We start from the raw sequence: 57473 nt of genomic DNA, 5'->3' as shown, positions 1-57473 counted from the left end.
CGCGACCCCCAGGAGCAGCAGCAGGCCGCCGCCCGCCTCGGCCGGGTTGGGTACCTCGTCCAGCACCAGCCAGGCGGCGGTCATGCCGGCCACCGGCACCAGCATGGTGAACGGCGCCACGGCACCCGCCCGGTGCCTGGCCAGCAGGGTGTTCCAGATGCCGTAGCCCACCAGGCTCGCGAGCCAGGCGGTGTAGAGGGTCGAGAGCACGACCGCCCACGTGGGGTGGGTGAGCGAGTGGCCGACGGCCGCGGGGCCGTCGAGCGCGACCGCCAGAGCCAGCATCGGCACGGGGACCACGAGCCCCGACCACACCGTCATCGACAGACCCGCCAGCGGGCCGGACGGCGTGCCCGCCTGCTGCGTCGCGGCACCCAGCCGCCGCACGATCACGTTGCCCGTCGCCCAGGAGGCAGCGGCGGCGAGGGTGAGCAGGAACGCGAACCCCGGCGTCGCCACGGACCGGCCGAACCCCACGATCACCAGTCCCGCCGCACCGAGGAGCACCCCGGCCAGCTGCGGCGGCGTCGGGCGCTCGCGGAGGGCGACGCTCGCGAACAGGACGGTCAGGACCACCTGCGCCTGGAGCACGAGCGACGCCAGGCCCGGCGGCATGCCGAGCCACAGCGCCGTGTACATGAGGGCGAACTGGCCGAGGCTGAGGAACAGGCCCACCAGCAGGACGTCCTTGAGCGGCGCCGCCGGCCGGGGGACCAGGAAGATCGCGGGGATCAGCACCACGACGAAGCGGACCGCGACGAAGAGCGCCGGTGGCATGTCCTGCACGCCGAGATCGATCGCGAGGAAGTTCGTACCCCAGATGACCATGACGAACACGGCGAGGAGGGAGTCGCGCAGGGGCATACGGCCATCGTCGACCGGAGCAACCCTGTACGTCCATCGCGTATCACTGGCTGATTGTTCAGCGAGCCTGAACGGTGGCCGGCGCCCTGACTACGTGTTTTCACGATCTTGTTCCACTGACCGGGTGAAAAGTAGCGTCGCTGGGCACCGGCCGGCGGACCGACCGCAGGCCCGGCCCGCGGCCTGCGCGGCGGGACCCATGTTCGCGAAGGAGCGTTCGATGCGTAGCACCAGACACCGCACGATCCGTACCACCGTGACGGCTGCCGCCGCCATGACGTTCGTCCTGTCCGCCTCGCTCGTCGCCTCGGCTGCCGTACCCCACGTGCCGGACGCGGGACCGGCGCGGTCCGCGTCGGACACGGTGTCCGACGCCGACTCCGGGACCGGTACCGCGGCCGACACCGCCGCGCTGACCTGGTCGGACGAGTTCGACGGACCAGCGGGCGCGGCTCCGGACGCCGCCAGCTGGAACCACGAGACCGGCGCAGGCGGCTGGGGCAACAACGAGCTGCAGAACTACACCAGCTCGCGAGAGAACTCGGCCCTGGACGGCAACGGCAACCTGGTCATCACCGCCCGCCAGGACGGCAACGGCGGCTACACCTCCGCGCGCCTGACCACCCAGGGCAAGGTGCAGCCCAAGTTCGGCCACCTCGAGGCCCGCATCAAGATCCCCCGCGGCCAGGGCATCTGGCCCGCGTTCTGGATGCTCGGCGGCCAGTTCCCCGGCACGCCCTGGCCCAGCTCCGGCGAGATCGACATCATGGAGAACGTGGGCTACGAGCCCCACATGGTCCACGGCACCCTGCACGGCCCCGGCTACTCCGGTGGCAGTGGTCTGACGGGTTCGTACCAGCACCCCCAGGGCTGGTCGTTCGCCGACGACTTCCACACCTTCGCCATCGACTGGGAGCCCGGCCGGATCAGCTGGTCCGTCGACGGCAACGTCTACCAGACCCGCACCACCGCCGACACCGGCGGCAACCCCTGGGTCTACGACCAGCCGTTCTTCTTCATCCTGAACGTCGCCGTGGGTGGCAACTGGCCCGGTTACCCCGACGGCACCACCCAGTTCCCGCAGCAGATGGTCGTCGACTACGTCCGCGTCTACGACTCGCAGCTCTGACCACGCCCCGGGGGTGTGCCGGACGCACAGGTCGCCCGTGACCTGTGCGTCCGCCCCTGCGTGACCCCTCGCGAGGGCCGGGACCGCCCCGCTCCGTGACGCGTCGTAGACTGGCCGCGCGCTCCGGCGCCCAGAAACCTACCCCGCACGCGAGGAACTACATGACCGCGCCCGCGTCCCAGGCACCCTCCCGCTCGAATCCCGCCGTCCCGAGACTGGACACGGTGGAGACCGCCGCGGCCACCCCTGAAGAGGTGCAGCCCTACGGTGAGCTCGGACTCAAGGAGGACGAGTACCAGCGCATCAAGGACATCCTGGGCCGCCGCCCCACCGCGGCCGAGCTCGCGATGTACTCCGTGATGTGGAGCGAGCACTGCTCCTACAAGTCGTCGAAGGTGCACCTGCGCAAGTTCGGCGAGAAGGTCACCGACGAGATGAAGGAGCACCTCCTCGTCGGGATCGGTGAGAACGCCGGCGTCGTCGACATCGGCGACGGCTGGGCCGTCACCTTCAAGGTGGAGTCGCACAACCACCCCTCGTTCGTCGAGCCCTACCAGGGCGCGGCGACCGGTGTGGGCGGCATCGTCCGCGACATCATCTCGATGGGCGCGCGTCCCGTGGCGGTCATGGACCAGCTGCGCTTCGGTGCCGTCGACCACCCCGACACGGCGCGCGTCGTCCACGGCGTCGTCTCCGGCGTCGGCGGCTACGGCAACTCCCTCGGCCTGCCGAACATCGGCGGAGAGCTCGTCTTCGACGGCTCCTACCAGGGCAACCCGCTCGTCAACGCCCTCTGCCTCGGCGTGCTGCGGCACGAGGACATCCACCTCGCCAACGCGACCGGCCTCGGCAACAAGGTGGTGCTGTTCGGCGCCCGCACGGGCGGCGACGGCATCGGTGGCGCCTCGATCCTGGCCTCGGAGACCTTCGAGGACGGCGTCCCCGCCAAGCGCCCGTCGGTGCAGGTGGGCGACCCGTTCATGGAGAAGGTGCTCATCGAGTGCTGCCTCGAGCTGTTCTCGGCCGAGGTCGTCGAGGGCATCCAGGACCTCGGTGCCGCCGGCATCTCCTGCGCCACCTCGGAGCTCGCCTCCAACGGTGACGGAGGCATGCACGTCGACCTCGACGACGTGCTGCTGCGCGATCCCACCCTGAACGCCGGCGAGATCCTCATGTCGGAGTCGCAGGAACGCATGATGGCCGTCGTCCGGCCCGACCAGCTCGACGCGTTCCTCGCGATCACCGGGAAGTGGGAGGTCGAGACCGCCGTCATCGGCGAGGTCAACGGTTCCGGCCGCCTCACGATCGACCACCACGGCCAGCGGATCGTGGACGTCGACCCCAAGACCGTGGCGCACGAGGGGCCCGTGTACGAGCGGCCCTACGCGCGTCCGTCCTGGCAGGACGAGCTCCAGGCCGACACGACGGTCGCGGCGGGCCTCGCTCGTCCGACGTCGGGCGAGGAGCTGCGGGAGACCGCGCTGAGGCTGCTGGCGTCGCCGAACCTCGCGTCCAAGGCGTGGGTCACCGACCAGTACGACCGGTTCGTCCAGGGCAACACGGCGCTCGCCCAGCCCGACGACAGCGGCGTCATCCGCGTCGACGAGTCCACCGGGCTCGGCGTCGCGCTCGCGACCGACGCCAACGGCCGGTACGGCAAGCTCGACCCGCGCTCGGGTGCGGCGCTGGCCCTCGCGGAGGCCTACCGCAACGTGGCCACCTCGGGCGCCGAGCCGCTCGCCGTGACGGACTGCCTCAACTTCGGCTCCCCGGAGCACCCCGACTCGATGTGGCAGCTCGTCGAGGCGATCGAGGGGCTCGCCGACGCCTGCCAGGAGCTCGCCGTGCCCGTCACGGGCGGCAACGTCTCCCTCTACAACGGCACCGGCGAGCCCGGCCAGATCGACTCCTCGATCCACCCGACCCCCGTGGTCGGCGTGCTCGGCGTGCTCGACGACGTCAGCACCGCCCTCCCGTCCGGCTGGCAGACGGAAGGGCTGTCGCTCCTCCTGCTCGGTACCACGCGGGACGAGCTCGACGGCTCGGCCTGGGCCGACGTCGTGCACTCGCACCTGGGCGGCGTGCCGCCGCGGGTGGACCTGGCCGCCGAGAAGGCGCTCGCGTCGGCGCTCGTCGAGGCCCGGAAGACCGGCCTCGCCGCGGCCGCGCACGACCTCTCCGAGGGCGGCCTGGTCCAGGCCCTGATCGAGGCGTCGCTGCGCTTCGGGGTCGGGGCCTCGGTGGCGCTCGAGGGCGTGACCGGTCGCGACAAGGTGGACCCGTTCGTCGCGCTGTTCGCAGAGTCGGCCGGACGTGTGATCGTCGCCGTCGACCCCGAGCACGAGGGTGAGCTGACCCATCTCGCGGAGGACGCCGGCGTGCCGGTGCTGCGGCTCGGCACCACGGGCGGCGACGCCGTGGTGATCGAGGGCCAGTTCGAGGTCCCGCTGTCGGAGGCGCGCGAGGCGCACGAGGGAACTCTCCCGCGGATCTTCGGCTGACCCGAGGGTCCCTGGCGGGATGATCGGTAAGAGGTCAGGTGGTCGGCACCCCGGGGTGCCGACCACCTGACCTCTTACCGATCACCCGCGAACGGGCCTGTAGGCGGCACGACCGCCGACGCGCAGCCGGTAGGGTCCGGGAGTGCGATTTGTCCATGGCTTCATCTCGGTAGTGCTCTGGATCGTCGCGATCCCCCTGCTGGTCGTGGCACTGGCCCGCGCCCTCCCGTTCGACAACGTGATCCCGTTGCCGCACCTCGTGGCGTTCACACCGTGGGCGACGCTCGTGACGCTGCCGCTGCTGATCGTCGCGCTCTTCTCCCGGCGCTGGGTGATGACGCTGCTGCTCGCGGTCTCGCTGGCCGGCTACGTGTACTGGACGGCGCCCTTCTTCGTGCCGCCGGACACCTCCACGGCCGCAGACCCCGACGACCCCGGCACGCTGCGCGTCATGACCGTCAACGCCCTGTACGGGCAGGCCGACGCCGAGACCGTGGTCCACCTCGTTGAGTCGCAGAACGTCGAGGTGCTCGCGGTCCAGGAGCTGACACCGGCCTTCGAGGAAGCCCTGACGGACGCGGGCCTCGACGACCTGCTGGCCCACAGCTTCACGGTGCCAGCCGAGGACAGCCCTGCCGGCAGCGGCCTCTGGGCGTCCACGCCGCTCACGGGGGAGGACCAGCTCCGCGGCACGAGCTTCGCGATGCCGTCGGCCCTGGTCAGCGCGGGTGGCACCGACGTGCGCGTCACCGTGGTGCACCCGCACCCGCCGATGCCCACGGAGATCCTGACGTGGCGCACGGAGCTCGTCGAGCTCACCGAGCACGCGCACGCGGACGAGACGCCCCAGATCTTGGCGGGCGACTTCAACGCCACCTACGACCACGCCGGCTTCCGCGACCTGCTCGGCTCGCGGTTCTCGGACGCCACCAGGGAATGGGGCGCCGGACCCACGGTGACCTGGCCGGAGGACAGCCGGGTGCCCGCGTTGTTCGCGCTGGACCACGTGGTGGTGGAGCGGGACATGCCCGTCTCCGACGTCGTCACCATGCGCGTCCCTGGCACCGACCACCGGGCGCTGCTGGCCACCGTCGTCGTCGAATAGCACAGCGACGCCGAGCGGGGAGCGACGAACCGGCTTATGTTCGCAGATGTGCCGACTCGTCAGATGCGCCTCGCGCCCGCCGCCCCCGACGACGTGAGCAGTGCCCTCGCGGCGCTCCGCGCCGAGGTCGGCCTGCCCGCGATGTTCCCGCAAGATGTGCTCGAGGAGGCTCGAGGGGCCACCGAGCAGGACTTCTCCGCCGGGCGGGCCGACCGCCGCGACATCGAGTTCGTGACCATCGACCCGCCCGGCTCCATGGACCTGGACCAGGCGGTCCACGTGGAGCAGTCGGGCGAGGGCTACGTGGTGCACTACGCGATCGCGGACCTCGGCGCGTTCGTGACGCCGGGCGGTGCCGTCGACGCAGAGGTGCGCAAGCGCGGCATGACCGTCTACGGCCCGGACGCCCGGACCCCGCTGCACCCCAAGATCCTCTCGGAGGGTGCGGCGAGCCTCCTGCCGGAGCAGGACCGCCCGGCCGTGCTGTGGACGGTCACGCTGGACGCGCGCGGCATCATCACCGGCGCCTCGCTCGAGCGGGTGCTGGTGCGCAGCCGGGAGCGGCTCACCTACGCGGAGGTGCAGTCCGGCCTCGACGCCGGTACCGCGAGCGAGTCCCTGCAGCTGCTGGCCGACGTCGGGCGCCTGCGCCAGTCGCTCGAGCTGGCGCGCGGCGGGGTCTCGCTGGAGGTGCCGGAGCAGGAGGTGGAGCGCAGCGAGGACGGCACGTACACCCTGGCGTTCCGCCGCAACCTGCCGGTCGAGGAGTGGAACGCGCAGATCTCCCTGCTCACGGGTATCGCGGCGGCCCACCTCATGCGTGAGGCGGGGGTCGGCATCCTGCGCACCCTCCCCGAGGCCGACCCGCGCGACGTGGCGCGCCTGCACCGCACGGCCCGTGCGCTCGGCATCGACTGGCCCGACAGCCTTCCGTACGCGCGGCTGGTGCCGACGCTCGTGTCGCGGATCCCCGAGCACGCGGCCTTCCTGAACGAGGCGACCACGCTGTTCCGTGGCGCCGGGTACGTCGCGTTCGGCATGCCCGGACCCGACGGCGTCCCGGTGCCTCCGCCGGAGAACACCCGGCACGCCGCCATCGCCGCCGACTACGCGCACGTCACCGCGCCGCTGCGGCGCCTGGTGGACCGGTACGCGACCGAGGTCTGCCTCGCGATCTCCGCGGGCACGCCCGTACCGCCGTGGGTGCTGGAGGCCCTGCCCGCGCTGCCCGCCGTGATGGCCGAGACCGGCCGCAGGGCCTCGTCGTTCGAGCGCGAGTGCGTCGACATCGTGGAGGCGTCGCTGCTCGCGGACCGTCTCGGCGAGGAGTTCCACGGCGTGGTGGTCGACATCGACGACGACACCAAGGCGGAGCAGCGAGGTCAGGTCGTGCTGCGCGACCCCGCCGTCCGCGCGCGGGTGACCGGTTCGCGGCTCCCGCTGGGCGACGAGGTGCGGGTCACGCTCGCGGAGGCGAACGTGGCCGAGCGCCGCGTCCTGTTCACGCTGCCCGGCAGCCGACCGGCCGACCGGCCGGCGGACGCCGCCGCGTCGGCCGGCCCGACCGGTGACGGCGGCGCGCGCCGATCCACTGCCGGACCGCGCTCCGCCGCCGGTGTGGCGCGCCGTGCGGCCGCTCCCGCGCCCTTCGGAACCCCCACTACCGACGGACCGGTCCCCGCGCACGGGAGGATGCGCTCGACGCCCGACCCGGAGCCCGGTCCCCGACCCGGCCCGGCTCCGCATCCGGGCCCGGACCCAGCTCCCCGGCCGAGCCCGCAACCGAGCCCGAGCCCGCAGCCGAGCCCGAGCCCGCAACCGAGCCCGACACCGCAACCGAGCCCGACGCCGACGCCCGCTCCGGAGCCCCGGCCGCAGCCCCAGCCGCTGCCCGACGGCGACACGCGGTCCTCCGCCGCGTCACCGTCGGCCGCGCAGCACCTGGACCACGGCGTCGTCGGCTACCCGCCGGTCCGGCGGCCGGTGCGGCCACAGGTGCGCGACGAGGTCCCGCTGTCACAACCGTGGCCGCGGCACGCCACCCCCGCGGCCTCGCCGCGGCGGCTCGCTCCGCAGTCGCAGCCGGTGCCCGCGGTGCGAGAGCACCTTCCGGATGTCGTGCAGGTGGCGGACTACCCGTCCGTGGCCTCCCTCGAGCTGCCGATGGTGGTGGCGGCGGACCTGCTCGCGGTCGAGGGCCAGACCACCGAGGTCTACCGCTTCTGAGCCGGCGGTCCGCGATACTGGCTCCATGATCGACGCAGTTCACGACGTCCTGGCGGTGCGGTAGTGCCCCCGCGGCGCAGGACGGACCCCGCGGCCGGGCGCACCGCGGTCGCGGCATGGGTACGGGGCGAGGCGGAGCGGCGGGACGTGACCACCGCCGTCCGGTACACGCTGGAGGAGCTCGCGGACCATGCTCCCGGCAACTCCGTGGAGGTGCGCGTACCGCCGTCCGGCGCCGTCCAGGCCGTGGCCGGGCCGCGGCACACGCGCGGGACGCCGCCGAACGTGGTCGAGACCGATCCCGACACCTGGCTCGGTCTGGCCACCGGCGCTGTGACCTGGGCGGACGCCGTCGCGGACGGGCGGGTGCGCGCTTCGGGCGAGCGTTCCGACATCTCCCACCTGCTGCCGCTGACGGCGGGACGCCGGGCGGCGTCCGGAGCCCGTGGCGAGTAGGAGCCCGGTCGTACCAGGGTGAACCGGGCACCCGACGGCGTGTGCCGGGTCACGGACGTCACCGACACCCGCTAGCCTCGGCGTCGGTCTCGTGGCTCGGCTGCGGGCAGGTTCACCCGGTGCGGGGACGCCAGTTCTCCCGGCGGGTGCCCGGCTGTAACCGCTGGTTCACGAGGCAGTGATTGGTTGGTGCGGCTCGTGCCGGACCGCCTGCGCAACCGATGCGCGTCCCGGCCGCAGCGATGCCGCCGAACAAGACGTCCAGCAGTGCACTCCACCCCGGCCCACGGTCGGCTATTGCAGAAGGAGTCAGCGTGAGACCCACCACGCTCCGGTCCCCGCGACCGCACCCCCGACACCGTGGGAGGGCCGCGATCGCGGCTACTCTCTCCGCGGCGCTCGTCGTGCCCGCCACAGCGGCCTTCGCCGCGCCCGCGGCCGCCGAGGACGGCCCGGACTCCGGGCACGTCGTCATCAGCGAGGCCTACCTCGTCGGTGGCAGCTCCGGCCAGCCGTACCGGAACAAGTTCGTGGAGCTGTACAACCCGACCGACGAGCCCGTCAGCGTCGACGGCTGGTCGGTCCAGTACAAGTCCGCGACGGGCTCGTCGTTCTCCGGGGTCACCGCGCTGAGCGGCACCATCGCCGCCGGTGGCCACTACCTGGTGCAGGGCGGCTCGAACGCCGCCAACGGCGAGCCGCTGCCCGCTCCCGACGCCGTCGGCAGCCTCAACCCGAGCGGTACGGCCGGCGTGGTCGCGCTCGCGTCACAGACCACCGCGGTCACACCCGCCAAGGGCACGGTGCCGGTCGAGGGTGCCACGGGCGTCGTCGACCTGCTCGGCTACGGCACCGCCGACACGTTCGAGACCGCTCCGGCCCCGGCAGGCCGGGGCACCGGCGTGGTCGGGTCGCTGGAGCGCACCGGCGACACGGGCGACAACTCGGCGGACTTCGTGTTCACCACAGAGGTGACCCCCACCGGTAGCGAGGGCTCCGAGCCCGAGCCGGAGCCCACGCCGTCGGAGCCGACCGAGCCCGGCGAGGTCACCCCGATCGCCGAGATCCAGGGCACGGGCGACACCTCGCCGCTCGTGGGCGAGACGGTGACCACCCGTGGCGTCGTCACCGCCGTCTACGCGACGGGCGGGTTCGACGGCCTGTACCTGCAGACCGCAGGCACGGGCGGCGGCGAGGACCCGACGCCAGGCGCGTCGGACGGTGTCTTCGTGTTCTCGGCGGCGGCCGCGGCGGACCTGTCGGCCGGCGACCACGTGGAGGTGACCGGCGCCGTCTCCGAGTACAACGGACTGACCGAGCTCACCCCGTCGTCGGGCGGCTGGACCGTCCTGGACGAGCCCGCGACGGTCACGCCGACGGAGACCACCTGGCCGGCCACCGCCGCGGAGCGGGAGGCGCTCGAGGGCATGCTCCTCGCGCCGCAGGGCGACTTCACGGTGACGGACAACTACGACACCAACTACTACGGCTCCGTGGGGCTGGCGGCCGGTGACGGCCCGCTGGTGCAGCCCACCACCGCCGGACGGCCGCTCTCGGCGGAGTACGACGCGCAGATCGCGGACAACGCGGCACGCGCGGTCCTGCTCGACGACGGGTCGTCGCTCAACTACAACTCGACGGCGAACAAGTCCAAGCCCTTGCCGTACCTGACCGGCGGTGAGCCGCTGCGCGTGGGCGCCGCGGTCACGTTCACCACGCCGGTGGTCCTGGACTACCGCTACGACGCATGGGGCTTCCAGCCGCTGACGCACCTGACCCCCGACGTCGCGGAGACGGTCCAGCCGGCCACGTTCGAGAACACGCGCGAGGACGCACCCGCCGAGGTGGGTGGCGACCTGAGCGTCGCCACGTTCAACGTGCTGAACTACTTCAGCACCACGGGTGACGAGCTCACGGGCTGCACCTACTACACCGACCGCGACGGCGACCCCGTGACGGTCCGCGGCGGCTGCGACGCGCGCGGCGCGGCCGAGGAGGAGGACCTGCAGCGCCAGCAGGTCAAGATCGTCGCCGCGATCTCGGCGCTCGACGCCGACGTGGTGGCCCTGCTGGAGATCGAGAACACCGCCGCGTTCGGCGGCTCCCGCGACCAGGCGCTGAGCGACCTCGTGGACGCCCTGAACGCCGCGGAGGGCGCGGACACGTGGGCCTACGCGGCCTCGCCCGCCGAGGTGCCCGAGGCGGAGGACGTCATCCGCAACGCCTTCATCTACCGGACCGCCACTGCCGAGCCGGTGGGCGACTCGACGATCCTGGTCGGGGACGAGGCGTTCCAGAACGCCCGTCAGCCTCTCGCCCAGACGTTCCAGCCCGCCGGCGGGGACGCCGGGGCCGGTGACGACGTCGTCGTGATCGCCAACCACTTCAAGTCGAAGGGCTCTGCCGGCCCGTGGCCGGGCGACCCCGACCAGGGCGACGGCCAGGGCTCCTCGAACGAGTCCCGTACCCGGCAGGCGACCGCGCTCGTGAGCTTCGCCGAGGCGCAGGCCGCTGCGGCGGGTACCGAGAACGTCCTGCTGGTGGGCGACTTCAACGCGTACGAGCAGGAGGACCCCATCAAGGTCCTCACCGACGCCGGCTATGCGGACCTCGGCGCGGCCACGGGGGAGTACTCCTACAACTTCGGCGGCATGGTCGGCTCGCTCGACCACGTGCTGGCCTCCCCCGCCGCGGCGGGGCTGGTGACCGGCACCGACATCTGGAACATCAACGCGTACGAGCCGATCGCGAACGAGTACAGCCGGCACAACTACAACGCGTCGATCCTCTACGACGAGACCCCGTTCCGGTCGTCCGACCACGACCCCGTCCTGGTCGGTCTGGACCTCGGTGGGGCGGCCACGGATCCCGGCTCGGTGGACCTCGATCTCGTGGCGATCAACGACTTCCACGGCCGCATCGACGAGAACACGGTGAACTTCGCGGGCACCGTGGAGGAGCTGCGGGCGCAGAACCCTGACGGCACCGCCTTCGTCTCGGCCGGGGACAACATCGGCGCCTCGCTGTTCGCGTCCGCGCTGCAGCAGGACCAGCCGACCATCGACGTGCTGAACGCGCTGGGCCTGAAGACCTCGGCGGTGGGCAACCACGAGTTCGACCAGGGCATGGCCGACCTCACGGGCCGCGTCACCGACGCCGCCGACTGGGACCACCTGGGCGCCAACGTCTACGACCAGGCCACCGGTGAGGCGGCACTGCCCGAGTACCAGGTGGTGCCCGTGGACGGCGTCGACGTCGGCTTCGTCGGCGTGGTCACGCAGGAGACGCCCACGCTGGTCACACCGTCGGGTATCGAGGGCCTCGAGTTCGGCGACCCGGTGGACGCGGTCAACCGCGTCACCGACGAGCTGCTCGACGGCGACGCCGCGAACGGCGAGGCCGACCTGGTGGTGGCTCTGGCGCACGACGGCGCCGGCGCCGGCACTCCGGACGGTACCTCGCTGGAGGAGGAGGTCGCCGCCGGCGGCCCGTTCGCCGACCTGGTGCAGAACACCGACCCGCGCGTCGCGGCCATCTTCACCGGCCACACGCACAAGCAGTACGCGTGGGACGCCCCCGTCCCCGGCGCGGAGGGGGAGACCCGGCCGATCGTCCAGACCGGCAACTACGGGGAGTTCCTCGGCCACGTCTCGCTCACGGTAGACACGGAGTCGTTCGAGGTCACGGACTACGCCGTGGAGAACGTGCAGCGCACCGAGACCCCGGCCGCCGAGCTCATCGAGACCTACCCGGCGGTCGCCGAGGTCGACTCGATCGTGTCGGCCGCGCTGACCGAGGCCGAGAAGATCGGCGCGCAGCCGATCGGCGAGGTGACCGCCGACGTGACGACGGCGTTCTCGGGCGGCAGCTACACGGACGGCGTCTACACCGGCGGCAACCGCGACGACCGCGCGTCGGAGTCGGCGCTGGGGAACCTCGTGGCGAACTCGCTGCGCGACTCGCTCGCGAGCGACGAGCGGGGCGGCGCCGACATCGGCGTCGTGAACCCCGGTGGCCTGCGCAACGAGCTCTACCACGGAGAGGACGGCGTCATCACCTATGCCGAGGCCAACGCCGTGCTGCCGTTCGTCAACAACCTGTGGACGATCACGCTGACGGGCGCGCAGCTCGACACACTGCTCGAGGAGCAGTGGCAGACCGACGCCGACGGTAACCGGCCCTCGCGCCCGTACCTGGCACTGGGCCTGTCCGACAACGTGTCCTACACCGTGGCCACGGCCGACCCGAACGCGACACCCGGCGACAACGTCTCGTCGATCACCGTCGACGGCGTGCCGGTGGACCCGGCCGCCGAGTACCGCATCGCGACGTTCTCGTTCCTGATCTCGGGTGGTGACAACTTCCGGGCCTTCGCCGAGGGCACCGACGGTCGCGACTCCGGTCTGGTGGACCGCGAGGCCTGGATCGACTACCTCAAGGCCGCGTCACCGATCACGCCGAGCTTCGCTCGTACGCGCACCGTGGCCGAGGCGCTGCCCGGCACCGTCGAGGCGGGTGCCTCGACCGAGGTGGGCCTGTCGGGTCTGGACCTCACGTCGCAGGGCGCGCCGCGGAACACGACAGTCGAGACCTTCCTGGTCCCGACCGGGGGCGCGGCGGCCGACGGCGTCTCCCTCGGCACGGGCACCGTGGCCGACGGCGCGACGTCGGCCACGGTCACCGTGCCGGCCGACACGGCGCCGGGCGCGTACCAGTTCCTGGTGCAGGCCGCGCCGTCGGGTACGACGGTACGGCTGCCCGTGACCGTCGAGGAGGCGGCTCCCCAGGAGCCCGAGGCTCCCGCGTGGCAGCCCTGGAGGCTGTACTGGTGGGGCGACACCGTCTCGTACCGGGGCGAGGTCTACGTGGCCGTCCGGCCGACGATCCTCCAGGTCCCCGGCCTGAGCGGTAAGCGCAGCGCCTGGCGGATCGTCGAGTGATCCTGTCACCGAGCTAGACCGCGGCGACGGAGAACCGCGGCGCACCCGTCGACGGGTGCGCCGCGGTTCTGCTTCCCCGGGTTCTCTCCCGGCCCGGGGCGGCGCGTACCCTGGGTTTCGTGAGTGAAACCCAGGCATCGAGCGACTCCTCCGACGACGTGGAGGTGCGTGCCGTCATCGACCCGACGACCGTGCGCAGGGCCCCGCGGTACAAGGCGTTCTTCTGGACGGGCGCGCTGGTCGGGATCGTCCTCGGGCTGGCGCTGTCGCTCTACCTCGTGAACTCGCCGGCGGGCGCCGGCATGATGAAGTCCGGCGTGTACGTGACGGTGCTGACCGCGTTCGTCACCATGGTGACCACCCTGCTGGCCGGCCTGTTCGCGGTGATCGCGGACCGCCGGAGCCTGCGCGGCCGCTGACGCGGAGGTCACAGACCGGGCTGACACCGTCGATCCGGTCGCATGGGATACTCGGAACATGCCTCTGCGCGGAGATGGCCGACTCAACCACGACCTCATGCCCGGCGAGAAGGGCCCCCAGGACGCATGTGGCGTCTTCGGGGTCTGGGCACCCGGCGAAGAGGTCGCCAAGCTCGCGTACTTCGGTCTGTACGCCCTACAGCACCGCGGGCAGGAGTCCGCGGGCATCGCCACCAGCAACGGTGAGCAGATCCTCGTCTACAAGGACATGGGACTCGTCTCCCAGGTCTTCGACGAGACGGCCCTGAACGCGCTGACCGGCCACATCGCCGTCGGACACTGCCGGTACTCCACCACGGGTGGCGTGACCTGGGAGAACGCCCAGCCCACGCTCGGCGCGACGGCGTCCGGCACCGTGGCCCTCGGCCACAACGGCAACCTGACCAACTCGGCGGAGCTCGTCAACCTCGTGGCCGAGCGCTACGGCGCGCAGCGCCGCGGTGAGCTCGCGCGCGGCAACACCACCGACACGGCACTGATCACCGCGCTGTTCGCGGGTGACGCGGACCACACGCTCGAGGCGACGGCGATGGAGGTGCTGCCGCGTCTGCGCGGTGCGTTCTCCCTGGTCTTCATGGACGAGAACACCCTCTATGCGGCGCGCGACCCGCAGGGTGTGCGGCCGCTCGTGCTCGGTCGCCTCGACCGCGGCTGGGTGGTGGCCAGCGAGACCCCGGCCCTGGACATCGTGGGTGCGTCCTACGTGCGCGACGTCGAGCCGGGCGAGCTCATCTGCATCGACGCCGACGGCATGCGTTCCGCGCGGTTCGCCCCGACGGAGCGGGCCGCCTGCGTCTTCGAGTACGTCTACCTGGCCCGCCCGGACAACACCATCAACGGCCGGTCGGTGCACGCGGCGCGGGTCGAGATGGGCCGCCAGCTGGCGCGCGAGCACCCCGTCGATGCCGACCTGGTGATCCCGACGCCGGAGTCCGGTACGCCGGCCGCCGTCGGCTACGCCGCGGAGTCGGGTATCCCGTTCGGGCAGGGCCTCACGAAGAACGCCTATGTGGGCCGCACCTTCATCCAGCCGTCCGACACGCTGCGACAGCTCGGCATCCGCCTGAAGCTCAACCCGCTGCGCGAGGTCATCAAGGGCAAGCGCCTCGTGGTGGTGGACGACTCGATCGTGCGCGGCAACACCCAGCGCGCGCTGATCCGCATGCTGCGGGAGGCGGGCGCGGCCGAGGTGCACGTGCGCATCTCGTCGCCGCCCGTGAAGTGGCCCTGCTTCTACGGCATCGACTTCGCCTCGCGCGCGGAGCTCATCGCGAACGGCCTGGCGGTGGAGGAGATCGGCCAGTCGCTCGGCGCCGACAGCCTCGGCTACATCACCACGGAGGGCATGATCGCCGCGACCGAGCAGCCCAGCTCGCAGCTGTGCGCGGCCTGCTTCACCGGCAAGTACCCCATCGAGCTGCCCCCGGACGACCAGCTGGGCAAGCACCTCCTCGAGCAGGCCGAGCTGCCGCTCGGCCAGCCGCAGGACGGGCTCAAGCAGCTCGCCGTGAGCTCCGGCGGCTCCACCGCCCTCGACCACCCGTGACCGCACCCTGCTGCACCAGCACCGACCACTCCCTGGAGCACCCGTGACATCCGAAGGCCTGACGTACGCCGCCGCAGGCGTCGATACCGAGGCGGGCGACAAGGCCGTCGAGCTCATGAAGGACGCCGTGCGCCGCACGCAGGGTCCGGCAGTGCTCGGCGGCGTGGGCGGCTTCGCCGGCCTCTACGACCTGTCGGCCTTCAAGGGCTACCGTGCGCCCCTGCTGGCGACCTCCACGGACGGCGTCGGCACCAAGGTGGCCATCGCCCAGGCGATGGACAAGCACGACACCATCGGGTTCGACCTGGTCGGCATGGTCGTGGACGACATCGTCGTGATGGGCGCCAAGCCGTTGTTCATGACCGACTACATCGCCACCGGCAAGGTGGTCCCGGAGCGGATCGCGGACATCGTGCGCGGCATCGCGCAGGCCTGCGAGGTGGCGGACACCGCCCTCGTGGGCGGCGAGACGGCCGAGCACCCCGGCCTGCTGGAGCCGGACGAGTACGACGTGGCCGGCGCCGCGACGGGCATCGTGGAGGCCGACAAGGTGCTGGGCCCGGACCGGGTGCGGCCCGGTGACGTGCTGATCGCCATGGCGTCCAGCGGGCTGCACTCGAACGGTTACTCCCTGGTGCGCGCCGTGATCAAGCACGCGGGCTGGGCCCTGGACCGGCACGTGGACGACCTCGGACGGGCGCTGGGCGACGAGCTGCTGGAGCCCACCCGGGTCTATGCTGCCGACTGCCTCGCTCTGGCCGCCGACGACGCGGCCCAGGTGCACGCGTTCACCCACGTGACCGGTGGCGGGCTCGCCGCGAACCTGGCTCGGGTGCTGCCCCCGGGGCTCGTGGCCACGGTCGACCGGGCGTCCTGGGAGATGCCTGCCGTGTTCCGCATGGTGCGTGACCTGGGCGGCGTACCCGACCGCGACCTGGAGAACACGCTGAACCTCGGCGTGGGCATGGTCGCCGTGGTGGGCGCCGACGGCGCAGACGCGGCACTCGCCCGACTGTCCGCGCTGGGCGTGCCCGCGTGGACGTTGGGGAGTGTCGACACCCTGGACGTGGCGACGGCGCAGGAGAACCTCGTCGCAGGCACGAAGGGTGTGTCTGGTGGTGCGGTCAGGCTGGTGAACGACTACCGCTGACGCGGTGGCAGGGCCCGGCCGAGAGCCGGGCGCGGGGCCGGCGCAAACGCGCCGGCACCCTCAGCGCGTGTTGCCGTCCTGCTCTGCCCAGTCGGAGTACCTGTTGTCGTACTCCTCGTCCTCCGGGGATTCCCACCGCGACTCTGTCGCCACATCTGTGTGAGAGTCCCCGCTGAGCTCCTGCTCGAGGGCGTGATAATTGGTGTCCGGGCTGTAGTACTTCAGCGCGCGAGCAACCTTGGTCTGCTTTGCCTTCTGACGGCCGCGGCCCATGGCTCCGACCCCCTCAACGTAGGAGCGGGGCGGCACCGTGCATGGACGTGCGGCCCCGTAGCGTTTCGTCTGTCCAGGTTCCAACGTTACATGCTGGTACGGCGTTTCTTCCAGTCCGTGAGCGTGATTCGTCCCATCCTCTGATGTGACATTCGGATCGGTCGAAGTTCGTCACCACATGCGGACACGGCCAGGCCCTTGGTTGTAACCTGGCGACCAGTTTGCCATCACAAGGGCGTCGCCGCGCCTCGGCCGGCGACTCCTGCAGCGGTTCGACCGCGTGGCTCGCCTGTCCGGGGCAGGTATCCCCGGCGCCTTTGCCGACTCCTGGCCGATGCGCGGAGCTCCGCTGTCCACGCGCGGAGGATGTGTCGTGGCCACCACCGGCCCGGGCGAGAAGAGCGCGGTCGGCGTGTCGCACGTGTCCGAGACTCGCCCGAAACGGGCGGGCGTGGCGAGCAGCGGAGAAAGTGAGGAAATAAACCGCGTCCCCAAGTCGCCTAAATCCCGTTTGCTGCTAACAATGGTGCAAGAGCGGGTGTCGTCAACCGCCTGGTACGGCCAGGCCGGCACCGTTCCGGAGGAGGTGCGGGGATGTCCATCCACGGAGAATCCGAGGTCCTGCTCACGCCTGCCGAGGTAGCGAGCTTGTTCCGTGTTGACCCAAAGACAGTAACGCGTTGGGCAAAAGCGGGAAAGCTCTCGTCGATCCGGACACTTGGCGGTCACCGCCGCTACAAGGAGTCCGAGGTTCGGGCGCTGCTCGGTGCGGCAGCGGACAGCTCGGGCGACTCTGACAACTAAGTCGGACGTCGTTGACGGATTGGTCGGCAAGTAGGACGAAGGCGCGCCGGGTGCTGCCCCCCAGCTCAGCCCCGCGCGCGCCTGAGTACAGCGGTCACGGCAACAGCCGTACCGAGGACCACGAGACCGAGCGTGGCTCCTATCAGGACTTTGGCGTTGCGGGCCCGGCGCGGATCTTGCGCCGGGCCGTTCTTGTTGCCGAAAGCGCCTGCTGCCATCGCGCCGGCGTCGCTCGCCGCCTGCTTGGCCTCGTGCGCGATGCGGGACGCCTGGTAGCTCGGGTTCAGTCGGGTGGTCAGCTCGTCGATGGCCGCCGCGAGGTCCGCACGGGTACGGAGCACCTCGGCCTCGAGCTCGCGGCTGCTGGGTGGCGGTGTCGGAGTGCTCATCGGTGCATTCCCTCCTTGATCGACGTGATGTCGTCCTTCACGCGCTGGACGCTCTCCGGCTTGGTGGTGCCCTTCTTCAGCAGCTGTACGCCCACCAGGGCGAGGACGGCCGTGACGAGCAGCATGAAGCCGCCGATGGCGAGCGCGGACAGCCAGAGGGGCCACACCGTCCCCAGGCCGTACACGGCCGCCAGGAGCAGCACGCCCGCGGCATAGGCAAGGATCAGCAGCGCGAAGACGAGCAGCCCGATGCCGATGCCGGACTTCTTCGCCTTCTCGCTGAGCTCGGCCTTGGCGAGCGCGATCTCCGCGCGCACGAGCCGAGACGCCTGCTCGGAGATCTGCTCGACGAGCTTGCCCAGTGAGGCGGGCTTCTCGGTTCCCGGCGTGCCGGCCGGGGTGGCGCGTGGCGCCCCCGTCTGGCTGTCGATCTTCACGTCCTCGATCATGTGCCCTCCCGTACCGCCGGTTCGGCCTGCGCCGCTGAAGACAACTCAACAGTGCAAGAGCGCATGGGGCAATTCCTGGCGCGGCGTGGCCCCGAGGAAATGGGCTGGCGGGGAGCGTTCGTGAATGCGCAAATGCTGGAAAGAATTGCCTCGGGTGGTGCCTGAAGGTGACGTTGCCGGCGACTGCGAGCGCGCTGTTCCCAGGCCGGCCTCGGGTTCCAGAAACGCCGATGGGCCGCACTTCCGAAGAAGTGCGGCCCATCGAGATCGCTGGATCCTGCGATCTTTTGCTGTGGCTCCGACCGGCGTCGATCCGGTGACCTTTCGATTTTCAGTCGAACGCTCTACCAACTGAGCTACAGAGCCCTAGCGTGAACGCCCGGACAGTCGAGACCGACCATCCGGGCGCCTCTCGCGCGACCCTGACGGGACTTGAACCCGCGACCTCCGCCGTGACAGGGCGGCGCGCTAACCAGCTGCGCTACAGGGCCTTGGACGCTACCCGCGACCGGGGGGCTCGTTCCGAACCGTGAGAACCCTAACCCATCCCGGACCCGAATCTGAAATCAGATTCGGACTCCGACGGGATGATCTGCCTCACAACGGTTGAAACCTGGCTCTGGCGAGCCCCTTCGTACCCCCAACGGGATTCGAACCCGTGCTACCGCCGTGAAAGGGCGGGGTCCTAGGCCGCTAGACGATGGGGGCTGGGACCTGGCAAGTCTACAGACGGTTCGGGCCTGTGCTGGACAGTCCGAGGAGTGGGCTGCGCGACAGTCCCCGTCGGGCACGCGTCAGGGATGATGGGCGCGTGGTGGACATGACACGCGAGGACTTCGAGATGGCTGTCAGCGAGGGGCTGGACCTCGTTCCGGCCGACCTCGCGGCGCAGATGGACAACGTGGTGGTGCTCGTCGAGGACGACGCGCCGGCGGACGACCCGGACCTGCTCGGACTCTACGAGGGTGTTCCGCTCACCGAGCGCGACCACATGTGGGCCGCTGGTGCGCTACCGGACCGCATCACCATCTTCCGTAACCCGACGCTCGCGTTCTGCGAGACCCGCGACGACGTGGTCGAGGAGGTGGCGGTGACCGTGGTCCACGAGATCGCCCACCACTTCGGGATCGACGACGACCGCTTGCACGAGCTCGGCTGGGCATGACGAGGCCGGCCCCGCGAAGCAGCGCTTCACGAGGCCGGCCGCACGGCACGGTTGTCAGTACGAGGTGCCGTACTCCCAGTGCCAGGCCTCCGGCTTGCTGCCGCCGGCCTGGGCCCAGCCCGGCAGCTTCCAGCCGTACTTCCCGGCGTTGGCGACCATCCAGGCGTGCTCGGCGGTGCCGAACGACTCGATGCCGCCCGACAGGTCGACCGCCTGTCCCAGCCCGTGGTTCGAGGTGCCGGGCACGGCGGCCAGGCCACCCTTGGTGGCCGCGACCGTCACCTGCTCCGCATAGGAGCGGTACCCGTCGGTCAGGGCGAGGTTGCGCCCGAACGTCGCGCGGAACGCGCCGTTCAGGTCCTCGAGCGCCGCCGCGGCGTCGCACCGCAGCTGCTCGTTCCCGGCCCAGCTGAGCTCGCAGAGCACGCTCGACGGGATCTGACCGTTGCCGTAGCTCTTGGCGGCCTGGGCCATCTCCTTCGCCTGTGCGGCCCGGGCGGCGGCAGCCTCCCTGGCCTCACGCTCGGCGGCGCGTGCCGCTCGGGCTTCGCGCCGCTCCTGGGCAGCCTTCTTGGCCGCGGCGATCTCCTCGGGCGTCGGGCCTGCCTTGACGGACACGACGGCGTCGCCGTCGGCCTTGGTGATGAGCCGCTGGAGCGACGTCGTCACCTTCTCGATGTCGGCCGCCGACGGCGCCTCCGTCGCGGACGCCTTCGCGTCGGCCGTGGAGCCCGCCTCGGCCTCGGCGGCGTCCGCCCTCTTCGCGTCGGCGGTCGCGTCGACCGACTCGGCGAGGGGGGTGTCGAGGATCGGCAGGTCCGTGGTGTCCTGCCCGCTGGCCACGATGCCGCCCGTCGCGGCGTCGGCCAGGTTGGTCGGCTTGGTGGCAGCGGCCTGCGCTGCCGGCTGAGCGGCGTCCTTCGTGGTTGCCTTCTCCTCGCCGCGCTTCTCCTCGCCCTCGGCCGCACGCTCGCCCAGCGGAGAACGCTCGGTGGTGCGGGAGGCGGCAGCAGCAGCCGGTCGGACGCCGGCGGTGGTAGCGGCGTCGTGCGCCTCTTCCAGCAGGGCGCGCAGGTCGCGAGCCATCGCCTGGACCCGCTTGCGGCCCTTGGGGCCGAGGTCGCCCTCGCGCGTCACGTAGTCGGCGTCGGTGAGTACCGCGTCCGCCTTCTCGGAGGCTGACCGCACCTCCGGGTCGGTCACGACCGCACTGCCGACGACCACGCCGGCGGGCTGCCCGGCGCGTTCGGCGGCGGCCGCCGTGCCCGGGGAGCCGGCGGCGCTGCCGCCGTTCCCCGCGACGCCGACCGTCGCAGTGGTGGTGAGGGCTACCGAGGTCAGGGCAGCGGCGATCGCAAAGGACGAGCGACGCGCCAGGGGGTGGGGAACGTGCCGTGCGACGGCGGCGTGCGCTCCGCGCGTACCCGGGCGTCGCGTACGACGGGGGGTCAGTGCGTGGTCGCTGCGCGTCAAGGACGATCCTGACACTCGGGGGCAGGGACAGGGCGCGCCGTGCGGGGCGCGACGGGGTTCGGCGTCTGGGGCACGCTGAGCTTCCGTTCTGCGGCTGGGCAGGGCGCCACCGTGAGGGCTGGTTCCCTCGCTCGGGCGGTGACGGCATGCGCCGGCTGCGGTCAGGCCACGGCGCGCGACGTGTCGCGGAGGTCATGGCGATTGCCGCAGAGAACGGGCGCGAAGGCCCAGGGGGATGGTTCTCTGCGGCAATATTCAATGTTGAACGTCCGTCCAAGAGTTGCGGAACCCCCTTCGCGGAGGCGTGCCTCACAATTACTGGGACCAGACTGTGGGGTAGCGGTGAAAGGCCGACAACCTGGGGTGTGCGCGCTCACATTGAGGGCCGGGAGGCCATGCGTGAGACTTCGAGCATGGCCCAACACGACCAGGCCGCGAACGGATCCGTGCCCACCCCCGCCGGACAGTCCGTCACCGTGTCCATCCATCGCATCGTCCGTCCCGAGCACATCCCCGAGGTCACCGCGTGGGTGCAGTCGGGCGTCAACCTCGCCAACCGCTGGGACGGGTTTCTCGGCTCCGGCTGGATCCGCGCCGCCGAGGGGTCACGCGACTGGCACATGCTGTACCGCTTCGCCGACGCGGACCGGCTCGCCGCCTGGGAGCAGTCCGCCGAGCGCCGCGAGTGGCTGGCGCAGGGCACAGGGCTCGTCGAGGAGCTGCGCTACCAGCAGCGCACGGGCATCGAGGGCTGGTTCGACGACCCGTCCCGCACCGACGAGCCCGCCGACGTCGCGGCCGCCGTGGTGCCGCCCCGGTGGAAGCAGGCGACGAGCATCTGGCTCGGGTTCTTTCCGGTGAACCTGCTGTTCACCGCCCTGTTCACCAATCTGGTCCCCGGCTGGGGCGACGTGTCGCTCGTGCTCAAGGTGCTGATCTCCACGCTGATCCTGACGCCGATCATGGCGTACTGGGTGCTGCCGTGGGTGACCCGCCGCCTGCACGGCTGGCTGCACCGCACATAGCGGTCAGGCGGTGCCCGCGACGACGCGCTGTGCCGGCACGCGACGCCGGCGCAGGCGGATCCCGCCGCGGCTCGGCACCGCCGGGGCCACCGGATGGTCGGTCCGGCCGGTGAGCCAGCCGGCGAGCCGCTCCGGCCGGTCGGTGATGACGGCGTCGACGCCCGTGCCGTCGTCGGCCGAGACGAGCGTGGTCCACGCCGCCGGATCGTTCGCCGTCCAGGACATGACCCGCAGGCCGGCGGCGTGCAGGCGCGACACCAGCCGCGGGCTGCCCGCGACCGTGGCGACCGACGGGTTGCACGCGACGACGCGCAGACGCTCGCACAGGCGCAGCAGGCCGGGCGGGTCGAACGAGACGAGCAGACCGCCGGGCAGGTGGGGAGCGACGTCGCGCACCGTGGCCACGGTGCCCGGCCAGAAGCTCTGCACCAGCACCCGCTGGTCGAACCGTGCCGAGGCGATCGTGGTGGCCACGCGCTCGACCTGCTCGACGTTCCACGACCCCTTGAGCTCGAGCAGCAGGTCCGTCTCCGGGTGCCGGGCGAGCACGGCGAGCACGTCCGAGAGCGTGGGCACGTGCTGACCGGAGAACGCCGGGGCGAAGCGGGAGCCCGCGTCCAGGCCGAGCACCTCGTCCGACGTCAGGGCGGAGACCTTGCCCGTGCCGTCGGTCGTGGCGTCGACGGTCTCGTCGTGGATCACGGCGCCCACGCCGTCGGCGGTGGGCTGAAGATCGATCTCCACGGCGTCCGCGCCCGCGCGACACGCGGCCTCGACCGCGGCGAGCGTGTTCTGCGGGGCTACCGCGGAGTACCCGCGGTGCGCGATGACTGCTGGACGAGCGACGGTCATGCTGACCTCCGGGTCTGCGGTTCTACCGCCACGCTAGGCCGACGACCCACTGCTTCCCAGGGCCTGCGCGCGATCTTCCGGGAGTGTTCCGGGACAGTTCACCGCCAGGCCCCGAGGGGGCCGTGTCGGTCATCCGCGCGAAACCCGGTGGATGCGCGGATTCCCGGCGTCGGATGGTTTCATGTGCGACATGGTCCGACCTGTCACCTTCGCCTCGGCTCGCCTCCGGGTCGGCACGGCACTCGTCACGGGCGCCACCGCCCTCGTAGCGCTCACCGGTTGCTCGGGCGACGGTGCGGCGGACGCCGGGGCGAGCACGGCGCCGTCCAGCGGGGCGAGCGCGACGGCCTCCGCCCGCCCCGATCCCGACGCGCCCCTCGACGCGAACGAGGCCTGCGCGGCCATGTACGTCTACGGCGACAAGACGCTCGAGGAGCGGATCGGCACGGCGCTCGTCGGCGCGAGCGACGGGCTCGACGGCACGTCAGCCGACCAGATGCATGCGATGGCGATGGAGCTCGGGCGGCTCGGGTCGCGCGTGCCCGAGGAGTTCCAGGCTCCGGTCGAGCAGATCAGGGTGCCGTTCCTGCAGCTTCAGGAGGAGCTCGACCTCGCGAGCGGCGCGGAGATCGAGCTCGACGTCGCCTCGACCGTCGAGGGCCTCAAGGAGTACCAGAAGCTCTGCTGACGCTCTCGAAGATGCCCTGGCCCGGCGTGAGCACCCGGCGCGGGTCGAACCGGGCCTTGGCTCTGCGCACGGCGGGCCAGCGGTCGCCGAAGTGGGCGCGCCAGTCGGCCGGGGTCAGGTGCAGCGCGTTGACGGGATAGCTGGTACCCCCTGCGGCGAGGACCCGGGCGTACAGCGCGTCGTTCTCGGCGATGAGGCGCTCCGCCTCGGCGTCGTCCGGCGGGCTCACGGCGCGGAGCAGCGCGAGCAGGAAGAACACCGGGCCCTGGGGAACCATCACCTGGGGCCGCGTGATCAGCGAGCCGTTGGTCGGGTAGAGCAGCGCGACACCGCCGGCGTCGGCCGGTGTGAGCGTCGTGAGCAGCTCCGTCACGATCTCGTCCGTCGCCTCGTCCGGCACGAGGACGTTGAGCCACGGGCTGGGCAGCCGGAGTGCCTCGATCTGCTCGACGGTCTCGTAGATGCGGTTCAGCCACTCGAAGTAGGTGACGTCCGCGACGTCCACACCTGACGGGTGGAGGCCGGCCAGCAGGACGTCGTCGTCCGGCGGTTCGCCGGTGAACCACGCCCCGCCCTCCAGGACGAACGTGAAGCCGTCGTCGTCCGTCGGGACGAGCTGGCCCTCCAGGTAGTCGAACCGGCCGTCGGCGAGGACGGTGCGCTGGGCGGCGGTCAGGTCGGTGACCTCCGGGTAGGTCAGCGTGTACACGCGGGCCATGGCGGGGGCGGGGACGAGGCGGACGGTCGCCCGCACGATGACGGCGAACTGGCCCAGCCCGCCGAGCACCGCCTCGAACAGGTCGCGCTCGTGGTCGGCCGAGCAGGTCACGAGCCGCCCCTCGCCGGTGACGACCTCCAGCTCGATCGTGTTGTCCACGAGCAGGCCGAAGTGCTGGGAGGCGCCGCCGATGCCACCGACGCACAGGGTGCCACCCACCGAAAGGCCGAGGTAGTCCGTGCTGACGGGCGGCGCGACACCCTCGGCCAGGGTCGCACGGACCAGCTCGAGCCACTGCACACCGGCGTCGACCACCGCGCGGTCGGGCGCAATCTCGTGGATCGTGGCGAGCGTGCGGAAGTCGATCACGACGCCGCCGTCGGTCTGCGCCTGGCCGAACGTCGAGTGGCCCTGGCCGCGCGCGGCGATCGTGAGGCCGTGCTCGTTCGCGAAACGCACCACCGTGACGACGTCGCGGACGGAACCCGGCCGGAGCACCGCGCGGGGGCGCCGGCGGGCCAGGTGCCCGTAGTCGGTGGCCGCCTCGTCGAGGGACTGCTCGTCCGTGACCAGCTCGCCGTCGAGGTGCGGGATCTGGATCGCCGCGGTGTTCTCCGGGAAGCTGGTGAGCCAGTGCGATGTCACCGGGTCGAACGCGACGACGGCAGCGCCTGCCAGAAATGTGCGGCGATCGAGCTGTGCCATGTGAGCCCCTCAGCGTCGGGTGGGCGACCACGGTACCGGTAGCGGACCTCCCGATGGTGCTCGTTCCGTGGACGTGCTGTCACGACGGATCGCGAGAGGATGAGCGGCAAACTGCCTGCGGCCACATGCCAGGCACGCCATCTTCTGCGGAGCACGCCCTGGTCCACCTGTCCGGGCTGATTCCGCGGACCAGGGCGTGCTCCGCAGAGGATGGCGTGGCCGACCGCGCTCAGCCTCAGCCGACGGCCCGGCCGCCTGGTGGATGCCCTGGTGACGGCGCTGTCAAGGTGGGCCCCCCGGGGATCGAACCCGGAACCCGCGGATTAAAAGTCCGCTGCTCTGCCAGTTGAGCTAGAGGCCCGCGTGCCCGGAGTCCGGGCGGCGCGAGAAGAAAGCCTACCGGTCAGCTCCGCCGGCGCCGTCGCGCTCGCCCAGCGGGGCACCGTACGGCCTCCGTGGACGCCTGTCATGCGCTGTCTCACCCATCGGGAGGTATCGGGCTAAATGCGTCTCACGCTTGCGGTGTGGTGGTGGGCTTGGTTCGGTGGACGAGACCGCGGAGAACCAATGTGAGGAGCTCAACGTGCTCACCGTGACCGACAATGCCCGTACGGCCGTCCAGGACCTTGCCCAGCAGGCTGGCGTGCCGGTCGAGGGCGGGCTGCGCATCGCGCAGGCGTCCGGCCAGCCCGGCAACTTCGAGCTCGCGCTGGTTCCGGCCCCGCAGCCCGACGACCAGGTCGTCGACGCCTCGGGCGCTACCAACGTGTTCGTCGAGGCGCAGGCTGCCCCTGCTCTGGAGACGCTGACTCTTGACACCGACCCCGGTGCCGAGGGCCCAGGTTTCGTGCTCACGCCGACGGCGTGACCTCCGGCGCCTGCTGAGGCGGCGCCGCATAGTCGACGAGCCCCCGTGCCGCTGCCTGACTGGCAGCGGCACGGGGGCTCGTCGTCGTGGTGCGGTCTACAGCGCGACGCCGAGGATCCACGACCCGCCGAGCACCAGGGCGCCCAGCGTGACGACGAGGAACATCGCCACCCAGAACAGGCCCGCGACGCCGGTCAGCCGGGCGAGCATGTCGGCGTCGGACGTCCGGGCGCGGCCACGGGAGCGTTGTACCTGCAGCTCGAACACGGGGCGCACGGCACCGAGCAGGAGGAACCACGTCACGGCGTAGGCGACGGCGCTCTGCACGGTGGGTTCGAGGAACCAGGTCACGAACACGAGCGCGGTACCGCTGACGAGGATCGACCACAGCCCGAACCAGTTGCGGATCTGCAGGAGCAGCAGGGCGAGGAGCAGGACGAGCAGCCACAGCAGTCCGACGGCATACCCGAGCTTCAGGAGCCACGCGGCGCCGAGACCGATGAGGCCAGGGCCCACGTACCCGGCGAACGCCGTGATGACCATGCCCGGACCGCGCGGCTTGCCGCGCGACACGGTGAGGCCGGAGGTGTCGGAGTGCAGGCGGATGCCCTCGAGCTTGCGGCCGGTGAGCAGTGCGCCGAGGCCGTGCGACGCCTCGTGGGCGATGGTGATGACGTGCCGCGTCACGTGCCACAGGGGCCGGAACAGCACGACGATCAGCGCGACGGCGCACAGGCCGAGCACCATGGGCTGGGGCGGCGCCTCGACCGGGGTGACCGCGTTGGTCCAGATGGTGCCGAGCACGTCACCGATGGCGGCGAACGGTCCGGCGGAGCTGGTCGCTGCGGGAATCATGCGCCACATAGAACCACACCGAACGTGACGTGCGCCGCAGCCACTGCCCCGCGGACGTGAGAGACTGTGCGGTCGTGGGCGGTTTCTGCTGCCCGACGTCGTGGCCCCGGCCCGGGTTTAGCACCCCAGCCGCCGGTGTGAGCACGGCGGACCACCGGCGCGATGCGCGCCGCCACCGAGCCCGAGAGGCCCATCCTTGACTACCTTTGCTGACCTCGGTCTGCCCGCGCCCGTCGTGCGCGTCCTGACAGACCGTGGCATCACCTCGCCGTTTCCCATCCAGACGGCGTCTCTGCCGGACTCCCTCGCCGGGCGCGACGTGCTCGGCCGCGGGCGCACCGGCTCCGGCAAGACCCTTGCTTTCGCGCTGCCCGTCGTGACCCGCCTCGCGACGTCCGGCGCCCGCGCCACCGCGGCAGGGCAGCCGCGTCGTGCGGCGGGCCGCCCCCGCGCGCTGATCCTTGCCCCCACGCGTGAGCTCGCGAACCAGATCGACGACTCGATCGCCCCGCTCGCCCAGGCCCTTGGTCTGAAGACCACCACGATCTTCGGCGGCGTGGCGCAGTCGCGCCAGGTCACCGCGCTCAATGCCGGCGTCGACATCGTCATCGCCTGCCCCGGCCGGCTCGAGGACCTGCTGGGCCAGCGTCACCTCACGCTCGACGACGTCGAGATCACCGTGCTCGACGAGGCCGACCACATGGCCGACCTGGGGTTCCTGCCCGGCGTGAAGCGCATCCTCGACCGCACGGGCTCCCGGACCCAGCGCCTGCTGTTCTCGGCGACGCTGGACAACGGCGTGGACGTGCTCGTCAAGCGCTACCTGCACCAGCCGGTCACCCACTCGGTGGACGACGCCGCCGCGCCGCCGCCGCAGATGACCCACCACATTCTCGCGGTGAGCGACAAGGACGCGAAGAAGAACGTGGTGCACCAGCTCGCGCAGGGCACCGGCCGGCGCGTGCTGTTCATGCGGACCAAGCACCAGGCCAAGAAGCTCGCCAAGCAGCTCACGGCCGCGGGCGTGCCCGCCGTCGACCTGCACGGCAACCTCGGGCAGGGGGCACGCGAGCGCAACCTCGCGGCGTTCTCGTCGGGTGCCGTCCGGGTGCTGGTGGCGACGGACATCGCCGCCCGCGGCATCCACGTGGACGACATCGAGCTCGTGGTGCACGTTGACCCGCCCGCCGAGCACAAGGCGTACCTCCACCGCTCCGGCCGGACGGCGCGAGCGGGTTCCGGCGGCGACGTCGTGACCATCATGCTGCCCGAGGAGCGGGGGGACGTGCGTGACCTGACCCGCAAGGCGAAGATCACCGCTCGCCCCCAGGACGTCCGCCCCGGCGACGCGACCGTGACCGGCCTGGTCGGCGAGGTCGCCCCGTACGTGGAGTACGTGCCCCCGGCCCCGCAGCCGCAGGGCCGCCAGGGTCAGCCCAGGAAGCAGAACGGACGCTCGCGCTCCGGCGGTCAGGGCACCGGCCAGGCGAGCCAGGGCGGCGGCCGGCAGAGCCAGCCGCGCGCTCAGGGCACCGGCCAGGCGTCGGGGCAGCGCGGGGGCGCACGCCCGTCGTCGGGCGGCGGGCGCGCCGCTGACCACTTCCCGCGGCCGGACGGCGCCGGAGCGCCCCGCCGTCGTCGGCGTGGCGGCCGTGGCCGCGGAGCGGGCAACCAGAGCGCCTCGGCCGCGAGCTGACGGCAGAACGCCGCGAGCCAGCGGTAGAACAAGGAGTCAGGCCCACAGGTCGTGAGTGACCTGTGGGCCTGACCCGTCCCCGGGGCGGCGCGAGCTCGCCCGGCGGGAACAGCGGGAGCCGGTGGACGGTTGGAATGCGCGGAGGTGTCGACACATGACGTACAAGGTCTCGAAGTCCGACCAGGAGTGGCGTGAGCAGCTCTCGGCCCAGGAGTATGCCGTGCTGCGGCAGGCGGGGACGGAGCGGGCGTGGACCGGCGAGCTGCTCGACGAGAAGCGGTCGGGCGTCTACCGCTGTCGCGCGTGTTCCGCCGAGCTGTTCCGGTCGGACACCAAGTTCGACTCGCACTGCGGCTGGCCGTCGTTCTACAGCCCGCTCGCGGGTGACTCCGTCGAGCTGATCGAGGACCGTTCGCTCGGCATGGTGCGCACCGAGGTGCGCTGCGCCGCCTGCGGCTCCCACCTGGGACACGTCTTCGACGACGCGCCGCAGACGCCGACCGGCGACCGGTTCTGCATGAACTCGGTGAGCCTCACGTTCGAGGAGAGCTGACGTCCGAGGCGAGGTGACGTCGGACGGAGCGGTTCAGCGACCGCTCTGCTTCCACGCCACGATGTCCGCCGAGTAGCGGCCCAGGAGGCTGGCCAGCTGGGCCACGTCGTCCGGGTCCCAGGTGGCGAGCGCTCCCTCCAGCATGGCGACCCGGCTGGTGCGCGCCTGGTCGAACCGGGCGGCGCCGTCGGGCGTCAGGGTGATGCGCTGGCCGCGGCTGTCCTCCGGGTCGACCGTGCGCTCGACCAGGCCGAGCTCGGCCAGGCGACTGAGCTGTCGGGACACGGTGGCGCGTCCGACGCCGAAGAAGGTGGCGAGGTCCGAGCCGCGCGCACCGGGCCGCTCGGCGATGTGCGCGAGGATCGGGTAGGCGCTGGCATCGAGCTCCGGGTGCACGCGGCGGGCGATCGACGCGCCCGACGACTGCGCACGGCGGATGAGCAGCCGGATCTCACGTTCCAGCCCCTCGTACGGGCCCCTGCCGGCCCCGTCGTCGCCGGCGACCTCGCCCCCGGCGTCGTCGCCGGAGGCCTGGACGTCGGACGTGTCCGTGCTGGATCTGCCTCTACTCGGGAGCATGGGCCCATGATGACGGGTCAAAGGCTCTGAACACAGCCCAGTAGCCTGAAATCCCCCGTTCGCCCTGCCTTGCCGGTGTCCTCAGGCGCCGGCGGTGTCCAGCTCCTTGAGCTGGTCGATGCCCGACCGGTGGTCCAGCGGGACCTCCTTGATGAGGGACACGCAGATGAGCGCGACCACGGCCAGCGGGACGGCGGCGAGGAAGATGTCCGCGATGCCGTTCGCGTACGACTTCTCGATCACCTCGACGAGGATGGGCGGGAGCACCGACAGGTCCGGTAGCGCTCCGCCTCCCGACTGCAGCGCGGTCGGGTCGATCCCTTGCTTCGCCAGCTGCGGGGCGATCTCGGTGACGCCCTCCTTCAGACTGCCCTGCACGCTGTGCCCGAGGATCGCGCCCAGCGCGGAGACGCCGATCGCGCCGCCGAGCGACCGGAAGAAGGTCACCGTGGACGTGCCGCTGCCCGAGTCCTTGATGTGCAGGGTGTTCTGGGTCGCCAGCACCATGTTCTGCATCAGGAGGCCCACTCCGGCGCCCAGGATGAACAGGTAGACCGACACCAGCACGAACGAGGTGCGGTAGTCGAGCGTCGACAGGAGCAGCAGGCCGGCCGTCAGCGAGATGGCACCGCCGACCATGTAGGGCTTGTAGCGGCCTGTCCTGGAGATGAGCTGCCCACCGATCGTGGACGACAGGAACAGCCCGACGACCATCGGGATCGTGTACAGGCCGGACTCCGTGGGCGTCTTGCCCCGTGAGAGCTGCATGTACTGGCTGAGGAACACCGACGAGCCGAACATCGCGACGCCCACCGCCACCGAGCCGACGACGGCCAGCACCAGGGTGCGGTTCTTGAACAGGTACATCGGGATGAGCGGGGTCCTGACCCGCAGCTCGACGAACACGGCGACCGCGAGGACCACCAGGGCGCCGCCGGCCAGGACCGCCGTCTGCCAGGAGAGCCAGTCGAACTCCGTCCCGGCGAACGTGATCCACAGCAGCAGGGCCGCGATCCCCACGGAGATCAGCGTGGCACCGGCGATGTCGATCCTCTCGGCGCCGCGCGGGCGCTTGGGGAGCCGGAGCGTCATCTGCAGCACGATGATCGAGGCGACGGCGAACGGCAGGCCCACGAAGAAGTTCCAGCGCCAGTTGATGGCGTCGGTGAGGAACCCGCCGAGGACCGGGCCGCCGACCATGCCGATACCCATGATCGAGCCCATGAGGCCCATGTACCGGCCGCGCTGGCGGGGGCTGATGATGTCGGCGATCAGGATCGCGGACAGGGACTGCAGGCCGCCGGCCCCGATGCCCTGGAAGGCACGGAAGGTGATGAGCTGCCCGGCGTCCTGGGCGAACCCGGCAGCCGCGGCGGACAGCACCGAGATGATCAGGGCGATCTGGATCAGCGTCTTGCGGTTGGTGAGGTCGGCGAGCTTGCCCCAGATCGGGGTGGAGATCGTCGACGTCAGCAGGGTGGCCGTCACGACCCACGTGAAGGCGGACTGGCCGCCCCCGAGGTCGGTGATGATCTTCGGCAGCGACGACGAAACGACCGACATCGCCAGGACGGAGACGAACATGCCGAGGAGGATCCCGGACAGCGCCCTGAGCACCTCGCGGTGGGACATGGCGGGCGGCTCGCCCTGGAGGTGTTCCGGTTCCGCCACGAGCGGCTGGGTGGTGGGGCTGGTCATGCGGGCTCCTGCTGGGTCTGGGGTGATCTCCGGAGTGCGGTGTCCGCACTGATGGTGTCGACGAGGCGGTCGAGCGTGCGCATCGCGTCGGTGAGGTCCTCGGGCGACCAGGCGGCGAACGCCCGGTCGATCAGGTTCGTGTAGGCGGCGGAGGCCTCTGCCGCCAGCGCACGGCCCGACTCGGTCAGCTCCACCGTGCGGACCCGGCGGTCCTCGGCGTCGACGGTGCGGACGACGTAGCCGGCGTCGGCGAGTGTGCTCACCTGGCGGCTCGCGACGGAGAGGTCGACGCGCAGGTGTGCCGCGACGTCGGTCAGGGAGGCCGGGCCGCACTTGGTGAGCAGGTGCAGCACGGCCACGCCGGACCGCGGCCAGTCGAGCTCGTGGGCGATGTGCGCCGCCGCCTCGCGCTGGGCGCGCGAGAGGCTCTGGAGCGCGGAGACCAGGGCGACGGCCGGGGGTTCTGTGCCGGACGGTGCCCGGCGCACGGGGGAAGTCATGGTGCCTCGCAGACGCTCGGCGCGGTTGATTGCTTAGGGCAACTGTATCGCGATGGTTGCCGGATGCAAGTGTTTTGCCGGAGCCGGTTCGAGATCGGCCGTGTGACCTGTGCGACACCGTGTGACCTGTGCGGCACCGTGTGCGGGCACGGAAAGACGGCGCCGCCCCGGTGGGGCGACGCCGTCCGTGCGGGTGAGGAGGCCGGTCAGGCCTTGGTGCGGCTCGCCTCGGTCATGTCCTCGAGCTCCATGCCCTTGGTCTCCGGCACCTTGGTCAGCACGAAGAAGAAGCTCAGGGCCGCGAAGCCCGCGTACATGAGGTAGGGCACACTGGCGCCGAAGGCGGACAGCATCGGCGGGAACGTCATGGTGATGGCGAAGTTGGCGATCCACTGCATCGCCGCGGCGACCCCGAGGGCTGCCGCCCGGATGCGGTTGGGGAACATCTCGCCGAGCAGCACCCACACGAGCGGGCCCCACGACGCGCCGAAGAAGACGACGAACGCGTTGGCGCAGATCAGTGCGATCACGCCCCAGGGACCGCTGAGCGAGATGTCGCTGCCGGAGCCGGTGGCCTGCGTGAAGGCGACGGCCATCAGGCCGAGGGACACCGTCATGCCGGCGGAGCCGATGAGCAGCAGCGGGCGGCGGCCGACCTTGTCGATGAGGGCGATGGCGATGAACGTGACCGCCACGTTCGTGACCGCGGTGATGGTGGAGACCAGGAACGCCTGGCTCTCGTCGAACCCGACGGCCTGCCAGAGCGTGGTCGAGTAGTAGAAGATCACGTTGATGCCGACGAACTGCTGGAAGACGGACAGCAGGATGCCCACCCAGACGATCGGCTTGAGGCCCAGCGAGCTGCCGCGGAGGGAGCCCTGGGCGGCGTTCGCCTCGTCGATCGCGATGCTGCGGTGGATCTGGACGAGCCGGTCGTCGACGTCCTCGTCGGGTCCGAGCACGCTGGCCAGGACGGCGCGCGCGTCGTCGTCGCGTCCGTTGGCGGCGAGGTAGCGGGGCGACTCCGGGATACGCAGGGCGAGGATGCCGTAGACCGCGGCCGGGACGACCGCCACCAGGAACATCCAGCGCCACGCCTCCCACCCGAGCCAGAGCACGTTGGCGGCCCCGCCGGCCGACTCGGCGAGGATCTGGTCGGAGAGCAGCGCGGCGAAGATGCCGACGGTGATGGCGAGCTGCTGCAGCGAACCGAGCCGGCCCCGCATCGCGGCCGGCGCGATCTCCGCGATGTAGGCCGGTGCGATGACGGACGCGATTCCGATGCCGAGGCCGGCCATGAAGCGCCACAGGGCGAGGTCGAGGGCGGAGAACGCGATGGCCGACAGGATCGACGACACGAAGAACAGGATCGCGCCGAGCACCATGACGCGTGTGCGGCCCCAGCGGTCGGCCAGCCGCCCGCCGGACCACGCGCCGAGCGCGCAGCCGAGCAGCGCGATGGCGACCACGATCCCGGTGACCGAGGGGTCGAGGGCGAACTGGCCCTCGATGGCGTTGACGGCACCGTTGATCACGGAGCTGTCGAACCCGAACAGGAAGCCGCCCACCGCGGCGGCGAACGCGAGGGCCGTCGCCTTGCGGTGGGCTGATCTCGCGCCGACCGGCGCCGATGGGGCGGTGCTCATACGACCGATGCTAAGCAGCGTCCGGCGCGAGTCGCGCGCCGAGCCGTCGGCGGCCGGACGGAGTCCCGGTCTGGTTCGCCCTGGTCCAGGCGGTTCGGGTCACGCGAGGAGGGGGTGCAGCGCCCATGTCGCGAGCGCGGCGACGAGGGCGGCCGCCGGGATGGTGAGAACCCAGGCGACGGCGATGTTCTTGGCGACGCCCCAGCGCACGGCGGACAGCCTGCGGGTGGCTCCGACGCCCATGATGGCCGACGTGATCGTGTGCGTCGTGGAGACCGGGGCGTGCAGCGCGAACGCGTTGACGTACAGCACGAGGGCCGAGACCGACTCGGCGACGAACCCGCGGGCGGGGTCGAGCTCGATGATCTTGCGGCCGAGCGTGCGCATGATGCGCCAGCCGCCCGAGTAGGTGCCCGCGGAGATGGCTGCCGCCGCGGACAGCTTGACCCAGAGCGGGATGCCCTCGTCCGCGTTGGCCCACCCCACCGTCAGCAGCGCCAGGTAGATGACGCCCATCGTCTTCTGTGCGTCCTGGAGACCGTGGCCCAGCGCCATCGCGGCCGCCGACGCCGTCTGCGCGATCCGGAAGCGCCGGTTCGTCCTGGCTGGTGCCGCGTAGCGGAAGATCCACATGACGCCGACCATGACGGCGAAGGCGAGGCCGAAGCCCACCAGCGGCGAGATGATCATGGGCAGCACCACCTTGTCCACGATCGCGGACCAGTAGACGCCCATGCCGCCCGCGATCCCCGCGCCGACCAGCCCGCCGATGAGGGCGTGCGTCGACGACGACGGCAGGCCGAACCACCAGGTGATCAGGTTCCAGACGATCGCGCCGAGCAGCGCGCACAGGACGACGGTGAGCTCGCCGTACGTGCTGGCGCCGCCCAGGTCGACGATCGACGTCGCGATGGTCTCCGCGACCTCCGTGCCGAGGAGGGCGCCGGCGAAGTTCATGGCGGCCGCCATGACGAGCGCGACACGCGGGGTCAGCGCCCGGGTCGACACCGACGTCGCGATCGCGTTGGCGGCGTCGTGAAACCCGTTGGTGAAGTCGAAGGTCAGTGCGAGCGCCACCACGAGGACAACAAGGGCGAGCTCCAACTCAGGACTCCTTGAGCGCGATGGTCTCGACCATGTTCGCGACCTTCTCGAAGCTGTCGGCCGCGTTCTCGAGGACGTCGACGATCTCCTTCAGCTTCATGAGCTGGACCGGGTCGCCCGCCAGGTCGTCGAAGAGCTGTGCGATGAGCTTGCGGTGCAGCTTGTCCGCCTGGTTCTCGAGGCGGTTCACCTCGACCCAGTAGTCGGCCAGCTTGTCCATCGAGCGCAGGCGCGGCATGGCCTCGGCGGTCAGCTCCGCGCACCGCTGCAGGACCTGGACCTGCTCGGAGACGCGGTCCGGCAGACCGCCGACCTTGTACAGGACGATGAGGTCGGCAGCCTCGTCCATCTCGTCCATGCAGTCGTCCAGCGCCGAGGCCAGGCCGGAGATGTCCTCGCGGTCGAACGGCGTGACGAAGGTCTGGTTGAGGCGCCGCATGATCGAGTGTGTGGCGTCGTCCGCCAGGTGTTCGACCTCGTGCATCTCTTCGGCGAGCTTCTCCCGACCTGCCTTGTCCGCGCCGAGCAGCTCCGCTAACAGGGACGAGCCCCTGACGAGGTGCTGGGCCAGGGCGGCGAGTAGATCGAAGTACGTGGTGTCGCGCGGAGTAAGGCGCACGAGGGCTCCCGTTCTAAGGGCTCTGGAACAGGCTCAGCGTAGAGCTGTTGCCGACTATCGCCAATTTGCAAGGTCGCACTTTGGTAACCCGTGACAAACGGCACAGGTCTGCGGGCAGAGCTCCTCGCCCGGCTCGCGCCGGTCAGGAGGGAGAGGTGAGAGCGACGCCGAACCGGGAGCGCCTCTCGGCGCGGGGCCGCTCGTAGCGGCTTGAGGTGGAGCCCGGGGCTACCGCAGCCCGGCGTCGCCTGCACCATCCTAATGGCGTGTGCGGATCTGCCAAGGGGGTAGGACGTCACACCGTTCGTGTGCGCTGCTCGCCCGACGGGGTCTCCCGCCTATTCGAGGGAACCGGTTCGCCACAGGCCACCGGCGTGTTCCAGCTCTTCCGCGGTGCGCAGGAGCGAGCTGGCGCTGCGGGTCATCCGGGTAGCGCCCGTGGGGTCGGCGACCTCGCGGGAGTCCGCGTCGAACGCCGCGCCGGTCGACAGGATGCGGCAGAACGCGCCCGCGCGTTCGAGGGCGACGGCGAGGTCGCCGGTGAAGACGCCGGACAGCACGGCGTCGGCCAGGATCTGCAGATCACCGGGCTCCGGAGGGCTCGGGACGCCGGCGACGGCCTCCTGGACGGGGGCGGCCTCCACACCGAGTCGATACCTGAGCATGACGGTCGGCATGTCGCGGCGGACCCACTCGCGCAGCACGTACAGCCGCCAGAGCGCGCCGGGCAGGGAGACGGGGGCGGCGTCCGCCCAGAGGCCGGCCACGGTGTCGAGTCCCTCGTTCTCCACCAGGTGGATGAGTCGTTCCACGACCGTCGGGTCCTCGGTGGTGCGCGCCCGGTCGACGAGGGCGCGTGCCGTCGCGTGCGCGACCTCGTCACGCAGGGCGGGGTCGACCTCGCCGGGGAGCGCCTCGGCGTCCCGGGGGTCCAGCATGGCCGGCCGTCGCGGCCGTCGTGGTGGTCCTTGGTCGCTGCTCATGGTGACCGATAGTGCGCCGAAGTCGGGCGTGTGTCCACCACCGTCGGTCACCAGACCGGCGGGTCGACCTTTTCGGTCGCCACCACCCGCGGTCCTGCGGCGGTGTCAGCGACGTGGGCCACCAGAACCTCACCCGGCTCGAGGAACGGGTCGATCGTGGGCAGGGCGTCGGCCACCGCCCCCGACGCGTGCTGGCCCAGCACGTCGAGCACCGTGGGCAGGACGGGACGGTGGGTGCAGATCACCGACGACTCGGTGGTCTCCTCCAGCAGGTCGCGCACCGTCGCGGCGACGCGCGACGGCGACCGCTCGTGCTGTGCCTCGGTGAGGTACTCGCTGTAGCTCGGCCGCAGCCCGGAGGCCCGCACGTAGGGGTCGATGGTGGTGGCACACCGTTCCCACCGGGAGCTGATCACGTGCTCGACGCCGTAGGCCGCCAGCACCGGGACGAGCGCCGCCGCCTGCCCGTGCCCGAGCGGCGTGAGGGGACGGTCCCGCTCGGAGCCGTGCCACGCCGTGCGCGGTACCGCCCGGCCGTGCCGCGCGATGACGAGCGCACGAGTGTCGAGCATCCCCTCGGCCTCCGCGGCCACCAGGGCGTTCAGAGGGCCGCGGTCCGACGGCCGGGTGAGACGTCGCTCCGCCTCCGCCACGTCGATCCACTCGGTCCGGTCGACCTCGGTCCGGTCGACCGGCGCGACGGGCACCCGTGCGGTGAGGGCCGCGGAGTCGTGCCCTTTGCGGGCGCGGCGGGACGCCCAGTAGTGCACGCGCTTCACGCGCCCGTCTGGGGTGAGGTACTGCAGGCCGGGCAACGGCCTGCCGAGCACGATCTCCTTGCCAGTCTCCTCGCCGACCTCGCGGATCGCCGCACCCTGGAACGATTCCCCCGTCTCGAGCTTGCCCTTGGGCCACGACCAGTCGTCGTACCGGGGGCGGTGGACCAGCTGCACCTGGAGCCCGCCACCACGACGGCGCCACACGACCCCACCCGCGGTCATGACGACAGGGGTGTGCAGACCGGTGGCAGGGGAGGCCGACGCCGTCGGCCCCGTCCCCACCACCGTCCGGCGGCCGGTCACCGGGCAGGCTCGAGCCGGCGTCGCTGGCGCTGGATCAGCACCGCCTGCAGGTCGCGGAGACCGTTGCCGTCGGGGCCGGCAGAAGGACGTTCCCAGCTGCCGTCCGGCAGGAGGTGCCACGAGGCCGTCGAGTCGGCCATGGACTCGTCCAGCAGGCCGAGGATCTCGCCGACGTGGTTCGGGTCCGAGATCCGGATCAGCGTCTCGACCCGGCGGTCGAGGTTACGGTGCATCAGGTCCGCCGAGCCGATGAAGACCTCCGGTCCCGAGGCGGGTCCCTCGGCGAGAGCCGGGCCCACCGAGTTGGCGAACGCGAACAGGCGGGAGTGCTCCAGGAAGCGTCCGAGGATGGACCGCACCCGGATGTTCTCGCTCAGCCCGGGAACCCCCACCCGGATGGCGCAGATACCGCGCACCACGAGGTCGATCCGCACGCCGGCCTGGGAGGCGCGGTACAGGGCGTCGATCACGGTCTCGTCGACGACCGAGTTGATCTTCATCTTGACCCACGCCTCGTGGCCCGCGCGCGCGGCGTTCGCCTCCCGCTCGATGCGTTCCACCAGGCCGGAGCGGACGGCGCGGGGCGCCACGAGCAGCCGGTGGAACGTCGACTTCGGTGCGTACCCGGAGAGCTGGTTGAACAGGCGGGTCAGGTCCTGACCGACATCCGAGTCGCAGGTCAGCAGACCGTGGTCCGTGTAGAGACGCGCGGTCTTGGGGTGGTAGTTGCCCGTCCCGACGTGGCAGTAGCGCAGGAGCGAGCCGTCGGGCTCCTGGCGCACCACCAGCGACAGCTTGCAGTGCGTCTTGAGGCCCACGATCCCGTACACCACGTGCACGCCCGCCTCCTCGAGCTTGCGCGCCCAGGAGATGTTGGCCTCCTCGTCGAACCGCGCCTTGATCTCGACCAGGGCGAGCACCTGCTTGCCTGCCTCCGCCGCGTCGATCAGCGCGTCCACGATGGGGGAGTCGCCCGAGGTCCGGTACAGCGTCTGCTTGATCGCCAGCACGTGCGGGTCGGCGGCGGCCTGCTCGAGGAACGTCTGCACGCTCGTCGAGAAGCTGTCGTACGGGTGGTGCAGCAGGATGTCCCGGCGCCGGATCGCCGCGAACACGTCGGTCGGCTTGGCGCTCTCCACCTCGGCGAGGTGCCGGTGCGTGGACGGCACGAACGGCGGGTAGTGGAGCGGCGTCAGGTCCAGGTCGGCGATGAGGTTGAGGCCCGTGAGGTCCAGCAGGGCAGGCAGCTCGTAGACCTCCTCCTCCTTCACGCCCAGCTCCCGGACGATCAGGTCCCGGATGCGCGGGCTGATGTCCTTCGCGATCTCCAGGCGCACCGGCGGTCCGAACCGGCGCCGGAGCAGCTCCTTCTCCATCGCCTGGAGCAGGTTCTCGGCGTCGTCCTCCTCGACGTCCACGTCCTCGTTCCGCGTGACGCGGAACGTGTGGTTCTCCCGCACCTCCATACCGGGGAACAGGTAGTCGAGGTGCTGCGCGATGACCTCCTCGAGCGGCACGAACGACAGGGGCCCGCGCTGCGGGTCGGCCTTCTTCGTGCCGGGGCGGCGAGGCTTGCCCGACGCGTCCACCGCGATGAAGCGCGGCAGCAGCGGGGGCACCTTGACGCGGGCGAAGTGCTCCTTGCCCGTCGTCGGGTTCGCGACCACCACCGCGAGGTTGAGCGAGAGGCCCGAGATGTACGGGAACGGGTGGGCCGGGTCCACCGCGAGCGGCGTGAGCACCGGGAAGATCTGCTTGCGGAAGAACTTGTGCAGGCGCTCCTGCTCCTTGGCGTCGAGCTCGTTCCAGTGCACCAGGGTGATGCCCTCACCGGCCAGAGCGGGCTGCACCTCGTCCTCGAACACCCGCGCGTGCCGCTCCATGAGCGAGTGCGCCTCCTCCGAGATGCGCGACAGCGCCTGACGCGGGCTGAGGCCCGAGGCGCTCGTGACCGCGATACCCGTGGCGATGCGCCGCTTCAGTCCGGCCACGCGGACCATGAAGAACTCGTCCAGGTTCGACGCGAAGATGGCCAGGAAGCACACGCGCTCCAGCAGCGGGATGCGCGGGTCCTCGGCGAGCTCCAGCACGCGCCGGTTGAACGCGAGCCAGCTCAGCTCGCGGTCCGCGAACCGGTCGACCGGCAGCGGCTCCCCGAGGTGGGGCTCCAGCAGCGTGGTCCCGCCAGGGCTCTCCGCGATGTGCTCGGCGATGTGCGCGGCGAGGCTCTGGTCCAGCGAGTGCGGGTCCAGGATCTCCTCGGCCGAGGCCTCACCCTGCTTGGCGGGTGTGGTCTTGGGCATCGTCCTGGACGCCGCGGACTTGGCTGTCGCGGTCTTGGGCGTCGCGACGGGCTCGCCGTTCATGTTCTCTGCGCCTGTCGTGCGGGGGCTCTGCTTCATGAATCGGCCGTTCTTGTCCCGGGTCCGTGCGGAGGTGTGCCCAGCGCTGTCCTTCATGTGGTTCATGGTGTCACCGTTCGGTACACAGTGGGTGACGCTCTCGGAGAGCGTTCGTCACGGGCGGGCATACTGAACGTGTACGGCAGCCCGCGTGAAACCGGCCCGCTCGTACGTGGCGAGAGCCGGCGTGTTGTCGCCCTCCACGTACAGCACGGCCCGGGTCGCGCCGCTGCGCGCGAGATGCGCCAGCCCGACGTCGGTCATCAGCCGGCCCAGGCGGGCACCCTGCTGGTCCGGGTCCACGCCGAGCACGTAGATCTCGCCGTCACGGGCGTCGGCCGGCTGGCCCGGCTCCGTCTTGGTCCACACGAACGCGGCGGGCCCGGCGCCGTCCGGCCCACCGGGAGCTTCCTCCGGCTCGAGCAGGAGGAAGCCCTCCGCGTCGAACCACGGCTCACCCTGCCGGGCCCGCAGGTCGTCGAGAGTCATACGACCCTGCTCCGGATGGGTCGCGAACGCGCGGGCATTGACGCGGAGCCAGGCAGCGTCGTCGGCCCCCGGGCGGAATGCGCGCAGGCGGTAGCCGGCGGGTACCGCCGGCGGTACCGGTGCCGCCGTCCCCGCGGTGCTCGCCGTTCCCGCCGTGCTCTCTGCGACGAGCGGGCGCGCGAGGAAGCGGAGCTCGCGCACCGGGCGCAGGCCCGCCGCCCGAGCGAACGCACGGGCCTGCTCGAGGTCGCCGTGCGCCCACACACGCAGCTGCCTGCCGTGCTGGCCGGGCTCACCCGATCGGGACGGGAGCGTCACGTCGCGCTCGGCGGTCTTGAGGAGCATGCGGCCGTGGCCGTTCCGGCGGTGCTCCGGGTGGATCACCAGCTCGGCGCTCGCGGTGTCACCGGAGCGGTCGACCTGCACGTAACCGATGGTGCTGCCGGCCTTGGTGTGCGCGACGACGTGGGTGATCCACTCCGCGTCGGTGCCCAGGTTGAGCAGCGGCTGTTCGGAGAGCGGCGCGACGCCGTCGTGCGCCTCCGCGGCCGCGGCCAGGTCTCGGACGGCCTGCTGGGCGTCGGCGTCGAGCGGGCCGATCTCGATGGGGGCAGCGATACGCATGTACCCATCTTCCTGCATCTGCCGAGGTAGTCATGTGGCGAGGTAGTCGTCTGGCGAGGTAGTCACCCGGCAAACGCTGCGTGACTACCTCGCCAGACGACTACCTCGGCGTAGGGAGGGTCAGTCTTCTGACGAGGACGACGGCGCTTGCAGGCCCGCCGTGATCAGGTCCATCACCGAGGAGTCGGCGAGCGTCGTGGCGTCGCCGACGGTCCGGTCCTCGGCGACGTCGCGCAGCAGGCGGCGCATGATCTTGCCCGACCGCGTCTTGGGCAGCTCCGGCACCACGAGAATCTTCTTGGGCTTGGCGATGGGGCCGATCTCCTTGCCCACGTGGTCGCGCAGCTCCTTCTGCACCTCGGCGGCACCCTCCGGCGTCGCCGCCCGGTTCGCGTGGTCGCCGCGCAGGATCACGAAGGCGACGACTGCCTGCCCGGTCGTGTCGTCGGCAGCGCCGACCACGGCGGCCTCCGCCACGATCTCGTGCGACACGAGGGCCGACTCGATCTCCGTGGTGGACAGCCGGTGCCCGGACACATTCATGACGTCGTCCACGCGGCCGAGGAGCCAGATGTCACCGTCGTCGTCCTTCTTGGCGCCGTCGCCGGCGAAGTACAGGCCCTCGAACCGGGACCAGTACGTGTCCTTGTAGCGCTCCAGGTCGCCCCAGATACCACGGAGCATGGAGGGCCACGGCTCGGACAGGACGAGGTAGCCGCCACCACCGTCGGGCACGGGCTTCGCCTCGTCGTCGACGACGGTCGCCGCGATACCGGGCAGCGCGACCTGCGCCGAGCCGGGCTTGGCCGCGGTGACGCCGGGGAGCGGGCTGATCATGATGGCGCCGGTCTCGGTCTGCCACCACGTGTCGACGACCGGGGCGCGGTCGCCGCCGATGACGCGGCGGTACCACATCCAGGCCTCGGGGTTGATGGGCTCGCCCACCGAACCGAGGACGCGCAGGGAGGACAGGTCGAACCCGCCGGGGATGTCGTCGCCCCACTTCATGCAGGTGCGGATCGCCGTCGGCGCGGTGTACAGGATGGAGACCTTGTACTTCTCGATCAGCTCCCACCAGCGGCCGCGGTGCGGCGTGTCGGGCGTGCCCTCGTACAGGACCTGCGTGGCGCCGTTCACGAGCGGTCCGTAGACCACGTACGAGTGCCCGGTGACCCAGCCGATGTCCGCGGTGCACCAGTAGACGTCGGTCTCCGGCTTGAGGTCGAACACGTACTTGTGGGTGTAGGCGGTCTGCGTGAGGTAGCCGCCGGTGGTGTGCAGGATGCCCTTCGGCTTTCCCGTGGTGCCGCTCGTGTACAGGATGAACAGCGGGTGCTCCGCCTCGACCGCCACCGGCTCGTGCTGGTCCGACTCGGCGGCCAGGGCCTCGTGCCACCACACGTCGCGCCCCTCGACCCAGTCCACGTCCTGCTCGGTGCGCCGGACGACCAGCACCTTCCGGACGGTGGTCGGGTCCGCGCCCTCCTTGGGGGCCAGCGCCTCGTCGACGGCGGGCTTGAGGGTCGACGGCGCGCCCCGGCGGAACCCGCCGTCGGCCGTGACCACGAGCGTGGCCTCGGCGTCGGCGATCCGGCTGCGCAGGGCGTCGGCGGAGAAGCCGCCGAAGACGACGGAGTGCGGGGCGCCGATGCGGGCGCACGCGAGCATGGCGACCACGGACTCCACGAGCATCGGCAGGTAGATGACCACACGGTCACCGGTCCCGACACCCAGCGTGGTGAGGGCGTTCGCGGCGCGGGACACCTCCTGTTGGAGGTCGGCGTACGTGACCGTGCGGGTGTCGCCCGGCTCGCCCTCGAAGTGGATGGCCACCCGGTCGCCGTGGCCGGCCTCGACGTGGCGGTCCACCGCGTTGTAGGCGGCGTTCAGCGTCCCGTCCCCGAACCACCGTGCGACCGGCACGCCGCTCCAGTCCAGGGTCTCGGTGAAGGGGGTCTTCCACGTCAGGAGGTCCCTGGCCTGCTCGGCCCAGAACTCCTCGCCGCTCGCCGAGGCCCGCTCGTACAGGTCGCCCTTCGCGTTGGCCTGCGCCGCGAACTCCGCGCTCGGCGGAAAGCTGCGGGTCTCGTGCAGAAGGTTCTCGAGGCTAGGGCCGGATGCCGGGTCCGACGTCGGGTTGGTGTCTGTCACGGTGACCTCCGGTGCGCGTCTTCGCGTTGCGTTCGGGCAGGCACTTGGCGCTGCCTTGACGTTCTCTCTGCCCGGTGAGTGTAGTCCTGGACGGTGACAGTCCTCACAACTCCGTGTCAGGTCGTGAGACAGCGGCGGCCCGGCCCGGAATGGCCTGGCGACCGGCCACGTTGGTGGGGTCGTGAGCCTCCTCCTCGAACCGATCACCCTCCGCGAGCTGTCCGTCCCCAACCGGGTCTGGCTGGCGCCGATGTGCCAGTACTCCGCGTCCGACGGTGTCCCGAACGACTGGCACCTCGTGCACCTCGGCGCACGTGCTGTCGGCGGCTTCGGCCTCGTGATGACGGAGGCCACCGCCGTGGTGCCGGAGGGCCGCATCTCGCCAGAGGACACCGGCATCTGGACCGACGAGCAGGCCGTCGCGTGGAAGCGCATCGTCGACTTCGTGCACGAGCGCGGGGCCCGGATCGGCATCCAGCTCGCCCACGCTGGACGCAAGGCGTCCACCTTCCGGCCGTGGTCCTCCGTGCAGGGCACCGTTCCCGTGGCCGAGGGCGGGTGGCCGACGGTCGGTCCGTCAGCCGCGGCCTTCCCCGGCTACGACCTCCCCGCGGAGATGACGGCCGCCCAGGTCGCGGATGTTCCCGAGCAGTTCGCGGCAGCCGCGCGCCGGGCGCTCGACGCAGGGTTCGACGTGGTCGAGGTGCATGCGGCGCACGGCTACCTGCTCCACCAGTTCCTCTCGCCGCTCGCGAACTCCCGCACGGACGAGTACGGCGGGTCGGCGGAGGGTCGGTCGAGGCTCGTGGAGCAGACGGTGGGGGCAGTGCGGTCCGCCTGGCCGGACGAGCGGCCCCTGCTGGTGCGGCTGTCCGCCACCGACTGGCGTGAGGACGGCCTCGGCGTGGAGGACGTCGCCGCCGTCGCCGGCCGGCTCGGGGCGCTCGGCGCCGACCTGATCGACGTGTCGACCGGCGGTGTCGCGCCGGCGACCATCGCCGTCGGGCCGGGCTACCAGGTGCCGCACGCGCGCCGCGTGCGGGAGGTGTCCGGGCTCCCGGTGAGCGCCGTCGGGCTGATCACCGAGCCGGTCCAGGCCGAGCAGATCCTGGTGGAGGGTTCGGCTGACGCCGTCATGCTCGGCCGCGAGGCGCTGCGCGACCCGTACTGGCCGCTGCGTGCCGCACACACGCTGCGGGAGCAGATCGGGGTGCTACCCGTGGAGTCAGGGGTCGGAATGCAGCCGCAGTACTCGCGTGCGCAGTGGCGCTGACCCGGAGCGAGGACCGGCGAAGCAAGTGAGCTGGGCGTGAATTCCGTGCCTGCGGCGTTTCGGCGCCGAGGGAATGTCGAACGCGGTGATTCTTTTCCGGCTGGCGTGCATTCCGCGAAACGATTCGCCGTGCGGCCGGGCTCCTCGCGTTCTTCCGATCGCGATCCGGAAGTGCGAGGGCCCGGCCACTGCGGTGGCGAGATCTCGGTCCACGAGTACGGCGCCCGGGAGCATCCTCAAGCCGGATACCGCTCTCACCAGCTTGGCGGGGTGACCGTGCACGTCGCTCGCTGTCGATCAGGCCAAGACCTTTTCGACCCCAGGGCACGGTCCCTTCCGCCCTGAATACTTGCTGTGAACACAATCACACTGCCTTCTGGTAACAAAAGCAACCGGAGCGGACTCATCTTCACAATTGCCAATTCCTGTCATGTCGGCAATAGGCTGGGAAAATCCTCGGCCTTGCCATGGCTTGACCTGATGCGGTAGATCAGGCGACCTGTGTGCCTCTGCTTCAGACGCGCCGCGCCCGGCGCCGGGCAGCACGCCAGACCAGCCAGACGGCGACCCCGACAGCCGCCGCGCCGATCACCGCGATGACCGGGACCGGCTCGATGCGCGGGCGCAGCGCGACCGGACGGGTGAACGCGAGGATGCCCCAGCCGGACTGGGTCGCCCGCCGCCGCAGCGCCCGATCAGGATTGACCACGTACGAGTGGCCGACGGCTGCCAGCATCGGCGCGTCGGTGATGGAGTCGGAATAGGCGAAGCTGCGCGCGAGGTCGTACCGCTCTCGGGTGGCGAGCCGCTGGATCCCCACCGCCTTGTTGTCGCCGTAGTTGTAGAAGTCGATCTCGCCGGTGAAGCGGCCGTCCTCGACGGTCATCTGCGTCGAGAGCACGTGGTCGGCGCCGAGCACCGCCGCGATCGGCTCGACCAGCACGGCCGCCGACGCCGACACGACCACCACGTCCCGGCCCGCCGCGTGGTGCTCGGCGATGAGCTCGACCGCCTCCGCGTAGACGTACGGGTCGATGAGCTCGTGCACCGTCTGGGTGACGATCTGCCGGACCTTCGCCACGTCCCAGCCCGTGACCAGCGACGACAGGTGCGCGCGCATCCGCTCCGTCTGGTCGGCGTCGGCATTGCCGATCATGAAGACGAAGTGGGCGTACGCGCTGCGCAGCACATCGGCGTGCGAGAGGAGCCCGCCCGCGAGGAAGGGCTTCGAGAACGCCGCCGACGAGCTGGTGGCGATGATCGTCTTGTCGAGGTCGAAGAACGCCGCCGTACGCGGAGCGTGCGGCAGCCGTCGAGTGGCGATCTGGGGAACCTGCTCGGTCACGCGACGAGCCTAACGGGGCTGACCCACCGGAGGGCTTCTCCCACGGTGTGTTCCGCGGCCCGGACGAAAACTCGTCGGCCCGACGCGCAGACCCTGGTCACGGCGGCACCGTCGAGGGAGCCCGACCACAAGCGCCACATTCCCCAGGCTGTGCACAGCCGCGCCGGCGGCGGCACCTGGCCAGGCCACCGCACGTCCAACCTGGTTGCGGAGCCCGGGCAGTCCGCCCGGGCCACGGACCGGGCCGGGCGCCTGGTGGACGCCCGGACCACCCGGGCAGGAGGAGGCGGCGATGGTCAGCACAGAGGGTGGCATGACACCGGAGCCCGGGCGGATGATCGGCGTGGTCGGGGCGTGCGGTGGAGCCGGTGCGTCGGTGGTTGCCGCGTGCGTTGCCCACGGCCTGCGCCGGAGCGGTGAGCGCGCCACGCTCGTCGACCTCGACGCGCACGCACCGGGCACGGAGCTGCTCCTGGGGACCGACGGCGAGCGCGGCGCCCGCTGGCCGGACCTGGTCGGGGCACGCGGAGAGGTCGAGGGCACGGGCGTGGTGGCGGCCTTGCCCCGCTGGGGTCTCGTGCCGGTGCTGAGTGGCACGGCAGCCGGCACTCCGCCGGACGACGACGTGGTGCTCGACGTGTGCCGCGGGCTGGTCCGGGCGGGCGAGACGCTGGTGCTCGACCTGCCGCGCCCGGGGGCCTGGGGTACCGCCACGCGGCGCGGGACCGGAGCGGCCGCAGAGGCGCCGGGCAGTGACGGCCTGGCCGTGCCCACCCTGCTGGCCCGCTGTGAGACGGCGCTGCTCGTCGTGCCGCTGACGCTTCCTGCGACCGTCGGCGCCCAGCGGGTACGTGACGCCCTGCGCGGGGCCGGCGTGCCGGACGTGCGGGTCGTCGTGCGGGGCCCTGCGCCGGGATCGGTCGACGCGGACGACGTGTCCGCCGCCCTCGGGCTGCTGGTCGTCGCGGAGCTGGGCCGGGACGCCGGTCTCGCCCGGGCGGTCGAGCGCGGCGATGGCCCGGCGGTGTCGCACCGGGCCGTGCTCGGACGGTTCGCGACCGACATCGCGGGTGCCCTGTGAACGCACCGGTGGGTGAGGCCACTCTGCTCGACGACGTCCGTGCGCGCCTCGCGACCGGCCGCACCGGCGCGGGCAGGGCCGTTCGTGACGCGGTACGGGACTCCGGACGGGTGCTCGGGTCGGACGCGCTCCGGGACCTGGAGAGCGCCGCCCGCGCCGAGCTCACCGGCGCCGGGCCGCTGCAGGCACTGCTCGACGCGCCGGACGTGACCGACGTGCTGGTCAACGGCCCCGCCGACGTGTGGGTCGACCGCGGTGCGGGGCTCGAGCGGGCCCCGGTGCGCCTCGGTACGGCCGGTGAGGTCCGAGCGCTCGCGGTCCGGCTCGCCGCGCTCGGCGGCCAGCGGCTCGACGACGCGTGCCCGACCGTCGACGCGCGCCTGCCCGACGGCACCCGCCTGCACGCGGTACTCGAACCCCTCGCCGAGACGGGTGCAGTGATCTCGCTGCGTGTGCTCCGGAACCGCGCGTTCACGCTCGACGAGCTCGTCGCCGGCGGGGCCCTGCCGAGCCAGTGGGCGGGCCTGCTGCGCGCGCTCGTGCTGCGCCGGGCGAACGTACTGGTCAGCGGAGGTACGGGCACCGGGAAGACGACCTTGCTCGCCGCCCTGCTCTCCCTGGTGCCCGGCAACGAGCGCGTGGTGACGGTCGAGGAGGCGCGTGAGCTCCGGCCGGCGCACCCGCACGCTGTGCACCTCGCCGCCCGGCGTGCCAACGTCGAGGGCGCCGGCGCGGTGGGTCTCGCGGACCTCGTGCGCAACGCGCTGCGCATGCGACCCGACCGGATAGTGCTCGGTGAGTGCAGGGGCGCCGAGGTGCGTGAGGTGCTCATGGCGATGAACACGGGGCACGACGGGGGGTTCGCGACCCTCCACGCCAACGCCGTGGCCGTCGTGCCAGCCCGGCTGGAGGCGCTCGCCGGGCTGGCCGGGATGACTCGCGAAGCGGTGGCCGCCCAGGCGGCCGGCGCGCTGGACGTGGTGCTCCACCTGCGGCGCTCGCACGGTGCGCGGTACCTGGCGGAGATCGGTCTGGTCGGGCGCACGCCGGGCGGAGAGCTCGAGGTGCGGACCGTCGCACGGTGGGACGGCAGCGGCGCTTGTGTGGTCGAACCGGCGGGGTGGACAGAGCTGGCAGGCAGGTACGGGCCGTGGTGAGGGCGATGGCGCCGCTCGGCGTGGGGCTGCTGGTCGCGCTCGGTGCCTGGCTCGTGCTGGCGCGGGGCGGGCGCCGCCTGGCGGAGGTGCTCGACACGGCGGGCCGAGGTGCCGACCGGGGCCGGGCAGCCGGCTCGGAACCGCCGGCCGGTACCGATCTGGTGCCCGACGGCACGGTCCCGGTGCGGCAGAGCCGCGCGCGCCGAGCGGGGAGCAGCCCAGGCGACGCCGTCCGTGTGGTCCTGATGCAGGTGGTCGCGCTGCTCCGGGCCGGGTCGTCGCCCGGGCCGGCCTGGTCCCGCGCCGCGGGCGTCGGCGCCGACCTCACGGGCGTGCCGGACGTCGGAGGGCTCGCCGGGGTGCTCGGCCTCCGGCACGCGGAGGCGGTGGTGGCGGCGACCCGGCTCGCACTCGACGTCGGCGCACCACTCGGACGGGTCCTCGAGCAGGTCGCCGGAACGCTCGTCGCGGAGGCCGAGTCGAGGGCGGAGCGGGACGCCGCGCTCGCCGGTCCGCGCACCACGGGGCGGCTGCTCATGTGGTTGCCGGTCGCCGGTGGGTTCCTCGGGTGGGGGCTCGGCGCCGACCCGGTGGCGACGGCGACGGACGGTGGCGTCGGCTCGCTGGCGGTGGGTCTCGGTCTGGTGCTGCTCGTGGCCGGCCGCGTCTGGTCGGACCGCCTGGTAGCCGCGGCGCGGGGCGCCGACGGTCCCGGCGTGGACATCCAGGTCGTGCTGGAGCTCGTGGCCGCCGCTGTCCGCTCGGGCGCCGGGGTGCCACGGGCGCTGGAGGCGACCGGCGCGGCGGTCGGCGGTCCCGACGGCGCCGTGCTCACCAGGGCCGGTCACGCCCTCGTGCTCGGAGCGACCTGGGAGCGCGCGTGGGCCGGTTCCCCGCCGGGCCTCGACCCGATGGTCCGGGCACTGCGCGGCGCCTGGCTGGACGGCGCCGCGCCGGGCGAGGCACTCCGGGCGGCAGGCGAGGAGGTGCGGCACGAGCGGCGCGGCACGGCCAGGACCGCGGCAGCCCGGCTCGGGGTGCGGCTCGTGCTCCCGCTGGGCACGTGCTATCTGCCGGCGTTCGTGCTGGTCGGGCTGGTCCCCGTGCTGCTGGCGCTGGGGATCGACCTGCTCGCCGGCTGAGGGTGCGGCCACGGCGGTTCGGAGACGTGGGAACCGCCGCTCGCTCGGCAACCAGAACTTCGGCGTGCTGACACACGCCGACGCCGACCGCCGCACGGCGGTCGGGGCCCGCGCCAGCGGGCCGGACAGCGGCTCGTAGCGACGAGCCCGACACAGCCGGCCCGCAGGAGCGGGCCGGACAAGAGGGCCCGCGTGCGGGCCGGATGCCCGGACACGGGCGGAGACGGAGGAGACATGACGATGACGACGGCGGTGGCTTGCCCCGAACCGGAGGACCGGTCGCAGGCGGAGGCCGACGAGCGCGAGTCGGAGCGAGGGCTGGCGACCGCGGAGTACGCGATCGCGACGCTCGCCGCTGCCGGGTTCGCCGGTGCGCTGCTGGCCATCCTGAAGGGCGGCGACGTGAAGGCGATGCTCACGTCGCTGGTCCAGTCGGCGCTCTCGATCGGCTGACTCATGGCGCAGCGTGAGTCGGAGCGGGGCACGGTCACGGCGGAGCTGGCCATCGGGCTGCCTGTCGTGGTTCTCGTGCTCGTCGCCGTGCTCACCCTCGCGGCCGCGTCCACGGCGCAGATGCGCGCCATGGACGCGGCCCGCGCGGGGGCGCGGGCCGTCGCGATCGGAGAGCAGGACGCCGCGGTGAGCGCGGCCGTCGCGAAGGTGGGCGGGCCGGAGGCCGAGCTGGCGCTCGCGCACGAGGGCCGCTGGGTGCGTGTGACGGTCACACGGCCGGTGGCGGGTGGCTGGTTGTCCGGACCGCTACGCGCCACGGGGACGGCGGCGGCGTGGGTCGAGCCGTGACCGCGGGGCCGCGGGCGACGGGTCGGTCCGGCCGCGAGTCCGAGCGCGGTGCGGGCACGGTCCTGGTTCTCGGGATCGTCGGCGTGGTCCTGCTGCTCGCGGCGGGGATCGCGGCGCTGGGCGCCGCCCAGAACGCGCGTGGGGCGGCGCAGGCCGCTGCCGACCTAGGAGCCCTCGCGGGAGCCACCGCGCTGCGGGACGGATTCGAACCGTGTGCCACCGCCGGCGCCGCTGTAGGGCGCAACGGAGCCGAGCTCGCTTCGTGCGAGGTGCTCGGCGGGGGCGTGGTCCGCGTCGTGGCCGAGCGTGCGGCGGGCGGTCCAGGAGGCGCGCTCGGACGAGCCAGTGCCTCGGCACGAGCCGGTCCCCGTATCGAGGGGGCCGCGACACTCGACACGAAAAGTGGATGACATGGATCTCGTACGGGTCGTAGTATTCCTGCTATGAAAAGTATGGAGGATGCAATGAGTGCGCAGAAGGCACCTCCGCCGTCGGGCGCGGCACTCGATGTGCGCGACCTGCGCATGCGCTACGGGACCAAGGACGTGCTCACCGGCGTCTCGTTCGCGGCGGACCGAGGGGAGGTGCTCGCCCTGCTCGGCCCCAACGGTGCGGGCAAGACCACCACCATCGAGATTCTCGAGGGCTTCCGCATGCGGTCGGCCGGCGAGGTATCGGTGCTCGGTGAGGATCCCGCGCACGCCGGCGAGGCCTGGCGTGCACGGCTGGGCGTGGTGCTCCAGTCGTGGCGGGACCACGGCAGGTGGCGGGTGCGGGACCTGCTCGGCTACCTCGCGCGGTTCTACACCCCCTACTCGACCGGCGACGTGGCGCGACCGTGGGACGTGGACGAGCTGATCCAGGTCGTCGGCCTCGCGGAGCACACGCGTGCGAAGATCCAGACCCTTTCGGGAGGGCAGCGACGGCGGCTGGACGTGGCGATCGGGATCGTGGGCCGGCCGGAGCTCGTCTTTCTCGACGAGCCGACCGCAGGTTTCGACCCGCACGCCCGCCGCGAGTTCCACGACCTGGTGCACCGGCTGGCCGACTTCGAGAACACGACCATCCTGCTCACCACGCACGACCTCGACGAGGCCGAGAAGCTGGCCGACCGGATCATCGTGCTGGACGGGGGAAAGATCGTCGCCAACGGCTCCGCCGAGCAGCTCGCGCGCGAGCTGACCACCCAGGCGGAGGTGCGTTGGACGGCCGAGGGCCAGAGGCACGTCCACGCCGTGACCGAGGGCGATCCCACGGGCTTCGTCCGCGACCTGCTGGCCCGCGACGACGGCGTCACCGACCTGGAGGTCAGGCGGGCCAGCCTCGAGGACACGTACATGTCACTCGTCCACCGGGCCGAGACCGAGCGCCCCGAGGCCGAGCGCCCCGAGACCGACCGGCCCGGGACCGACCGGCCCGGGCAGACCGAGGAGGTGCCGTCATGACCACGGCCACGCAGGCAGAGGCCCGATGGGCGGCCGTACGCGCCGGGCTGTCCCGCGGCTGGCTCGAGACCAAGTACTCGATCCAGGAGCCTGGCGACCTCGTCTGGAACCTGGCGTTCCCGGTCATCTACCTCGTCGTCCTGCTGTTCATGCGGGGCAGCACGGTGCCGGGCACGGACATCGCGCTGGGCGCCATGGTGCTGCCGAGCCTCGTCGGCATGTCGATCGGGTTCGGCGGGCTCACAGGGCCGGCCAGCACGATCGTCGTCGACCGGGAGGACGGCACGCTGCTGCGGGCGAAGGCGACCCCGAACGGGATGATCGGCTACCTCGTCGGCAAGATCCTGATGTTCGCGCTGACCACGGTGGTCAGCCTGGTCGCCCTCGTGATCCCGGCCTTCGCGGTGGCAGGGGACCTGCGCCTGGACGTCCGCACCTGGGTCCTGCTGATCCTCATCTTCCTCGTCGGGATGGTCGCCACCGTCCCGATCAGCGTCGCGCTCGGCTCGCTGCTCAAGCGCGCCTCGCAGACCGGGCTGCTGTTCCTCGGGTCGATGCTGCTCATCGTGCCGTCGGGGATCTTCTACCCGATCACCGCTCTGCCCGAATGGCTGCAGTGGGTGGGGCAGGCGTTCCCCTACTACTGGCTCGGGCTCGGCGCCCGCTCGGCGATGCTCCCGGACGCGATGGCGTCGGTCGAGATCGGCGAGTCGTGGCGCACGGTGGAGATGTTCGCGGTTCTCGGCGCCTGGGCGGTCCTGGGTATGGTGCTCGCGCCGATCGTGCTCCGCAGGATGGCCCGGCGGGAGTCGGGCTCCACGGTGGCGGCGGCACGGGAGCGATACATGAGCCAGGGGTACTGAGTTGGTCGCAGAGCAGTCCGACGTCGTCCACAACCGCATCGCGATGCTGCGGGCCGAACGCGGCGTCTCGCGGCGTGAGCTCGCCGAGGCGCTCGGGGTGCACTACCAGACGGTCGGGTACCTCGAGCGTGGCGAGTACAGCCCTTCGCTGCACCTCGCGCTGCGGATCGCGGAGTACTTCGACGTCGCCGTCGAGGTCGTGTTCTCGACCACCCCGTTCAAGCGGCTCGGCGAGTAGTGGCAGCGGCGGCGGGCAGAGGACGTCAGGGGGCGTGGGACAGCACGGCGTCCAGGAGTCGTACCGCGGCCGCCTTGTCCAGCGGCGCGTTGTACGAACCGCACTTCGGGGACTGCACGCACGCGGGGCACCCGTCCGCGCAGGGGCAGGCGGCGATCGCGTCACGGGTGGCCGCGAGCCACGTCGCACCCAGGTGGAAGGCCCGCTCCGCGAAACCCGCGCCGCCCGGGTAGGCGTCGTACACGAACACGGTCGCCTCGCCGGTGTCCGGGTGCAGCTCGGTGGACACCCCACCCAGGTCCCAGCGGTCGCACGTCGCGAGCAGCGGCAGCAGCCCGATCGACGCGTGCTCGGCGGCATGCAGGGCGCCCGGCGTCTCCTCGGGGGAGACGCCGGCGGCCCGCAGCACGAACTCCGGCACCGACCACCACACCGCGACGGTGCCGAGGGTGTGTTCCGGCAGCTCGAGCTGCTCCGTGCCGAGCACCTGCATGTCCGGCACGCGGCGGCGCTGAAAGCTCACCACCTGCGACGTCACCTCGACGGGCCCGAGTCCCCACGTGACGGGACCCCACTCCCGGGTGACGAGGTCGTGGCCGGGGCCGTCGTCCGCGTCCCCGTCGGTTCCGGTGGCGTCGGCCGCCTCGTCGTCCCAGCCCTCGATGGCGACCGACATGACCGAGCGGGACCAGGTCCCGTAGTCGAGCCTGCGCCGCTGCACGACGGCGGTGTGGTCGGCCAGGTCGAGGTGCGTCACCACGTACGTGGTGCCCTGGTGCACGTAGACGGCGCCGTCGTGGACCTGGCCGTCCGCCGACGCCGCGTCGACGGTGCCCAGCATGCGGCCCGTGCCCTGCTCCACGACGCGGACGGGCGACCCGCCGGCCCCGCGCAGGTCGGTGAGACCCGCCGCGGCCTGGTGGTGTGTCCAGTACCACCCGGACGTCCTGCGCCGGAGCGCGCCGCGGGCGACCAGCACCTCCAGGATGCCGCGCACGTGGGCGGTATCGCCGAACGCCGCGAGGTCCTCCGAGCGCAGCGGCGCCTCCTGGGCCGCCGCGCACAGGTGCGGCGCGAGCACGTGCGGGTTCGCGGGGTCGAAGACCGTCGCCTCGAGCGGGGCTTCGAACACCGCCTCCGGATGGGTCACGAGGTAGGTGTCCAGCGGGTCCTCGCGGGCGACGAAGGCGACCAGGCCGTCCGCTCCCGCACGCCCGGCGCGGCCGGCCTGCTGCCACAGCGACATGCGCGTGCCCGGCCACCCGGCGATGAGCACCGCGTCCAGGCCGGAGATGTCCACGCCCAGCTCCAGGGCATTGGTCGTCGCGAGGCCGAGCAGGTCTCCGGTGCGCAGCGACTGCTCCAGCTCGCGGCGTTCCTCCGGGAGGTAGCCGCCCCGGTAGGCGGCGATCCGGCGGGCGGCGTCCGGCGCGGCGTGCCGGAGGTGGTCGCGGGCCTGCTGCGCCACCGACTCGGCGCCCCGCCGGGACCGTGTGAACGCCAGGCTTCGTGCTCCGGCGGCGGACAGGTCCGCGAGCAGGTCGGCCACCTCCGCGGTGGCGGACCGGCGAGGGTGTTCCGGCGGAGCCTCTGCCGCCACGGGCGCGGCCTCGGGGTCGGGCCCGGGGTCGGTCCCGGGCACCGCCCAAGGGTCCGCCTCGGTGGGGTCGGCCGGCCGCCAGCCCGCGATCTCCGGTGGCTGCCAGAGCACCACGGTGCGGCGTCCGGAGGGTGACGCGTCGTCGGTGACCGCGGTGACGTCGTCGGGCGTCACACCGATGAGGCGGGCAGCGCCGACCGCGGGCTCCGCCGTCGTCGCCGAGGCGACGACGAACGTGGGGGAGCCCTCGCCGTACCGCGCCGCGAGGCGGGCGAGCCGCCGCAGCACCAGGGAGACGTGCGCGCCGAAGACGCCGCGGTAGGCGTGCCCCTCGTCGACGACGACGTACCGCAGCCCCTTCAGCAGCCGTGACCAGCGGCGATGGTTCGGCAGCAGGGCGTAGTGCAGGAAGTCCGGGTTGGTCAGGACGACGTCGGCGTGGTCCTGCACCCAGGAGCGTTCCTCGCGCGAGGTGTCGCCGTCGCACGTCGCGACACGGACGTCCCGGGTGCCCGCCGCGTCGAGGACCCGTTCGAGTGCGCTCAGCTGGTCGGCGGCCAGCGCCTTGGTGGGGCTGAGATAGATCGTCGTGGGGCGCACGTGCGCAGACTCGATGTTGCCGGGATCCAGCGTGGCGGCCGCCGCCGCGGTCCGGACGGCGGACAGCGCCGGCAGCCAGAACGCCAGCGACTTGCCCGATCCCGTCGACGTCGCGAGAGCCGTGTGCCTGCCCTGGTGCACGAGGTCGGCGGCGACCGCCTGGTGCGTCCACGGCCGGTCGACGCCGAGCCGCCGGTACCCCTGCACCACTGTCGCGTCCGCCCAGCGGGGCCAGTCCGCGTGCTCCGCCGTGCGCTCGGGGAACGTGCGCGACGCCGTGAGCCGTTCGGCGCGGGAGCCCCCGGCGAGGAGCACCTCGAGGAGGGGGTGGGTGGGGACGTCGGACACGCTGGACAGTGTCGCACCCGAGCCGACGTCCCCTCCGGGACCCGCTCAGTCGCGGAAGGTCTCGATCCGCGCGCCGAGCTCGATGAGGCGCTCGGCCAGCTGCTCGTAGCCGCGGGCGATGATGTCGACGTCGCGCAGCACCGACGTCCCCGTGGAAGCGAGCATCCCGAGCAGGATGACGACGGCAGGGCGCAGAGCAGGCGGGCAGCTCACCTCGGCGCCGCGCCAGCGCGTCGGGCCGGTGACCTGGAGCCGGTGGGCGTCCATGAGCTGCACGTCGGCACCGAGGCGGGTGAGGTCCGTGAGATGGATGGCGCGGTTCTCGTAGACCCAGTCGTGGATGAGCGTGCTACCGGTGGCCCGCGCCGCGATGACGGCGAAGAACGGCAGGTTGTCGATGTTCAGGCCGGGGAACGGCATGGAGTGGATCTTGTCGATCGGGGCGCGCAGCTCGCTCGGGTGCACCGTGACGTCGACCAGGCGCGTGCGGCCGTTGTACGCGACGTACTCCGGGCTGAGGGTGTACTGCTGGCCCATCTCGGCGAGGGTCGCGAGCTCGATCTCCATGAACTCGATCGGCACCCGCGACACGGTGATCTCGGACCCGGTCACGATCCCCGCGGTCAGCAGGCTCATCGCCTCGACCGGGTCCTCGGAGACGGTGTACTCCACGTCCGTCTCGAACCGCGTGCGGCCCTGTACGCGCAGGGTGGTGGTGCCGATGCCCTCGATCCGCACGCCCAGCAGCTCCAGGTAGAAGCACAGGTCCTGGACCATGTAGTTGGGGCTCGCGTTGCGGATGGTGGTCACGGCGTCACGCCCTGCGGCCGCCATCAGCGCGTTCTCGGTGACGGTGTCACCGCGCTCGGTGAGCACGATCGAGAGGTCCCCGGTGCCGGGGGTGACCGTCGCCTGGTAGTGCCCGGTGGTCGCGACGACGTCGAGCCCGAACGGGCGCAACGCGATCATGTGCGGCTCGACCGTGCGCGTACCGAGGTCGCACCCGCCGGCGTAGGGGAGCTTGAAGTCCGGCTCGAGTCCGAGGAGCGGGCCGAAGAACATGATGATCGAACGGGTCCGCACCGCGGCGTCGACGTCGATGGCGGCCAGGTCGAGCTTCTCGGGGCGGACGATCTCGAGGTCGCGTCCGTTCGGGGCCCAGGTGGCGCGCACACCGATGGAGCGCAGCACGTCGAGGATTCGGTCCACCTCGACGATCCGGGCGACGTTGCGCAGCACCGTGCGGCCGTGGTTGAGGAGCGAGGCGCACAGCAGGGCCACGGCGCCGTTCTTGGACGAGTTCACCTCGATCGTCCCTGAGAGCTGGTGCCCGCCCTCGATGCGAAGATGGGTTCGCTTGGCGGCGCCGGCAGTGATGAGCTCGGAGTCGAGAGCGGCACTGATCCGGCCGATCATCTCAAGACTGAGATTCTGGGCACCCTGCTCGATCCGGTGCACGGCGCTCTGGCTCGTGTTCAGCCGTTCGGCGAGCTGGGCCTGGGTCAGTCCACGGTGCTGACGGGCACCACGGACCAGGGATCCTACCTGAGCGGCATCCACCACGGGAATCGATCCGGTGAGTGGGCGGTCGGGGCTGGCGATAGTCACGATGACGACTGTAACTCATATGTGAGATACGGCCACCGTTGGTCGCCGACATCACAGTAGCCGCCACCGGCTCAGAGGTCGAAGAGAGTGGGCTGCTCCAGGTAGACGCCCTCGGTCTTCAGCATGCGCAGCTTGGTGCGCGGACCCCCACGGGCCGAGAAGCCGCCGACCTTGCGGCCGGCCGCCAGCACACGGTGGCACGGCACGATCGGTGGGAACGGGTTGCGGCCCATCGCCTGCCCGACGGCCTGCGCCGCTCCGGGAGCCCCGAGCTCGGCCGCCACCTCGCCGTACGTGCGGGTCTCGCCCGGCGGGATGGCTCGCACCACCTCGTACACGCGGCGGTCGAACTCGGGCACGGCACTCATGTTCAGCGGCACCTCGGCGAGGTCCCCGACGCCCTCGGCCAGCAGGAGGGTCAGCGCTGACACCGCCGTGGCCACCGGGGCGGGCGAAGCCTCGACCGACCCCGGGTACCAGCTGCGCACGGCGCCCCGAACCTGGTCGGCGCCGCCGTGGGGTAGCGCGGAGCCGACGATCTCCGCGTGCTCGTTCCACACGAGCGCGCACTCGCCGATCGCCGTCGGGATCACCGCGAACTCGAGAGGGCTCCGGTCCATGCGCCACACCATAGGCGGCGCCTCTGACAACCGACCCGCGCGGTTCGCGCTCCACGCCCGACAAGAGGTGCCGAGGCCATAGGGCCGGGTCCTGATCCGCCGTCGACGGGTGGTCAGGAGGTGTGTGCGAACGCGCGGCGCACCCGGCCCGGCGTCGTGCCGAGCGTTGCCCGGACGGTCCTGGTCAGATGTGCCTGGTCGGCGAAGCCCAGGTCTCCCGCGATGGTGGCCAGGTCGGCGTCCCCCTCCTCGAGCCGGCCGAGGAGCCTGCTCACCCGCACCCGGTTGCGGAACCGTGTGAGGGTGCTGCCCGTCTCGGCCGTGAACACCCGGCTCAGGTGGGCCGGCGAGGTACCGAGAGCACGGGCGAGGCTGAGCAGGTCGCCGGCCGCGGGTGCGCCGTCCAGGACCGCCTCCCGCGCGCGCCGGGCCAGACGCGCCCGGGAGGCGCGAGCGGCGGGGGTCCGTGCCGGGGAGACCATGCCGTCCGACGGCGAGGTGCGTGCGGCGGTGGCCACCGTGCGGACCAACCGCTCGGCGGGGTCCGCCGCGTCGTGTGCCGTCCG

Annotated in this window: 50 protein-coding genes and 4 tRNA genes (2 of these 54 cut by a window edge); 26 read left to right on the top strand and 28 right to left on the bottom strand. The window is 71.9% G+C overall.

Annotated features, from left to right (window positions below):
- Positions 1-864, bottom strand: the 5' portion of a protein-coding gene (locus tag ACYVK7_RS00755; protein WP_460885759.1) for an EamA family transporter. Its footprint begins 57 nt before the window's first position; 864 of the gene's 921 nt are visible here — the first part of the coding sequence; it begins with the start codon at positions 862-864; its stop codon lies off the left edge, out of view.
- A gap of 220 nt (positions 865-1084) precedes the next feature.
- Here ACYVK7_RS00755 and ACYVK7_RS00750 point away from each other — a divergent pair, with 220 nt between their 5' ends.
- The 9 genes from ACYVK7_RS00750 (at position 1085) to purM (ending at position 16396) form a co-directional block, all read left to right on the top strand.
- Positions 1085-1993 (top strand): glycoside hydrolase family 16 protein, encoded by a 909-nt coding sequence (locus ACYVK7_RS00750; protein ID WP_460885758.1) that lies wholly within the window; start codon positions 1085-1087, stop codon positions 1991-1993.
- A 161-nt stretch (positions 1994-2154) separates the two neighbouring features.
- Positions 2155-4494, top strand: coding sequence for a phosphoribosylformylglycinamidine synthase subunit PurL (purL, locus tag ACYVK7_RS00745; RefSeq protein WP_460885757.1), 2340 nt, complete (start codon positions 2155-2157; stop codon positions 4492-4494).
- Positions 4495-4636: 142 nt separating this feature from the next.
- Positions 4637-5599, top strand: coding sequence for an endonuclease/exonuclease/phosphatase family protein (locus ACYVK7_RS00740; RefSeq protein ID WP_460885756.1), 963 nt, complete (start codon positions 4637-4639; stop codon positions 5597-5599).
- A gap of 48 nt (positions 5600-5647) precedes the next feature.
- Entirely contained in the window at positions 5648-7825 is a 2178-nt protein-coding gene (locus ACYVK7_RS00735) for an RNB domain-containing ribonuclease (RefSeq protein WP_460885755.1), read from the top strand.
- Positions 7826-7888: 63 nt separating this feature from the next.
- Positions 7889-8281: a sterol carrier family protein gene (locus ACYVK7_RS00730; RefSeq protein ID WP_460885754.1), complete on the top strand. Its 393-nt coding sequence runs from the start codon at positions 7889-7891 to the stop codon at positions 8279-8281.
- A 314-nt stretch (positions 8282-8595) separates the two neighbouring features.
- Positions 8596-13221, top strand: a complete 4626-nt coding sequence (locus ACYVK7_RS00725; RefSeq protein ID WP_460885753.1) for an ExeM/NucH family extracellular endonuclease — start codon at positions 8596-8598, stop codon at positions 13219-13221.
- Positions 13222-13340: 119 nt separating this feature from the next.
- Complete coding sequence (locus ACYVK7_RS00720) at positions 13341-13640, top strand: hypothetical protein (RefSeq protein ID WP_460885752.1); 300 nt, start codon at positions 13341-13343, stop codon at positions 13638-13640.
- Positions 13641-13698: 58 nt separating this feature from the next.
- Positions 13699-15246 (top strand): amidophosphoribosyltransferase, encoded by a 1548-nt coding sequence (gene purF, locus ACYVK7_RS00715; RefSeq protein WP_460885751.1) that lies wholly within the window; start codon positions 13699-13701, stop codon positions 15244-15246.
- A 43-nt stretch (positions 15247-15289) separates the two neighbouring features.
- Positions 15290-16396 (top strand): phosphoribosylformylglycinamidine cyclo-ligase, encoded by a 1107-nt coding sequence (gene purM / locus ACYVK7_RS00710; RefSeq protein ID WP_460885750.1) that lies wholly within the window; start codon positions 15290-15292, stop codon positions 16394-16396.
- 60 nt (positions 16397-16456) lie between these two features.
- Here the strand turns inward: purM and ACYVK7_RS00705 are convergent, their stop codons facing one another.
- Positions 16457-16669, bottom strand: coding sequence for a DUF3073 domain-containing protein (locus tag ACYVK7_RS00705; RefSeq protein WP_460885749.1), 213 nt, complete (start codon positions 16667-16669; stop codon positions 16457-16459).
- Positions 16670-17263: 594 nt separating this feature from the next.
- Here ACYVK7_RS00705 and ACYVK7_RS00700 point away from each other — a divergent pair.
- Positions 17264-17473: a BldC family transcriptional regulator gene (locus ACYVK7_RS00700; protein WP_108495333.1), complete on the top strand. Its 210-nt coding sequence runs from the start codon at positions 17264-17266 to the stop codon at positions 17471-17473.
- Between the two features lie 65 nt (positions 17474-17538).
- On the opposite strand, the gene ACYVK7_RS00695 is transcribed toward ACYVK7_RS00700, so the two are convergent.
- From ACYVK7_RS00695 to ACYVK7_RS00675, 5 genes are all read right to left on the bottom strand, one after another.
- Positions 17539-17862: a DUF3618 domain-containing protein gene (locus ACYVK7_RS00695; RefSeq protein WP_460885748.1), complete on the bottom strand. Its 324-nt coding sequence runs from the start codon at positions 17860-17862 to the stop codon at positions 17539-17541.
- The gene (locus ACYVK7_RS00690; protein ID WP_460885747.1) at positions 17859-18311 is read right to left on the bottom strand and encodes a phage holin family protein; all 453 of its coding nucleotides are present in this window, start codon (positions 18309-18311) and stop codon (positions 17859-17861) included. The genes ACYVK7_RS00695 and ACYVK7_RS00690 overlap by 4 nt, the downstream gene beginning before the upstream one ends.
- 293 nt (positions 18312-18604) lie before the next feature.
- Positions 18605-18677 (bottom strand) — tRNA-Phe (locus tag ACYVK7_RS00685).
- A gap of 51 nt (positions 18678-18728) precedes the next feature.
- Positions 18729-18802, bottom strand: a tRNA-Asp gene (locus ACYVK7_RS00680).
- Between the two features lie 144 nt (positions 18803-18946).
- A tRNA-Glu gene (locus ACYVK7_RS00675) sits at positions 18947-19019 on the bottom strand.
- Positions 19020-19131: 112 nt separating this feature from the next.
- Between ACYVK7_RS00675 and ACYVK7_RS00670 the strand changes: the two genes are divergently transcribed.
- Positions 19132-19476, top strand: a complete 345-nt coding sequence (locus ACYVK7_RS00670; RefSeq protein ID WP_460885965.1) for a metallopeptidase family protein — start codon at positions 19132-19134, stop codon at positions 19474-19476.
- Between the two features lie 54 nt (positions 19477-19530).
- Here ACYVK7_RS00670 and ACYVK7_RS00665 read toward each other — a convergent pair whose 3' ends face one another.
- On the bottom strand, positions 19531-20949 hold the full coding sequence (locus ACYVK7_RS00665; protein WP_460885746.1) for a M15 family metallopeptidase: 1419 nt from the start codon (positions 20947-20949) through the stop codon (positions 19531-19533).
- A 413-nt stretch (positions 20950-21362) separates the two neighbouring features.
- On the opposite strand from ACYVK7_RS00665, the gene ACYVK7_RS00660 reads away from it, so the two are divergent.
- Positions 21363-21974, top strand: coding sequence for an antibiotic biosynthesis monooxygenase (locus ACYVK7_RS00660; protein WP_460885745.1), 612 nt, complete (start codon positions 21363-21365; stop codon positions 21972-21974).
- A 3-nt stretch (positions 21975-21977) separates the two neighbouring features.
- On the opposite strand, the gene ACYVK7_RS00655 is transcribed toward ACYVK7_RS00660, so the two are convergent.
- A complete protein-coding gene (locus ACYVK7_RS00655) occupies positions 21978-22826 on the bottom strand; it encodes a glycerophosphodiester phosphodiesterase (RefSeq protein ID WP_460885744.1) in 849 nt (282 codons plus the stop codon).
- 190 nt (positions 22827-23016) lie between these two features.
- Between ACYVK7_RS00655 and ACYVK7_RS00650 the strand changes: the two genes are divergently transcribed.
- Entirely contained in the window at positions 23017-23514 is a 498-nt protein-coding gene (locus ACYVK7_RS00650) for a hypothetical protein (RefSeq protein ID WP_460885743.1), read from the top strand.
- Here the strand turns inward: ACYVK7_RS00650 and ACYVK7_RS00645 are convergent.
- Both ACYVK7_RS00645 and ACYVK7_RS00640 read right to left on the bottom strand, forming a co-directional pair.
- A complete protein-coding gene (locus tag ACYVK7_RS00645) occupies positions 23489-24937 on the bottom strand; it encodes an FAD-binding protein (protein WP_460885742.1) in 1449 nt (482 codons plus the stop codon). The genes ACYVK7_RS00650 and ACYVK7_RS00645 overlap by 26 nt on opposite strands.
- A 288-nt stretch (positions 24938-25225) precedes the next feature.
- Positions 25226-25298 (bottom strand) — tRNA-Lys (locus tag ACYVK7_RS00640).
- A gap of 183 nt (positions 25299-25481) precedes the next feature.
- On the opposite strand from ACYVK7_RS00640, the gene ACYVK7_RS00635 reads away from it, so the two are divergent.
- Positions 25482-25805 carry an iron-sulfur cluster biosynthesis family protein gene (locus tag ACYVK7_RS00635; protein WP_460885741.1) on the top strand — a complete coding sequence of 108 codons (324 nt, stop codon included), beginning with the start codon at positions 25482-25484 and terminating at the stop codon, positions 25803-25805.
- A 96-nt stretch (positions 25806-25901) separates the two neighbouring features.
- Here ACYVK7_RS00635 and ACYVK7_RS00630 read toward each other — a convergent pair whose 3' ends face one another.
- Positions 25902-26669, bottom strand: a complete 768-nt coding sequence (locus ACYVK7_RS00630; RefSeq protein ID WP_460885740.1) for a M50 family metallopeptidase — start codon at positions 26667-26669, stop codon at positions 25902-25904.
- Between the two features lie 187 nt (positions 26670-26856).
- On the opposite strand from ACYVK7_RS00630, the gene ACYVK7_RS00625 reads away from it, so the two are divergent.
- Together ACYVK7_RS00625 and msrB are read left to right on the top strand one after the other, a co-directional pair.
- Complete coding sequence (locus ACYVK7_RS00625; protein ID WP_460885739.1) at positions 26857-28356, top strand: DEAD/DEAH box helicase; 1500 nt, start codon at positions 26857-26859, stop codon at positions 28354-28356.
- 154 nt (positions 28357-28510) lie between these two features.
- On the top strand, positions 28511-28909 hold the full coding sequence (msrB, locus tag ACYVK7_RS00620) for a peptide-methionine (R)-S-oxide reductase MsrB (protein WP_460885738.1): 399 nt from the start codon (positions 28511-28513) through the stop codon (positions 28907-28909).
- Between the two features lie 33 nt (positions 28910-28942).
- On the opposite strand, the gene ACYVK7_RS00615 is transcribed toward msrB, so the two are convergent.
- From ACYVK7_RS00615 to acs, 11 genes are all read right to left on the bottom strand, one after another.
- The gene (locus ACYVK7_RS00615; protein ID WP_460885737.1) at positions 28943-29488 is read right to left on the bottom strand and encodes a MarR family winged helix-turn-helix transcriptional regulator; all 546 of its coding nucleotides are present in this window, start codon (positions 29486-29488) and stop codon (positions 28943-28945) included.
- 81 nt (positions 29489-29569) lie between these two features.
- Entirely contained in the window at positions 29570-31186 is a 1617-nt protein-coding gene (locus ACYVK7_RS00610; protein ID WP_460885736.1) for an MDR family MFS transporter, read from the bottom strand.
- The gene (locus ACYVK7_RS00605) at positions 31183-31686 is read right to left on the bottom strand and encodes a MarR family winged helix-turn-helix transcriptional regulator (protein WP_460885735.1); all 504 of its coding nucleotides are present in this window, start codon (positions 31684-31686) and stop codon (positions 31183-31185) included. The genes ACYVK7_RS00610 and ACYVK7_RS00605 overlap by 4 nt, the downstream gene beginning before the upstream one ends.
- A 206-nt stretch (positions 31687-31892) precedes the next feature.
- Positions 31893-33332, bottom strand: coding sequence for a sugar porter family MFS transporter (locus ACYVK7_RS00600; protein ID WP_460885734.1), 1440 nt, complete (start codon positions 33330-33332; stop codon positions 31893-31895).
- Between the two features lie 99 nt (positions 33333-33431).
- Entirely contained in the window at positions 33432-34436 is a 1005-nt protein-coding gene (locus tag ACYVK7_RS00595; protein WP_460885733.1) for an inorganic phosphate transporter, read from the bottom strand.
- A 1-nt stretch (position 34437) separates the two neighbouring features.
- Positions 34438-35055 (bottom strand): DUF47 domain-containing protein, encoded by a 618-nt coding sequence (locus ACYVK7_RS00590; RefSeq protein ID WP_460885732.1) that lies wholly within the window; start codon positions 35053-35055, stop codon positions 34438-34440.
- 338 nt (positions 35056-35393) lie between these two features.
- On the bottom strand, positions 35394-35993 hold the full coding sequence (locus tag ACYVK7_RS00585; RefSeq protein ID WP_357470117.1) for a hypothetical protein: 600 nt from the start codon (positions 35991-35993) through the stop codon (positions 35394-35396).
- Between the two features lie 92 nt (positions 35994-36085).
- A complete protein-coding gene (locus ACYVK7_RS00580; protein WP_460885731.1) occupies positions 36086-37120 on the bottom strand; it encodes an NUDIX hydrolase in 1035 nt (344 codons plus the stop codon).
- The gene (locus ACYVK7_RS00575; protein WP_460885964.1) at positions 37117-39423 is read right to left on the bottom strand and encodes an RNA degradosome polyphosphate kinase; all 2307 of its coding nucleotides are present in this window, start codon (positions 39421-39423) and stop codon (positions 37117-37119) included. Before ACYVK7_RS00575 ends, ACYVK7_RS00580 begins: the two co-directional genes overlap by 4 nt.
- A 213-nt stretch (positions 39424-39636) precedes the next feature.
- Positions 39637-40635 (bottom strand): mycothiol synthase, encoded by a 999-nt coding sequence (gene mshD, locus ACYVK7_RS00570; RefSeq protein WP_460885730.1) that lies wholly within the window; start codon positions 40633-40635, stop codon positions 39637-39639.
- A 120-nt stretch (positions 40636-40755) separates the two neighbouring features.
- Entirely contained in the window at positions 40756-42786 is a 2031-nt protein-coding gene (gene acs / locus ACYVK7_RS00565; protein ID WP_460885729.1) for an acetate--CoA ligase, read from the bottom strand.
- Positions 42787-42967: 181 nt separating this feature from the next.
- On the opposite strand from acs, the gene ACYVK7_RS00560 reads away from it, so the two are divergent.
- Positions 42968-44059 (top strand): NADH:flavin oxidoreductase/NADH oxidase, encoded by a 1092-nt coding sequence (locus ACYVK7_RS00560; protein WP_460885728.1) that lies wholly within the window; start codon positions 42968-42970, stop codon positions 44057-44059.
- Positions 44060-44573: 514 nt separating this feature from the next.
- Here the strand turns inward: ACYVK7_RS00560 and ACYVK7_RS00555 are convergent.
- Complete coding sequence (locus ACYVK7_RS00555; RefSeq protein WP_460885727.1) at positions 44574-45404, bottom strand: HAD family hydrolase; 831 nt, start codon at positions 45402-45404, stop codon at positions 44574-44576.
- Positions 45405-45696: 292 nt separating this feature from the next.
- Between ACYVK7_RS00555 and ACYVK7_RS00550 the strand changes: the two genes are divergently transcribed.
- From ACYVK7_RS00550 to ACYVK7_RS00510, 9 genes are all read left to right on the top strand, one after another.
- Positions 45697-46485 (top strand): CpaE-like family protein, encoded by a 789-nt coding sequence (locus ACYVK7_RS00550; protein WP_460885726.1) that lies wholly within the window; start codon positions 45697-45699, stop codon positions 46483-46485.
- An 8-nt stretch (positions 46486-46493) separates the two neighbouring features.
- Positions 46494-47642 carry a TadA family conjugal transfer-associated ATPase gene (locus tag ACYVK7_RS00545; RefSeq protein WP_460885725.1) on the top strand — a complete coding sequence of 383 codons (1149 nt, stop codon included), beginning with the start codon at positions 46494-46496 and terminating at the stop codon, positions 47640-47642.
- A gap of 5 nt (positions 47643-47647) precedes the next feature.
- Entirely contained in the window at positions 47648-48784 is a 1137-nt protein-coding gene (locus ACYVK7_RS00540) for a type II secretion system F family protein (RefSeq protein ID WP_460885724.1), read from the top strand.
- Positions 48785-49018: 234 nt separating this feature from the next.
- Positions 49019-49237: a DUF4244 domain-containing protein gene (locus tag ACYVK7_RS00535; protein WP_460885723.1), complete on the top strand. Its 219-nt coding sequence runs from the start codon at positions 49019-49021 to the stop codon at positions 49235-49237.
- Between the two features lie 3 nt (positions 49238-49240).
- Positions 49241-49585, top strand: a complete 345-nt coding sequence (locus ACYVK7_RS00530) for a TadE family type IV pilus minor pilin (RefSeq protein ID WP_460885722.1) — start codon at positions 49241-49243, stop codon at positions 49583-49585.
- Positions 49582-49995, top strand: a complete 414-nt coding sequence (locus tag ACYVK7_RS00525) for an Rv3654c family TadE-like protein (protein ID WP_460885721.1) — start codon at positions 49582-49584, stop codon at positions 49993-49995. Before ACYVK7_RS00530 ends, ACYVK7_RS00525 begins: the two co-directional genes overlap by 4 nt.
- A 54-nt stretch (positions 49996-50049) precedes the next feature.
- Positions 50050-51030, top strand: coding sequence for an ABC transporter ATP-binding protein (locus ACYVK7_RS00520; protein WP_460885720.1), 981 nt, complete (start codon positions 50050-50052; stop codon positions 51028-51030).
- Positions 51027-51893 carry an ABC transporter permease gene (locus ACYVK7_RS00515; protein ID WP_460885719.1) on the top strand — a complete coding sequence of 289 codons (867 nt, stop codon included), beginning with the start codon at positions 51027-51029 and terminating at the stop codon, positions 51891-51893. The genes ACYVK7_RS00520 and ACYVK7_RS00515 overlap by 4 nt, the downstream gene beginning before the upstream one ends.
- Before the next feature lies 1 nt (position 51894).
- A complete protein-coding gene (locus ACYVK7_RS00510; protein ID WP_460885718.1) occupies positions 51895-52131 on the top strand; it encodes a helix-turn-helix transcriptional regulator in 237 nt (78 codons plus the stop codon).
- Positions 52132-52156: 25 nt separating this feature from the next.
- On the opposite strand, the gene ACYVK7_RS00505 is transcribed toward ACYVK7_RS00510, so the two are convergent.
- The 4 genes from ACYVK7_RS00505 to ACYVK7_RS00490 form a co-directional block, all read right to left on the bottom strand.
- Positions 52157-54679 carry a DEAD/DEAH box helicase gene (locus ACYVK7_RS00505; protein ID WP_460885717.1) on the bottom strand — a complete coding sequence of 841 codons (2523 nt, stop codon included), beginning with the start codon at positions 54677-54679 and terminating at the stop codon, positions 52157-52159.
- 45 nt (positions 54680-54724) lie between these two features.
- Positions 54725-56287: a UDP-N-acetylglucosamine 1-carboxyvinyltransferase gene (locus ACYVK7_RS00500; protein WP_460885716.1), complete on the bottom strand. Its 1563-nt coding sequence runs from the start codon at positions 56285-56287 to the stop codon at positions 54725-54727.
- A gap of 71 nt (positions 56288-56358) precedes the next feature.
- Positions 56359-56907 carry a methylated-DNA--[protein]-cysteine S-methyltransferase gene (locus tag ACYVK7_RS00495; protein ID WP_460885715.1) on the bottom strand — a complete coding sequence of 183 codons (549 nt, stop codon included), beginning with the start codon at positions 56905-56907 and terminating at the stop codon, positions 56359-56361.
- 113 nt (positions 56908-57020) lie between these two features.
- Positions 57021-57473 carry the 3' portion of a helix-turn-helix domain-containing protein gene (locus ACYVK7_RS00490; RefSeq protein ID WP_460885714.1) on the bottom strand. It continues 357 nt past the right edge of the window, so the window shows 453 of its 810 coding nt (coding positions 358-810); the start codon falls outside the window, past its right edge; its stop codon occupies positions 57021-57023.

Source organism: Promicromonospora xylanilytica, from assembly GCF_054782895.1.
The sequence above is the reverse complement of the archived record's forward strand: the minus strand, read 5'-3'. Positions and strand labels throughout refer to the sequence as shown.

Coding starts and splice junctions, on each gene's coding strand:
- ACYVK7_RS00750 (WP_460885758.1), top strand. CDS start 1,085: ATGCGTAGCACCAGACACCGCACGATCCGTACCACCGTGACGGCTGCC.
- purL (WP_460885757.1), top strand. CDS start 2,155: ATGACCGCGCCCGCGTCCCAGGCACCCTCCCGCTCGAATCCCGCCGTC.
- purF (WP_460885751.1), top strand. CDS start 13,699: ATGCCTCTGCGCGGAGATGGCCGACTCAACCACGACCTCATGCCCGGC.
- ACYVK7_RS00705 (WP_460885749.1), bottom strand. CDS start 16,669: ATGGGCCGCGGCCGTCAGAAGGCAAAGCAGACCAAGGTTGCTCGCGCG.
- ACYVK7_RS00700 (WP_108495333.1), top strand. CDS start 17,264: ATGTCCATCCACGGAGAATCCGAGGTCCTGCTCACGCCTGCCGAGGTA.
- ACYVK7_RS00695 (WP_460885748.1), bottom strand. CDS start 17,862: ATGAGCACTCCGACACCGCCACCCAGCAGCCGCGAGCTCGAGGCCGAG.
- ACYVK7_RS00690 (WP_460885747.1), bottom strand. CDS start 18,311: ATGATCGAGGACGTGAAGATCGACAGCCAGACGGGGGCGCCACGCGCC.
- ACYVK7_RS00670 (WP_460885965.1), top strand. CDS start 19,132: ATGACACGCGAGGACTTCGAGATGGCTGTCAGCGAGGGGCTGGACCTC.
- ACYVK7_RS00660 (WP_460885745.1), top strand. CDS start 21,363: ATGGCCCAACACGACCAGGCCGCGAACGGATCCGTGCCCACCCCCGCC.
- ACYVK7_RS00655 (WP_460885744.1), bottom strand. CDS start 22,826: ATGACCGTCGCTCGTCCAGCAGTCATCGCGCACCGCGGGTACTCCGCG.
- ACYVK7_RS00650 (WP_460885743.1), top strand. CDS start 23,017: ATGGTCCGACCTGTCACCTTCGCCTCGGCTCGCCTCCGGGTCGGCACG.
- ACYVK7_RS00645 (WP_460885742.1), bottom strand. CDS start 24,937: ATGGCACAGCTCGATCGCCGCACATTTCTGGCAGGCGCTGCCGTCGTC.
- ACYVK7_RS00630 (WP_460885740.1), bottom strand. CDS start 26,669: ATGTGGCGCATGATTCCCGCAGCGACCAGCTCCGCCGGACCGTTCGCC.
- msrB (WP_460885738.1), top strand. CDS start 28,511: ATGACGTACAAGGTCTCGAAGTCCGACCAGGAGTGGCGTGAGCAGCTC.
- ACYVK7_RS00615 (WP_460885737.1), bottom strand. CDS start 29,488: ATGCTCCCGAGTAGAGGCAGATCCAGCACGGACACGTCCGACGTCCAG.
- ACYVK7_RS00610 (WP_460885736.1), bottom strand. CDS start 31,186: ATGACCAGCCCCACCACCCAGCCGCTCGTGGCGGAACCGGAACACCTC.
- ACYVK7_RS00605 (WP_460885735.1), bottom strand. CDS start 31,686: ATGACTTCCCCCGTGCGCCGGGCACCGTCCGGCACAGAACCCCCGGCC.
- ACYVK7_RS00600 (WP_460885734.1), bottom strand. CDS start 33,332: ATGAGCACCGCCCCATCGGCGCCGGTCGGCGCGAGATCAGCCCACCGC.
- ACYVK7_RS00585 (WP_357470117.1), bottom strand. CDS start 35,993: ATGCTGGACCCCCGGGACGCCGAGGCGCTCCCCGGCGAGGTCGACCCC.
- ACYVK7_RS00575 (WP_460885964.1), bottom strand. CDS start 39,423: ATGCCCAAGACCACACCCGCCAAGCAGGGTGAGGCCTCGGCCGAGGAG.
- mshD (WP_460885730.1), bottom strand. CDS start 40,635: ATGCGTATCGCTGCCCCCATCGAGATCGGCCCGCTCGACGCCGACGCC.
- ACYVK7_RS00550 (WP_460885726.1), top strand. CDS start 45,697: ATGGTCAGCACAGAGGGTGGCATGACACCGGAGCCCGGGCGGATGATC.
- ACYVK7_RS00540 (WP_460885724.1), top strand. CDS start 47,648: ATGGCGCCGCTCGGCGTGGGGCTGCTGGTCGCGCTCGGTGCCTGGCTC.
- ACYVK7_RS00535 (WP_460885723.1), top strand. CDS start 49,019: ATGACGATGACGACGGCGGTGGCTTGCCCCGAACCGGAGGACCGGTCG.
- ACYVK7_RS00530 (WP_460885722.1), top strand. CDS start 49,241: ATGGCGCAGCGTGAGTCGGAGCGGGGCACGGTCACGGCGGAGCTGGCC.
- ACYVK7_RS00520 (WP_460885720.1), top strand. CDS start 50,050: ATGAGTGCGCAGAAGGCACCTCCGCCGTCGGGCGCGGCACTCGATGTG.
- ACYVK7_RS00515 (WP_460885719.1), top strand. CDS start 51,027: ATGACCACGGCCACGCAGGCAGAGGCCCGATGGGCGGCCGTACGCGCC.
- ACYVK7_RS00495 (WP_460885715.1), bottom strand. CDS start 56,907: ATGGACCGGAGCCCTCTCGAGTTCGCGGTGATCCCGACGGCGATCGGC.